Here is a 57,671-nt window from a genome sequence, read left to right as displayed (position 1 = left end):
ACGCCGACCACCCCCTCACCGTTGTCAAGCGCCCCGATGGTGCCGGCGACGTGGGTGCCGTGGTAGTGGTCGTCATCGCCGCCGGGCACGCACTGAGCATCCAACCGGTAGAGCGTGCAATTGACGCCTTCGCCCACATTCAGATCCGGGTGCTGCAGGTCGATCCCGGTGTCGATGACGGCGACGTCGACATCGACGCGAACATCGTCCCCGTTGATGCCGATATTTGTGTTATTGGGGGCGAAAATGCGCTGGATGCCGGTGGGAGTCGTCTGCCCGAAGGCATAGCGGATCTGGTCGGCCTCCACGTACTTGACCCGGGGATTGTGCTGCAGCCCGGAGACCGCCTGGGGCGGAATTTTGATCGAAAAGCCCTTCAGAGCGTGGCGGTAATCCATTTCATGGTGTCTCCTCCTGCAAAAGTGTTGACAAGCGGTGAAGGAACAAGGGTTACGGTTGATCGTATCGCGCCGGGACCGAACAGTCAAATCGGCGACGGTCTGTAGATGCCAAAAGCCGCGGGACCATGCGGTTCCCGCGGCTTCGTTTGATCGATAGACTCCTTCGTTCAGGGGTTGATCTTACTTGCTGGTGGTTTCAACCGTGGGTGTCGTTTCTTCCTCCGGTTCCAGGAACAGGATGCGGCGGAACCAGTCGTCGGCACCGATTTCGTTGCCGTCCTTGTCGAAATCCCACTGGTTCCAGACCGCATAAAAGAACTGGCCGCCCGGGCTGCAGGTGACCGAAGCCTCGCCCGACTCGAACAGCTGGCTGCCCTCGATGGCGTCGAATTCGTTGCAGAAATCAGGATAACCTTCTACCGTTTCCAGGCACTCTGCCGCGGTGTCGGCCCAGACCAGGTAGTCGTCGCCCCAGTCGACTCCCCGGCTGTAGAACAGGTCGAGCGGCGGGGCCTCGCCGGCATCGTAGGCGCTGCTGTGGCCCGTCTCGTAGACCATGAAGAAACGGGACGGATCACGGGTGTCGTCGTCATACAGCGGGGCAGTGAACCCCTCCGGCAGCGACGAAGTCGAGATCCAGGCCTCGTTGATGGTGCGGGTGGTCGGGGTGTAGCGCGGATCGAGGACCGTCACCTTCGAGCCGAGGAGTTGGGAAACGTTGCGGGCCTGCTCGAACTCGCCGGCGTCATAGGTTACGCAGACCGGGACCTCGGTCTCGGTCCCCGTGGGTCCCATGAACTCGCAGGTCGTGGTGCCGTCGCCGCTGTAGGTGATGCCGTTGGTGTGGGTAAAGCTGGCCGGCAGCGTCGTCCAGGTCCTGCCGCCGTCAAAGGAGCGGCGGACATAGAGGTTGACGATGTCCTTGGCCTCGGTCAGGGCCTTCCAGTTGTTGGTCCAGCCGTACATTGCCATGACCATGTCGCCGGCGAGGAAGCCGCGGTGGCCCTTGGCCATGTCGTAGGGGTTTTCCCACGACTGGTCGTCGAGGGAGTTGTCTGCATCATGCAGTGCCCACGCTGTTGTCGGTGATTCTTCGTCGTAGCCTACTCCGTATTGCGCCCAGGTATAGATCTTGGAGATCGGCTCGGCATCGGTCATGTCGAGATCGTCGAAGTAGTCGTTGAACGGGAAGGCCGTGAGGCAACCGGCCGCATCCCCGCAGGTCTCGCTGGTGAGGATGGTGTTGCCCGAGATGTTGATCGCCGGGGCGGCGCACAACCCCTTGACGTATCGCGGGTTGGAGCCATCGGTGAAGGCCCAGGCGGAGGAGCCGTCCGGGTTTACGCATTCCATCTTGTCGTAGCCGTAGGGGTTGTCGTTGTCATCCACCCCGCCAGGACAGGTCTCGACCGCCTCGCAGTTCTCGACGCCATCGCAGGACTCCACCGTCTCGCAGGTGGTCTCGTCGTTGCAGGTGTTAACATCCTTGCAGATTTCGACCTCCTCCTCACAGGTTTGCGGCTCGAGGGTCGGAGTGCCGTTGCCATCGAGATAGGGAAGGCATCGCGACTGGAGCGGATTTTTCTTGCAGATACTGGCTTTGTAATCGTATGCAGGATTGAGCGCATTGTCTGTGCACACCTTCTCTGTCGTGCACACGTTCTCTGTCGTACACACCGGTTCGGCCGTACATACCTTGTATTCGGTCGTGCATACTTGCTCTGCAGCAGAGGACATCACGAACCGCCGGGCCATGATGTCGGCCGGGCCGCCGCGGCGGATGATCCCCTGCTTCCACAGCTGAAAACCCACCAGGCCGCTCGGGCCGGCATCGTACCAGTCCTGGGAGATGACGCTCGGGCGCCGGGCGATCTCGGTCTGGTAGAGGGTGGTCGTCGTGATGCCTGCCTGGGTTTCGTAGATCGGGTCGGCCGTGAAGGCGTAGAAATTGAAGCCGGACAACGGCGCTTCTTCCAGCAGGCCGGTGGGGTCGGCCCAGTCAGCCTGGTAGACTGCAGGCTGGTTGAGCATCAGGCCCTGCGAGACCAGTTCCGGCTTGAACATGTCGAAGGTGTGGTACCAGACGTTCTTGCCCATGTCACGCTTGTCGGCCTCGGTAAGCTCCCCGTCTTCGCAATAGCCGTCGTCGCAGATATCGCCCAGGCCCTTGTTCTCCTCGTAGGTTACGTAGAACCAGGCGCTGTCGATCGGGCAGGTATCGGGATTGGCCTTGTCGAAAGCACAGCCGGTATTGGTGGAATAGCCGTGCAGGCCGAGCCGAGCCCGGGTCGAGGCAGTGGTACCGCGCATCAATCGACCATCCTCGGCCACGCACATCTGAATGGTCTGGATCGGTCCCTCGGGGGTCACGATGTCGACCGGGACGGTGGAGTCGCAGAAGTCGGGGGTACCGTTCCCATTATAGTCAGCGGAACAGTAGGGTTTGCTGTCCGGGGATGTGCACATGGCATTGTCGGTCAGGCGCATCGGCACCGACATCGGCACCCCCGCCTGCGGGCTGCCGGTCGGGTTGGCCGCGACCCAGACCGCAAGGTCCCCTGTCGTGTCATAGAACGTCCCGTACGTGCCGTCCGCACTGACTATGTCAAAGTCGTCCCAGTCGATGAAAGAGTACCAGGTGTCGGTCTGGTGGTGGGCGACGGCGCCGCTCCAGCCCTCGCCTGGACCCTCGCCCTCACCGGGGCGGATTCCGTCCGGGTCCTCCTGCCAGGTGACGACGCAGCCGGCGCCTTTGACGCACACCGCCTCAGGCCGGTTGGCGCTGCGGACACCGGAACTCAGCCGTTCGGCCTTGAACCACGTGAAGCTGCTGACCCCTCCTTCTTCGGCCGGCGGCAGCATCACTCCCCGCGCCGCCCAGACGCAGGAGTAGGGGTAATCGCCGACCAGCGGGTAGCCGTCCTCGGCCAGATCGGCGGCGCTCTGCACGCCTTGCGAGCCGCTGACACCGAAACTGTCCTCGAGGTAGGGGCAGGTGGTCAGAGGATCGCCATCGGTGCAGACTCCGGCATCGGTCACCGTTCCTGATTCCGCCAGGTAGGGCGCGAGCAGTGCCCGCTCGGTGTCGGTCATCGAGTAGGCCGGGCTGCCGCTGCCGCAGTACTTGCTCACCCAGGTGACCAGCACCTGGTTGCCGTCCGAGGCGGTGAAGGTCCGGCCGACGTCGCCGTAGTAGGGGACCCATTTCTTCCCCACCTTGATCTTGATCGATGACAGGTCGCCGGATTTCGACAGGTTGGTGCGCTTCCAGGTGGCGCCGTCATCGAGGCTGACCGCGCCATAGGCGTCGCGCTTGCCGTGGCCGGGGAAGCCGCCGTAGCCCTCCGCCTCGATGAAGGTGACGGCGCCGTCGGTATAATGGTTGATCAGCGGGCGGACATACTCGCGGGTCTCGGCTGATGTACCGTCCGCTTTCAGGTAATCGATGGTCGGGAGGAGTTCGCCGCTCGATGTCTGCGGCCGAACGTAAATCGGCAGCATGCGGATGGTCGCAAACTCCGTCTCCAGATCCGGGGTGTTTGAAACATTCTTGCGGAACATGGGCCCGTCGTCGGCGACGGCCCCGGTTGTCCCCAGGATGAGCATGCCCATGCCCATCAGCGTTCGTTGTATGGTCTTCATTCCTCAGTCCTCCCTCGCCGGTTGCCGGCTGCCGGTTTGCGGTGGGGAGCGGCAGCCGGTGCGGCCGCCGCTCCCGTTGTTTCATGCCCCTGAAGCTGCAGCCGGTTCGAGATTCGCCTTCCCCGGCTGCGGGCTTCAACTTTCGCCATCTCTATTCGGCTACTACTGTCAGGCGCTTCTGCTTCAGCATCTCCTTGGCGTACTGGACTTTCCAGCGGTTGAAGTCATGACCGGTGATCCGGAAATCGGAGATATAGTCGCCGGCCCACAGAAAATCCGTGTCGTAGGCGGTGGTGCCGATCCTGTCGGTGATCAGCAGGCCGTCGTCCCAGTCGGTATCGCCGTCGCCGTCGACATCACCGTCGGAGGCGGAGCCGGGATCGGGATACGGAACCTTGCGGAACCAGACGTCGGAGCCCTGGAAGTGCTGCTGGCCGTCGTCCTCGACGATCGGCAGCTCCTGCTCCCAGGTCGTGTACAGCTTGGTGCCGAACGGGTTGGTGCCGAACTGGACATCACCCTGGTTGGCATCGCCCTGGGCCATCCAGTCAAATCCGTCGATAAATTCTCCATAGGCCGGGTTGGGCTTGTTGGGGATTCCGGTGTAGGGATCTTCGGCTAATTCTGTATCAAGGCCCTGAGAATCCAGGTACTGCTTACTGGGTGGTTCTGCGAGTGGATCGTACTGGGGGTTCTCTTTCTTTTCAGTTTCGAAGGTCAACGCCAGATTCCCACCCTCACCGCCGGTGGTCCCCGTGATCGTGCCCTTCGAGTAGAAGACATCCTTGAAGATCTCGACCTCGTCCTCCTCGTCCTCGCTGGGGTACAACTGTGGAGAATTGACCTTGGTGCCGATGCCGACGAAGAGGATGTTGGGGTTGTTGAAATCGCCGGCCTCGAACACCTCGGCCGCCCCGTTCATCGAGATGTCGGCCGGATTGCCGGGCTCCGCCGGATACTGCTGGTCGATGGTCTCGGGGGTCAGAATGACCCGGCAGTCGGAGACCGATTCTTCGTGGTTCCGCAGCTTCGACACATTGTACGGCAACGTCCAGGTGCGGCCGCTGTCGCGCGAAACCCGGACATAGAAGTCGTAATAATCCTTGGCCTTCTTGCCGGCCGACCAGTTGGCGCAGTGGGCGAAGCCGGTGACGATGGTGTTGCCGCGAATCTCCAGGCGGGCGGAGAAGACGTTCTCGAACGGGTTGCCGTCGACGTTCGGGGTGTAGCCATCGTCTTTCCACTGCTTATCGCCACCGTCTTCAAGCCAGAAGCCGCTCGTATCATCGAGGTTGGCGTCGGTCCAGTAGTAGTGGTCGATACTCGGAGTGTTGCGGTTGCCGAGCAGGTCGTCGCTGCCGTCGCCGGCGGCGTTGTCGCCGGTGCCGGCGACGTTGCCGACATCTGCCGGGTCCTTGAACCAGGCGGCGGTGGAGGAACTCATGTTCAGCGGTTTCGGGTCCAGGTTCTCGGCCTCGAAACCGTTGCGGAACAGCCGCAGCATCGCGTCGGCCGGGGCCCCCTGGCCGTCCTTGCCCTCCTTGTAGAGCAGGCCCAGGGTCACGTCGGCGCCGCCGGCCGGATCGTAGGCCTCGTTGATCACCAGCCGCACCCGGCGGGCGTTTTCATAATCATCGTTGTCCATCACCCAGGCGTCATCATTGGGCAGGTTGATCTGGTCGCCGTGGTCGATGGCCTCGGGATGGGCAAAATCGAAGTGATGATAGTAGACGTTCTTGCCGTGGCGGTACTTCTTTACGGCGTCCTTGTTGTTGTCGGGGGCGGTCGGGTCCTGCGACTCGGAGCAGCCCGTGTCATGATTAAACGATGTTAAGTATGTTTCAGAATCTAAGTATATCTCATCTGCCGGAGTCATGAGGCACAAATCGACCCGGTCCATGACCCCGTCTTTATCCAGGTCCTTGGTGTTGTACGGCAGGTGGCAGTCGGTGCAGCTCAGTGCCTCCTGGTGCCAGCCCGGCATGTGGTCGGGCAGGTCGTAGTAGGCATCGGGATCCCGTTGTTCCGTCGGGACGTCGCGGGCAAACATTCCCTTCCCGCCCACGTATTTGATGCATGGGACGAGAACTTCGGTCTCCGTGCCGGGCTTGTATGTGGTAACACCGGCAGGAAGTTCCGCGACTGGTGCATCCGTCAGGTACGGATAGCCGGTGTAAGGGTAATAGGCAGGCAGGTTTGCCGAATCTGCAAGCCAGGTTTCCCAATCCTCTGCGCTGGCCGTCCACTTCCCGTCTGTCTCCGAACCCTCCGGACCTTTCCAGATCCCGCCCTTGGTGATTTCACAGGTGAGTTTGTTGGCCACAGGGATATACCGGTCGCGCGGCACCTCATGCCCGTAATGGCAGCTGCGGCAGTCGGAGTTGATGGCGCCGGCCTCCCAGCTGTTCTCTCCCATCTTCACCAGCGGGTAGGGGGCCTTCTGCTCCATCGCCGCCGCCACCTTGTCACCGCCGACCCCGACGCCCTTGGTCTCCTCGTAGGCCACCAGGGCCAGGGTCTGGTTGTTATGGTTGACCAGGGCGAGGTTGGCCCGCGAGGCGCCGGTGTTGCCGTCGAGGGGCTCGCCGCTCCAGTAGACGCGGGTGTCGCCGATTACAGCGGTGCCGTCTTCTTTAATGGTGGCATCACCGGGTTCGGCACTGACGAAGTTGCCGTTCGCATCCTTCCAGTCGCCGTCCTGGCTGTAAAAGGCCACATCCGCGGCCAGGGAGTCTGGTTTGGCATATTTGCCGTCGCCATCGACGCGCGGGTTGGCGGCGAACTGGTCACAATACGGAGCGCCTATGTTGCGCGTTTTGGTAGCCGTCGTGAAGGTGTCTTTACCTGCGCCGCATTTGGGGCACTTCCATTCTGCGGGCAGATCCTCCCACAGCAACGGTTCGCTGTTGGTGCCGCCCTCATAGGAGTAGTTGCAATCGATGTCATCCGTGTGTACGTGGACAACAACGGTTTCCTCTATTTTCTCCCGACACACGGCGTTGTCGGTGATCGGCACCGGCGGCGACATGGTGTGCAGGGCATGGGGGCGGGAGACCTTGACGAATTCGCTCTTCGGGGTCCCATCCTCCGGGCAGACCCAGTTCTGGTCCAGGTCGGTGAATTTGACTCCCGTCACCTCCGGATCGTAGACATAACCGCAGGTGGGGCAGACGTATTCGGAGTTGCCGTCGGCATCGCCGATCGGGAGCGCCTCGTCTCCGCCCTCGGTGGGGACGAAGGCGGTGTCGATGTCGTCGAACAGGTCCCAGCCGATATAGCTGTACCAGATATCGGTCTTGTGGTTGGTCGAGGCCCCGGTCATGCCGGCCCCCGGACCACGGCCATGGCCGGTCTTCAGGCCGCCGGGGTCTTCCTGCCAGGTGACGGCGAAACCGCCGGTCCCGGGAATCGGGACGGCACTGCCGTCATAGACCGGTTCGACGGCGGCGGTGAAATTGTGGATCGCATCCCGGCGGCCGGTCGACAGCTGCTGGGGCTTGTACCAGACGATCTCGCCGTAGTCGGCGGATTCCGGGTCCAGTTGCAGCACGCCTCTGGCCGCCATGACGCAGGAGAAGGGGCGCTCGCCCAGGTCCGGGCGGGGATCCTCGTCGCCCTTGACATCGAGATAATCCTTCGATCGCTGGTCGCCCATGACCTGATAGAGGTCTTCGGCAGCTTCGAGGTCCCAGGGGTTGTTGCTGTGGCAGTACTTGTCGACCCAGGTGACCAGGGCGTAGTGGCCGGCAACGGTCAGGTCTTGCGATTCCGAGTCGCCGGGGTACTTGACGCCGTTTACAATGGTGTAGGATGACTTGACCGCGGTGCGGGACAGGTTGGTCCGCTTCCAGGTCAGGCCGTCGTCGAGGGAGACGGCGGTATGGACATCGCGGGCATAGCGATTGCCTGCTTCCGGGTCTGGATATCCATCTCCATTGGCGTCATAATCGGGGACGTTGTTGAACAGGACATCTTCCTCTTCCTCGATATAGGAAACGATCAGGGGCTTGACCTTGGCAAAATCCCCCTCCGTCTTCGTGGAACAGTCGACGCATTCCTCGGACACCTCGCCGACGGCGCAGCAGACGACGAGCTCGCCGGCCGTGTCACGGATGTAGGACAGGCCCTTGGTGCTCCGGGCCGGGACATAGACCTCCATCAGCTTCATCAGGGCTTCGCCGCTGTACCGTTCCGGGGTCTTGGAGATCTTCTTGCGGAAGATCTCGGACGAAACCGACTCGTCGTTGATCTGGACGCTCAGGGTATAGCCACTTTCGGCGTCGCTCAACGAATCGAACACCATGTATACGTCAGTTGCCTCATTGGAATTGAAAAAATCTTCCTCGAGGGTACTGAGCTCAAAATACGGGGTTGGATCGCTGCCTTCCTCACCGGCCAGCAAGGCGTTGCTCGGTACTTGGCCATCATCAACGACAAGCCGCAGTTTCCCATCAATGTCCTCATCAGAACTGTTCCAGATCGTGACTTTCACCGTAGCGGGCCCACCGGTAGTACTCACTGTTGGAGCCGATTCGGTGATTACGAGCGGCGGGGTGCCGACCTCCACCCAGTCCGCCACGGCGGGCGAATTCATCCCTGCGGTCAGGAGCAGGACCAGCAGGGTGGTGAGCCATCTGCATTGTTTCATCGCTACCTCCTTTTGATCCCGTCGTTCTGTAGCGGTGACGGGATCAGGTGAATTGGGGTTCAATAACCGAAACAGGGTTCAATCGTTCCGAGCCGGGCGTGGTTCCGGAAGCCACCCCGGCCGCAACTGATGTTGTTGTTTCTCTAACAAGAGTCGTGCCATGCGGCGGACGGCCGTGAAATTCACCGAAGGTACGGCTCAACAATCCAGAATTGTGCGTTTTTTATCCAGAGGGTGGTGGAACGGAAGAGAGACATTGGGACAGGTGGGATGCGTCACGGCACAGATGTGTGCCAGGGCAAAGTGTGACATCGGGCGTGACAGGGGGGAGGGGAGGGGGTGACAACAGCGGGGGAGAAGCGACAGAACAAGAGCCGCTCTCAATTGTCAGCAGGGTGCCACATCACGGGTTGTTCAGTTTTCTGAAACCATCTCCGCTGTATCGTGCCCGCCTTTATCTTGCGCAAGATCAGGGGTCATCAGGGTCAACCCCAGTTTATTCATCTTGCGGTAAAAGGTCCGGCGGCTCATGCTCAGCATCCTGGCCGCCTTGGCCTTGTTGCCGGCGGTTTTTTCGAGCGCCTGTTCGATGCGTTCAACTTCCAGGGCTCTGTTCCGGCCGACTGATTGGGGTGGACTGCCGATCCGGGCCTGCATCTCGACCGGCAGATGGGAGACGGTTATGACATTGTGATTGCACATGATAAAGGCATATTCGAGGCAGTTTTCCAATTCGCGGACATTGCCCGGCCACGGGTACTGTTGAAAAAGGTGTTCGACTTCGGAAGACATCGCTTTGATTTGCTTGTTGAATTTGCGATTGAACCTGTCGATCATGTGGCGGGCCAGCAGCGGGATATCCTCTCGGCGCGCCCTGAGCGGCGGCAGGCCGAGCTGCACGACCTTCAACCGGTAGTAGAGGTCCTGGCGGAATTCCCCGGCCGCCACCTTGGCGGCGAGATCGCGGTTGGTCGCGGCGACGACGCGGACATCGACCTGCTCGGTGCGGGAACTGCCGACCCGTTCAAACGACATGCTCTCGATGACCCGCAGCAGCTGCAGCTGCATCTTAGTGGAAATGTCGCCGATTTCATCGAGGAAAATCGTGCCGCCGTTGGCCAGGTGGAACCGGCCGATCCGGTCCTTGACCGCACCGGTATAGGCCCCCTGCACATGGCCGAACAGCTCGCTCTCGAGGATGCTGTCGGCCAGCGCCCCGCAGTTGACCTTTACCAGCGGGGCATCACGGCGGGTCCCGGCACTGTGCAGGGCCTCGACGGTCAGTTCCTTGCCGGTGCCGCTTTCGCCGGTGATGAGCACCGTCGTCTGCACATCGGCCAGGGCCTTGATCAGCTCTTTGACCCGCGTCATCTCCGGACTGACCCCGATCAGCCGCTCCATTGCCTGGTTTTCGATGAGGTTTTTTTCCAGATGGTACAATCTGGTTTCATCGCGCATGACCATGACGCAGCCGGTAAATTGCTGCCGATGGTCGATCAGCGGCGAGGCGCTGATGCTGACGACCTGATTCTGCGCATTTTCCCGATGGCACTCGATGTGGTCGACGGCGATTTCCTTCTTCGTCGCCAGGATCTCCTTCAGGACCGGGAGGCAGGCGCCGCTGCAGCGACCGGTGATCGACCTGAGCGCTGCGCCGGCGCAGGTGTCCCTGCCGAAACCGCAGATCTGCATGGCGGCAGTATTGGTATCGACGAGCCGCATATTGGCATCGACGGTCACTATCCCGTCCTTGACGCTTCGGAAAATCGCCTCGATGTTCAGGCGGTAACGGTCTTTTTCGTCGGCCAGCTGTTTATGGCGCAACGCCAGGCCGGCGGCCCTGATCAGTTCGTTCTGGCGAATCGGCTTGACGATATAGTCGAGTGCCCCGAGCCTGAGGGCCTCGGCCGCCGTTTCGGCGCTCGGCGCCCCGGTAATGATGATGACCTGGGCATTGGGGTTGTCGGCCTTGACGGTGCGGAGCAGCTCGATCCCTGATTTTCCCTCCATGACGATGTCGATGAACATCAGGTCGAACGTTGCCTCGGCCATCCGGGCGACGGCCTCGTCATAGTTGGTGGCCAGGGCCACCTCGTAGCCTTCCTCGCTCAGGAACACATCCATTGTGAAACGGAGACCTTCTTCGTCATCGACAATCAGTATTCTCTTTTTCATCATTGCCGCCCTGCAAAGTTGTGAGGATACGCCAATTGAAAGAGGTTCGGAAAGCTTCGGCCTGCTGTAATCAATTGTACATGCAAAATTTTGACCAAATCAAGTTTATTTCTATTTATCATCGATATCATTTATATTTTGAGCAACGTCTTTCCCGACAAAAAGGTTGGAATCGCCCATCAGTCATCCATAATTCCGGATTTTTCCGAATATGCGGAAATATCCGGGAATGATATCCGTATCCGTCGTCACCTTTGGCGGCTGGGGAGGTCGACGGTCACCCTGGTGTACTCCCCGTCAACGCTGTCGATGACGAATCTGCCGCCATGGTTTTCGACGATCCGCTGGCTGATGGAGAGGCCGAGACCTGTGCCCTGGCCCTTCGGTTTGGTGGAAACAAAAGGATTGATGACCTTTGAGAGCAGATCGGCCGTAATGCCGACGCCGTAATCCGTGAAAACGATCCTCAGAAAATTCCGACCGTTGGCCGGAACCACGCCGATATCGATATCCAGTTTCTTCATGTCCGCGGCGCCGGAAAATTTTTCGTTCAACGCATAGCGGCTGTTGTTGATGATGTTGAGAAAGACCCGTTCAATCTCCTGGGTTGCGGCATACACCGGCGGCAGATCGCCGTTGATGTTGATGACATATTTAATTCCGTCTTTTCGGAGCTGAGCGCCGATCAAGGTCAATATTTCCTGGAGCAGGTCCGATACGTCGACCAGCTTGCGGTCGCCGTTTTCCTGCCGCGCAAACGACAGCAGACTGGCGACGATGGCGGCAATCCTGTCGCCTTCACCGATGATCCGGTTGGAGATCGTGTTGAGCTGGTCGCCGGTGTTGGTCTTGTTGGCCAGGATCTGGGCGTAATTGATAATGCTGTTGATCGGGTTGTTGATCTCATGGGCGACGCCGGCAGCCAGTTCTCCCAGGGCAGCCAGGCGTTCGGAACCGATAGCCGAGGCGATGGACGCCTTGGTTTCGGTGATGTCGCGCCGGGACAGCAGGACCTTTTTCTTGCCGTTGTTGTCGACGAACGGGGTATAGGTGTGCTGGTAGCTCGAGCCGGAAGTGGTGTCGAACTCGCAGCGCTGGATCGACTCCGACTGAAAGGCCCGCTGCATGAAGCAGTCGTCGCAAGGGTCGGGGCGATAACGGAAGACCTCGTAACAGCGACGTGACTCTTTTCCTCTGGTGAATGCGGCGAGCATCTCGTTCTGGTATTCCAGTTCATAGCGGTCGTTGATGATGCCCAGATTTTCATACTGATGAAAGAGAATGCGGTGCAGCAGATCCCGTTCGGATTGCAGTTGATTCTGGATTCTTTTGAGCTCCGTTATATCCTTGAACGACTCCACCACCCCGACCATTCCGTCAATTCCTACAAAGCGTGAGATGTTGAGGCTGCAGACAAAGGTCGAGCCGTCGGCGCCGGTTTTATTGACCTCGTAGCTCTTCAACGCTCTCCCGTCCATAACCCTTCGTAACGAACAGTTGGCAGTGTGGCAGAATTCGCCGCTGAACACATCGAAGCACTTTTTCCCCACCGCATCTTCGGGAGCGACTCCGGAAAGCCTGGAGAATTCCCGATTCACCTTCAATATCGTAAAATTTCGATCAATCAGTCGCATCCCGACCGATGCGGTCTGGAATATTTTCACCAGTTCGATATTTGCCTGTTTGAGGGATCGCTGCATCTGTCTTTGGGGGGTGATATCGAAGAATGCCTCCAGCAGGTGGGGTTTTCCCTTGTACGTGACGGTTGTAACGTTTTTGAGGATCGGGATGGTCCTGCCGGCGGCGGTCATGATTTCCCGCTCGGATATGTCCCACTGCTTGTTCAGATCGAGAATCGGACATTTTCCTTTTGCCGTCCGGCACAGATAGGTGTTGCACAGTTCGCCGACCATCTTGTCGGCAGGCACGTTGACCATATTCAAGGCGTTGTGGTTGGCGTAGGCGATTGTGCGGGTGTCGCAGTCGACCAGGACGATGGCCGCAGGGTTGTGCTCCAGAATATCCTGTGCCTCTTTTTCACGTGCAACGAGGGCCGATTCGATGCGCAATCGATGATTGATGAGCTTCTGGGCATAAAGACTGAAGACCATCAACTGCGCTGCAACGATCAGACGCATCCAGGTTTCGTGGCCATCGGGACTGATGACATGGGTCCAGAACGGCCCGGCGTTAAAAAAATACCTATGTACCGCCGATTCAATGAGCCAGGAGGAGGCAGCTAAACAGGCGCCGATCCAGATGATGTGGGAAGATCGGCCGAAAAATTTTTTCAGTCTTTCTCGCATCGGACACCCCTGAAGCAAAGGGTTTGATTTCCGGAATGGCGGGAGCGGCGGAAAAGTGTGCCACTACCCACTCCTGTGCCATTGCCTGACGTGCATCATGACACACTCCATGCGTGGGGCATCGGTTGCCCGATCATGAATCCTTTAGATCTAACTAGCAGGAAACATGTGTAAAATGAAGCAGAGGCGGCAACAGGTCCTATTGGCATGTTCTTTGAAGACATCAAGTTCGAGACCTTCGAGGTCCCACGCCGATGTAACGAAGTGCCGGCGATGACCGGGAAGGAGCCGTACCCTCCCTGCAGACTATTGGGGATGAGAAAGAGCATCGAAATGGTCTGGCAAATCGGTATTGCAGACATTTCCCCCGGTAGTCGAAAATTTTCCTGTTGATTCAAAACCATACTGAAGAGGGGTGTATCATGGGAAAACCTGTCGCTGCCAGCCACTCTCAAGTCAATGATATCAAAAAAACCTTCTTAACAATAGGGGTCGCCATAATTGCCGTATGTTGTCTTGGAGGAGTGAATGCGGGGCTTGTGCTTGCCGGGTCCAAGACGTGCGGGTCGTTTTTCCTCCGCAACAGCCAGGGGGATGTCATCAACCCATTGACCGGAGAAAATGCCGATCAACCGTTCAGCAGCCGCAAAACATGCGGGGCATGTCACGATTACGACCTGATTACGAAAGGGTTTCATTTTCAGCAGGGTTGGGAGAAGATCAGCGATACCTATGACAAGAAAATGCCGTGGGTGCTGTCGGACGGGATGATGGGCAAGCACTGACCGCCGTCGTTTCGCCAGTTGGCGAAAAAAAACAACGGCTTCGCCGAGCAGATCGACCTTACCTCGTTCAGCTGGGTCACTGCCGGCGCCAGCCCCGATGTCGGCAAACCCGGTTGTGGCGGCTGTCACCCCGGCGGCGGCGGAATGGAGTATGACCGCGACGGTTTCCGCTACGACGAGCGATTGCGGCAGAACCCGGAACTGGCGGCATCGTTTGACGGCGACTATTTTCAGAGCAAATGGGATAGATCGGGAGTTGTCGAGGCAGACTGCCTGATCTGCCACCTGCCCGGCTATTCTTTCAAGGAGCGAGTGAAAAATCTCGATATGCTGAACTACCAGTGGGCGATCGTTGCCGGTTCCGGTGTCGGTCTGGTCAATGGCTCGGTCCAGGCCGGGGAGACACCAAAAGTCGTCTATAACAAACGGTTTTTTAACGATGACGGGAAAATCGTTTTCAGCCTGGAGGCTGAACCCAACTCGGGAAACTGTCTGTTCTGCCACGGGCCGGCGGACATGCTCAAGAGGGGATTTTCCTGGAATGACCACGGCAATCATGACATTCACAATGCCAGAAATATCAAGTGCAGTCATTGCCATCCCGGCAACAAGGAACACCAATTGGCTAAAGGCAATGAAAATCTGTCGACGGTCCGTGACGATCTCGACGGCACCATGCGGACCTGCAAACAGTGCCACGAGGCGGGGTATATGGGGGCGCCGAAGCCGGAGCACCGCAAGGTCCGCCCGAACCACCTGGAAAAACTGGGCTGCGAGGTGTGCCATATCCCGCAGCTCGGACGCTCCTCGGCCTTCGGTCTCGATATCTCCACCGGCAAGGTCAGGTTGTATCCGAGGAGCGGAGCGAAGAAGGTCGGCGGTGAACTGATCTGGTTCCCCGAGGTGAGCATGGGGCTGGACCGGAAACTGTATCCGGTCAATGCCTTCAGACCCAACCTGTTCACCAGCAAGGAGGTTGACGGTGTATATGTCCCCCTCTTTGCCAGGGAATTGGAAAAGGCGTACAAAACCGTTTCTGCACAATTCAAGCAGGAGGCGCTTTCAGAACCCCTGATCAGTACGACGGGTGAGATTACGGTCATGCTCAATGCCCTTGCGGCAACGCTGAAGGACAATCCGCGTTTTCAACGGGTGCTTCCCTGTTACCACCGTGATGGGGTGGTCTACCACCTCGACACAGCCGGCAAGCTCACCATGGAGAAGGATACCTCCTGGGCGGCGGAGCTGAACAATTTCAACATAAGCCATAATGTCGCCCCGACCGGGATGGCTTTGGGTTCGAAAGGCTGTGCCGATTGTCATGCCGAAAGGGCGGCGATTTTCGCCAGCTGGCTGAACGGCAAACACGAGGAGGGCAAACAGAAGCTGATGGCCAGATTCTTCGTTGATGAGGATTCCCGTGTGTACTACCTTGATCAGCTGCACAAGTACAATGCCGCCAAAAGATATCTCATACCTCTGCTGTTCGCCGCCGTTTTCACGTTGATCCTGTTCCGGGAAAGTCGGGCGAAGGTCATGCCGATGCCGACTCTGGATCGGTTGTCTCCGAGCGGAATGCTCCCTGTGGTGGCCCTGCTGCTGTTGGTGCGCAATGTCGGGTTCCTGTTTCTCGCCTGCACGGGACTGTTCTTTTTCTTCAACAAGATCAACCTGATTCAGATATTTTTCGCCTCGCCGGAAACAGCGATGACGCTGCACTGGAACGGCGGGATCGTCTTCGTCGCCTCGATCCTGGGATGTACAGTCATTCGCCGGCTGTTCTTCCCGAAGATGAATACAGCGATCTGCCATTTTGGGGTTTCCGGCGGCAAAGTCCTGATAACGATGATGGTTCTGACCGGAGCGGGTATGATTTTCAGAAAACAGCTGACTCCTGAAATCCTGTATATCTGTTCTCTGGTTCACACTGTGGCGGCCTTTGTGTTGATGGCTATGTATGCCGCCAAAATTTATCATGGAATAAGCAGGAAACTGTATTCCCTGCAGGGGGGTGAACAGTGAACCCCGATCGGCGCGATCAATCTGGAACGACGGTAGGGCGTGGCAGGAATTGGGGCGGCCTCATTCGTATCGGTGACCTTGCCACAAAGCGGGATTTTGCCGATGACCTGCCTTGGCTGCCAGTGAAATAATTTCTCCAAGGTGTAACGATGTACACTGCTGATCGTTATGTATGATAATTGAACTCGGCTCCGCGGTATTCCGGAATCATTCAAGGGAAATCGGAGAATCTGCGGGTTGATCCGAAGAGCCGTTGTATGAAAATAACCGTAACGGTGCAGTGTCGATACCGGCATAAGGGGCCGTAACGAAATGTGTGAAGATGTCATCGTTATTTCGTAACGGCCCATAAACAGATGAAGGTATGCCTGATTGGGCGGTTGCGCAGGAGGGTGCAGGAACCGCCGGGATGCGCACGGAGATGGATGGCGTTCACTTATAGTTCTGCGGGCGGCAGGACAAAGAGAGAATGGCGATGGGCGACAAATTTGTAATCGTCAACGGGATAACGAGTCCTGAAGTCTCTGTCGACCAGGTACTGGAGGCTGCAATCGGCGAGCTTGAAGAAGTTGTCATCATCGGCACGCACAAGGATGGCAAGGAGTATTTTGCCTCGTCCATTGCCGACGGGCCAAACGTCAACTGGATGTTGGATCGAGCCAAAAAGGCCTTGATTGAAATAGTGGATTCCGGTCGATAGGAACAGGGGTTTCGACTGTCAGGATTTTGTGTGCAACAACGGGGAGGATGGGCAACAGCCGTTGTCTCTGTCCTCCAGTTTTCCCCCCAGCCAGGTCTCCAATTTTTTCCCGCTCTTGCATCGTTCGTATTCATTGACAGGCAGGAGGATGCGATCCGTCCTCCGCCGGGTCTCTCTGGCCGAGACCCTGTGGGCGCCGCAGAAAAAAACCGGGGCGTGAGCGGTTGCTGTGAACCGCCGGACGGCAGCGCCGGGTTCAACCCTCGGCGACGCAGGACGGGCCGCTCAGGACACGCACGCCTGCGGCTTTGGCCATCTGCCGGAGCATGGGCCGGAACATCAGGGAGTGGGACGGAGCGATGATCCACCAGTAGATCCTGCCGCAGATCCCCCGAGGTTCGAAGCTCGGGGTCATCCGCAGCTCGGTGGAGCCGTCGGGAAGCGACCGGATGCGGAAGTCAAGCAGGGCCTCGCCCGGTGCCAGCATCTCGGCCCGCAGCAGGAGACGGGCGTGTTCCTCCACCGCCACCACCCGCCAGAAATCGAGGTGATCGCCCATGGCCACCGAGTCGACGTGCCGGCGGCCGCGCGACAGGCCGGGGCCGCCCAGCAGTTCATCGACGAAGCCGCGCAGCTGCCAGAGGAAGGTGCCGAAATACCAGCCGGTGTCGCCACCGATGCGTTTGACCACGTTCCAGGCAAGTTCCGGCGGGCCGTCGAGGGTGATGGAGAAGGTGTCGCAGTAGACCCTGGTCTCGGGTTGGGCTTGCCCCCCGGCCCACCCTGGCAGGAGGGTGGAGCCGGCATCGAAGCAGCTGGAGGCCACCTCCTGGCGATAGAACTCCGACAGGGCCTTGACGATGGCCTCGCGGCAGGACAGGAGCCGCTGCGGCATAATCCTGCGGATACGGTCGTCGCTGCAGAGGATTTCATCGCGCATCCGCTCCACCAGTGGCCGGATGAGGGCGACCGACACCGGGGTGACCAGGTTCATCCACCAGATCGAGATCCGGAGGATGCGCAGGGGCAGGACCAGGACGAGGCGGCGCGGCAGCCCGGCCTCCTCGGCATAGATGTGGAACAGTTCGCGCCAGGTAAGGATGTCCGGACCGCCGATCTCATACACCTCCCCGGCGGTTTCCGGGTGGTCCAGGCAGCCGGCCAGGTACTCTATCACGTTGGCGATGGCGATGGGCTGGCACCTGGTGTCCATCCACCGCGGGGCGATCATGATCCGCAGATAGCCGCAGAAGGCCTGGATCATCTCGAAACAGGCGCCGCCCGAGCCCAAGACCAGGGGCGCCCGCAGCTGGGTCACCCTGGCGCCGCCCAGGGCCAGGATTTCTCCGACCTCGTAGCGCGAGCGCAGCTGATTTGAGAGATGCGTCGGGTTGCCGAGACCGGTTAAATAGATGATCCGGTCCACCCCTGCCGCGCGGGCGGCGTGAACCGTGGAGTAGGCGATGCGCCGGTCCAGGGTGGCGAAATCCTGTTCTCCTGGCCTCACCGACTGGATGAGGTAGAACACCGCCTGGCAGCCGCGCATGGCCTCGGTGAGCACCGCGGTGTCGAGGGCGTCGGCCACGACGACCTCCAGGTTGGGATGGCCGCCCCAGGGCCGTCCCTGGATCTTGCGATCGGAGCGTCCGGCCGCGCGCACCTTCCAGCCGCGCTCGAGCAGCAGGGGGAGGAGGCGACCGCCGACATAGCCGGTGGCCCCCAGCACCAGTACCGGTCTGGTATCGTGTTCCATCTCACTCCTCTTCCACCCGGTCGATGCGGGTCATGTTACGGTCGATGTCGAGACCTTGCGCCGCTGGTCGACGTGTATCTTCTATTAATAGCGGATCTCGGTCGCCACTACCGGGTGCGGTCAGCTGCATTCAAGTCTCCGCTGCGGGTTGAAAGGCGGGATGAGGAGGAACTGCCTTCATCAATGCCCAAGTGCAGCCCATGTCCCCCGGGGAGGTAGCCCGAAATTCTGCTGAGACTACCCGGTATCATGATCTTTGGCAATGAGATCGTCAGGCGGTCGCGCACAAAACGCATTGTCCGCACAGTCGCGGAAGTGATCGATTGAGATCGCCTCCGGAGGACCGACGCGGAGGCTATCTGATTCCGGATACCGTTGGGCAAAAGATCTTGCCACGATCCGGCAAAAGCGGAGAGCGGAATGCGACGGAGACGACTTTGCCCGGATGTGCAAGGCGCGAGGGGCGATCGATTTGGATTTTCCCCTTCATATCGTATATGATGGAAGATGCAATGGTGCGAATGTACCTGTTTTCAGCGGCGTGTACCTGCGGAACGCCAAGTGATAACGCATCAATACAATACATTATTATGGGGGAAATTATGGCCGGGTTCAGCGATATTTTAGGGGCGTTGGTACAGAATGGTTTATCGAATTCAAGCAGTACGCGGATGTCCAATGCCTTCGGGGCAGGGGGCGCCGGTTCGCTTGGTGACATCGTCGGCAGTCTCGGCAAGATGATGAGCGGTGGTCAAAGTGCCGGCGGCGCCGGCCTCGGCGGGATGCTGAACGAAGTGCTGGGCGGCCTGGGCGGCAACAAGGCGGCGCTCGGTGGCCTTGGAGCCCTGGGCGGGGCGCTGCTCGGCGGCGGGCGCGGCTCGGCCAGAGGCGCCATCGGCGGCGGGGCCTTGGCGATGCTCGCCTCCCTTGCCTTTTCCGCGCTCAAGCAGGCCGGCCAGCAGCCAGCGCAACCGCCGCGGGCCCTGCTTGGCGCCGAAACCCTTGAACAGGAGCAGGAACTGGAAGACGACGCCAATGTCATTGTCCGGGCGATGATCAATGCCGCCAAGGCCGATGGGGCGATTGATCAGGTGGAACTGCAGAAGATTGTCGGCAAACTTGCGGAAGACGGTCTTGATCAGGCGGAACGGGAATTTTTCATGACGGAATCGACAAAGCCGATGGACCTGGACGGCATTGTCGCCTCCGCGGCCGGAAGGAGCGACCTGGGGGCGCAGATCTATGCCGCATCACTTCTGGCGATTGAAGTCAATACGCCGCAGGAGATTGCATACATGCAGAACCTGGCCGCCGGCTTGGGGCTCAATGATGAGACGGTGCGTTATATTGAAGGCAGTCTCGGAGTACAGACTGCCTGATACGGACTGCCTGTTAGGGTGTATTGACGTCAAGGGAAGGAGGCTGATCCACTCGGGATCCGCCTCCTCTGTAAAAACCATCTTCAGCCGGAGCAGGGTCTGCCGGCCAGGCGGGCTCAGTCCAGCAGGTCTGCCGGGATGTTGCCGCCGTTTTCGGCCAGTTTTTTCAGCACGGTCTTGTGCAGCCACATGTTCATCTGGGCCGAGTCGCCCATCTTCTCCGCCGGACAGCCGAGCTCGGCCGCCAGTTCCTTTCGCGCCGCCAGGCTGCTGTCCAGGCCAAGCAGTTTCAGCAGATCGACGATTGACGTCTTCCAGTTCAGTTTTTCGCCGTGGGCCGCGGCCATCGACTCCAACCTGGCCACCACGTCGACGACGCTGATCGCGGCGGGGGCGGGTGGGGCCGTCGGGGCGGCGGGTTCCGGCGCTGCCGCCGCAGGCGCCTTGGTCGGGGCGGGAGTCGAGGGGGCCGAAGCTTGGGCCTGGGCCTCTTTGCCGAAACCGAGTTTGGCGAGAATAGTGCTGAAGATACTCATAGTGCCTCCTTGTGATGATGGGTTGATCGAAATGGTGTGATGCAGTTGATGGACCGGACCGTGTGTCCATTAAAGAGCGATCACGCTGCGATAGGCGGTAAAAAACTATTTCGCTGATGTGGTGAATTCGTTTTGTTGCTACCCGAGGGCGGTGCTGAGGTCTTTCAACAACGCCTGCTCATTCTCACTGATACGTTCACCCCCAAAACCGAAAAAACCACCTTCTTTGGCGGCTTCAGCAACGCGAGTGGCAATTTTGGTCACAAAGTCTTGATACGCCTTGTGATCTTCATCTCCGGCCTTCTGTTTCAGCAGGTCCAACGCTGAACCCACCTTGCTGAGGGCGGTACTCCGTAATTTCTCGCGAAGAGCGCTGAACTCGGTCTCTTTGAACTGTTCCCGCAGTGAGCCCTGCGCGGTTTTCATTTCTTCCTGGTTGCAGATTTCCCGCAGCAGGGTGTTGTTCCCCTGCAACGCCTCCACTATGGTTTTGGCAGGTGCAATGCTTTCCTTGAGGCTGCCGAACAACCCGCTTCCCCCGGCCACTGCCACAGCTATGGCGACCACGAGAGGAGTGTCTCTCAGCATTTCCCATTCCTGTGCAGAAAAATCCGATTTTTGCGCCATGCTTCCTCCTCTTTTCTCTCGAAATGCTGGAATGTAATCGGCCCGCAGGCCAGGTTCGATGTCTACGGTCTGTTTCGTTTTCTCGGCAGTCTTGATCTCCGCCTGTACGACTGCCGACGTGGTGGTCATTACGGCCGGCTCGTATATTTGTCGGCAAGAAGCCGCAAGCGCCTGACTCGTTCTTCCGCCGGCGGATGCGTTGAGAACAGTCTTTGTAAACCGCCAAAGAAAGGATTTATGATGAACATATGAGAATGAGCTGGATTTCCTCGAGTCAAGGGAACCGTCTGCACCCCTCGCTGGAGTTTTTCCAAGGCACTTGCCAGCGCCAGAGGTTTCCCGCTTATTTCAGCCCCCCCTTCATCTGCGGCGTATTCCCGAACACGGGAAACGGCCATGCGAATCAGCATGGCCCCCAGAGGTGCGCCGATCAGGATCAGTATCGTCCCCAGAGAATTGCCTCGCCGGTTCTGACTCCCGACACCGGAACGGGCAAACTGCCCGAGCATGGCGATAGCCCCGGCAAACGTTGCGGCGATAGTGCCCGTGAGAATGTCGCGGTGTTTGACGTGCGCCAGTTCATGCGCCATGACTGCCGACAGCTCGTCGTCATCGAGCAGGTCAAGTATGCCTTCTGTCGCGGCAACGGCAGCATGTTCCGGATTACGGCCGGTGGCAAAGGCGTTGGGACTCTGTTCGGGGATAATGAAAACCTTCGGCATCGGCAATCCTGCCTTTCTGGCCGATTCAGCGACAATCCGGTACAGGCGTGACTGATCGTCCGGCCCGACTTCCGAGGCGGCGTAGCGTTTCAGGATCATTTTGTCGCTGAACCAGTATGAAAAAAAGTTCATGGCGGCAGCGACAAGAAAGGCCGTCGAGGCTCCCCGGCCCCCTCCCACAGCACCACCGATAACCACAAAGAGGATCGTCAGCGATACCATCAGGAAAAACGTACGGGTTCTATTCATCGCTCAACCTCTGACTCCTTCTTTGGACATCTCCATTTCTTCCCTGAACAGGACGAACGCAGGGGGCTTCAGTAAGGACAGGAGGGATTGACGGGTAAGCGTCGCACATTCTATTCTTCCTGCAGCGCGGCGATAAATTGATCGGCCTCGGCGATGGCGCTCTCCATGTCACGGACCAGGCGGTCGACGTTCGTCTGCACGCTGATGACCTCGTCGCTCAGGCCGGTGATCGCCCTGGCGTTGAGGTTGTGCTTCATGAACAGGACCTGGTCACGCAGCGGGACCAGCGCCGGCTCGAGTTTGGCCTCGGCCCTCCTCATCGCCTTGATCAGTTCCCCGTACTTCTTTTCGGTGATGACGTACTTCCGCTGACTCGCCTGGCGCAGGCTGTCGCTGGAGTACTGCTTGATTTCCGCGCGCCATTCGCTGAACAGCGCATCGGAGACATCCTCGACGGCATCGATGCGATTGCGGACGTTGGCGGCCTCGGCCTCGGTCCGTTTCAGCGTCGCGTTGAGTCTGTTGTATTCCTTCTCCAGATCGCCGCCCTGGAAGTTGACGACGCTCTTGAACTGCTCCATCGCCGTCAGGAACTGTTCTTTTGCCTCCTGCTGGGTGTCGCGCGCTTCCTCGACGCGGTCGACCATGATGTCGCGCTTATGGACCCCGATCTTCTCCATGGTCCCGTAGTACACGGTGCTGCAGGAACTCAGTCCGACGATGAGGGCGGTAAGCGCGAGCAAGGTAAGTTTCATGGGCATCTCCTTCGTTCTGCCGGAACGCCGCACGGCGGCATGGATCTGTTGTCCTCTGACGGGCGGGGCGCCCGGTGTGGGCATGATCGTTTGCGGAGTACGTACTCTGGGCGATCCTGTTTCTGTTGAAAAATTAAAGCATGGATAGCGGTTGAAGACAAGGGCTCACCCGCGAGAGGATGCCCGTCGTGATGATCGACGGGCGATCAGATCTCGGTCTTGATAACCGGGCTTGGACCGTTGGTCTTTACCGATTCGATGCCGGCGTTGCGACTGACGACGGACTTGTACATCTGACTCGTGCCGATGATCTGGTGGTTTCCGGCCTTGAGATTGAAATACGAACGGCCATCGGCGGCATCCTTGCGGTCGTATCGCTCATCCAGGGGGCTGTTGTTCTGGACGGAGAGTATGCCTTTCATCGCCGCGCTCTTGCTTTTGTATTGCTCACTGCGCAGAATGACTTCACCATTTCGCGCCTTAAGAACAAATACGTATTGCCCCTTGTCGGTCGTTTTCAATTCATACCATCCAGCCATGAGTGTTCCCCCCTTGAGTTGAGTATGCGGCGCTGAGCCCGCCGCTGTCCGACCGCCGATCGGCGATCATAGTTGTTCCTATACAAAAAACACGGGAATCAAGTATATCGTAAGTTATCGCCTCGAAGGCGCCCCCGGCCCTGGTTATTCTTTCAGGACGATCTGGAGATCGCCTTCCTGCACCTGAATGGAGGCGACCCCGGCGGCAAAGCCTTTCCAGAATCCCGGTTCCGAGCCGAATACCTTCACCAGGTCGATATTTTTCAGGTTTCCCATCCAGGCATTGGGTACCGGCACCCCCATGATCGAAATGCCGCGCAGGATGACGACCGGCATGTTTTCACGAAAGGCGATTTCGGCTCCCGCCCGCACCCTCAGGGTCTTGCCGCCGAAGAAGGGGAAATCCGGGTCCACCGGGAGCAGCATCCTGAGGCTGACCAGGTCGTTGGCGAAGTCGATCGCGACCTTGCTGGCGAGGTCGGTGTTTTTTGCGATCATGGCATTGACTTCCCGTTCCGACAGTTTGATTTCGCGGGAAGCCCCATCCTCGGAATAGGCCTCCGGTTCCAGCTGTCCTGCCGGCACGGACGCTTTTCCCCGGCCCGCAGCGGAGGGAGGAGCAGACCCCGGGGCAACTGGAGGAGTAAAAGTTCCGAATTGCTCGAATTTCTCCAGCTTGACCTCGAGCCGTTTTTCTTCGGCCGGGCTGAGGACAGTCGGTTTGAACGGCGAGGGGAAAAGCCACATTTTGATGATGAACAGCGTTGCGACCATCGTCACCAGCATGGCGGCTATGACGATGCCGGTAATCTGAAGCCCGGAAAGGCCTGAAGGTGGCTGCTGTTGTTCCATGGCGGTGGATCCTCGATGGTGAAAATTGTATCTTTGCGTTTCATGTGAAACAAACCCGGATACTTTGTGATAGCAAACGCAACGGGATCTGGCAAGGAGTGATGGCAGGGGGGGTGGATCCGGGGCAAGGGTATGGATCACGCCTTGCCCGGCTCCTCATCAGGAATGCCGGATTACATCCATGGACGGTAAAAAACCGCGGTGACTCATTATGGCTTGCTTCTCGGGCCAATTGTTATATCCTGTAATCACGATTAAAATTAAAAACCTGTCCCGGCAGAACAGTCCAATCTTCAGGGGCGATTGAACGGATACCCCATGCTTTCCATCAACAGCATCGTCTTTTTTATCGGCATCCTGCTCCTCATCGGCATCGCTTCAAGCAAGTTTTCGGCGCGAATCGGGATGCCGGTGCTCGTCCTTTTCCTCGGGGTCGGAATGCTGGCCGGGTCGGAGGGGGTAGGGGGCATCGCCTTCGAAGACTACCGCCTTGCAAACAGCATCGGCAGCGTCGCCCTGGCCTTGATCCTGTTCGACGGCGGTCTTCGAACGTCATTGGCGTCGGTCCGCGCCACCTGGAAGCCCGCGCTGTCGCTTTCGACGCTCGGGGTGCTGCTGACCTCCATACTGACAGGCTTTGCCGCTGCGTGGGTGCTGGGGGTGCCGCTGCTCCACGGCATGTTGCTCGGCAGCATCGTCGGTTCCACCGACGCGGCGGCGGTTTTTTCGATCCTCCGCACCAGCGGTCTGAAACTGCCCGAACGGCTGACCGCCACGCTCGAGGTCGAAAGCGGGTCGAACGATCCGATGGCGATATTCCTGACCGTCAGCCTGATCGCGGTGATCATGGGGACAGCCGACTCGGTTGCCGGCATCGCCCTGCTGTTCGCCCTGCAGTTCGGGGTCGGCGCCGGGGTGGGAATCGGCATCGGCTATGGCGCCGCCTGGCTGGTCAATCGGATCAACCTCGACTATCCCGGCCTGTACCCGGTCCTGGCCCTGTCGCTCGGCCTGCTCTCCTTCGGCCTGGCTGCAGTCCTCGGGGGCAGCGGCTTCCTGGCCATTTACCTGTTCGGCATCGTGCTCGGCAACAGCTCCATCGTGTTCCGGAACGGGATCTTTCTTTTTCACGATGCCGGCGCCTGGCTCGGCCAGATCGTCCTCTTCGTCATGCTGGGGTTGCTCAGCTTTCCCAGCCGCTTGCTCGAGGTTTCCGGCGAGGGCCTGGTGATCGCCCTGGTGCTGATCTTTGTCGCTCGGCCTCTGGCGGTCCTGATTTCCGTGTTTCCCTTCCATTTTCGCCTGCGGGAACTCGTGTTTCTCGGGTGGGTCGGGTTGAAGGGGGCCGTCCCCATCACCCTGGCGACCTTTCCTCTTCTGGCCGGGATGGAGGGCGGCAGCCTGCTCTTCAACGTCGTGTTCTTCGTTGTCCTGGTCTCCGCGGTGACCCAGGGCTGGTCGCTGCCGCTGGTCGCCCGCTGGCTGAAGCTGGGAAAGACGTCGGACCCGGTATCCCCTGTGACTCTGGAGATCAACGCCCTGCGCCATGTGGACGGCGAGATCGTCGAGTATGTCGTGACGCCGACGTCGAAGGTGGCCGGGCAGGTCCTGCGGGACCTGGCCCTTCCCTATAACGTCCTCGTCGCCCTGGTCGTCCGGCGGGACAACGTCATCATCCCCAGGGGCAGCACCTCCCTCGAGCCCGGCGACCATGTCTTCATCGCCATGCGGACCCGCTTGAAGCCGCTGCTGACCTGCCTTTTTGACGCTTGTCCGGTTGTGCCGCCGTTATCGCCCGGGATGCAGTTCGAGTTCCGTGCCGACAGTAAGGTTGCGCAATTGCATTGGTTTTTCGGCCTGACGGAACCGGACGGCACAGGGAACCAGCCCATCGGCTCACTGCTGCAGCCTGGTGAGGATGGCAGCTGCAGAAGGTTGGGACCGTTTGTCGTCACGATGGGCGACACGCCTGGCAAAGTGACCCTGACGTATACCGATCATCCTGACTGTCAGCGGCAATGCATCGAAAGATGAGGAAAATAATCGAAGAATGGAAAAACCGAGATGGAGTGAGTGAGACATGAGAGGTTTCAAGAATATTCTGTATGTCAACGAACCAAGCGTTGACCGGCAGGAAACGGCACTTGCCCGGGCCGTCTCTCTGGCGCAAAGCAATAATGCACGCTTGACTGTTGTCGATGTGATCCCGGTCATCACGCCGGGCTACGGCTTGCCTCCGGGAGGACCGATATCTTCCGAACTGCAGATCTCGGTGGCAACCGAACACCTCCGCCGCCTGGAGAACCTGGCAGCCCCTTTCACGGAAAACGTGGATATTCAGTGTAAGATCCTCGTCGGCAAGACCTTTCTTGAAGTCATCCGGGCAGTTTTGACCAACGGTTATGATCTGGTCATCAAGCCGGCGGCGGACCTGGTCCTGCTGGAGAGCCTTTTCGGCAGCAACGACATGCACCTGCTGCGGAAATGCCCCTGCCCGGTATGGCTGATGAACAGGAATGACAAGCCGGATTACCGTAACATCCTGGCGGCGGTCGATTTCGATCCTTTCAACCCTCTGGCGTCGCAGCTTGAGCTCAATCTCGAAATTCTGCAGCTCTCCAGCGCTCTCGCGCTCTCCGACAATGCCATCCTCCACATCGTCCATGCCTGGGACGCCTTTGCCGAATCGACGATGCTGTCGAGGGGCAGCACCACGGAGAAAAGCGTGTTTGACTATGTGGGGATAGAACAGAATCGTCACGCCAATGGATTGATGATGCTGAACGGGGAACTCAGCAAGCTGATCGGCGATGGGGCCTACAAAAAACTGTCCCCTCGGCATCACCTCCCGAAAGGGCCGGCCGACAAGGCCATAGTGAGATTGGCGAAAGAAATGCGGGTGGATGTGGTCGTCATGGGAACGATTGCCCGGACAGGTATCGCCGGATTCATCATCGGCAACACCGCGGAGACGATTTTAGACCAGTTGACCTGCTCCGTGCTCGCCGTCAAACCCCCTGGTTTTGTCTCCCCGGTCAGGGTCGGCGAGTAAATCTGCCCCCCTGCACAACGACCGCAGAAGACCGGAAGGCGTGGAGAAAGGGAGCCGAGAGGCCACGGGGCAGCGATCCCAGCGCCATGAACTGCTCTACTCCGATGGCATTCTGGATTTGATCGCTTTCGAGCCCCGGGTGACCGTGGCGATTCCGACGCCGAGTTCGTCGGCGATGCGCCGTTGCGGGATGCCCTGCTGCAGCATCTCGAATATCTGCAAACGATTGGCGATTTCGGCGAGTTCGCTGTCGGTCAGCAGCTCCCGCAACGCCTCTTTCATCTCTTCGGGCGTCCGCCGGGAAAGCAAATGATTGACTAAATGTGAAATGTATTTTACGTTCACGTCCATGTACTAGCACGCTAGTACAATAAAATTGAAAGTCAACTTTTTTCTCCTGATGCCCGGATACCTGCCGCACGCACGGAGTCAGACGTCGACCGGGGGGCAGGTGGTTGTCATGTATCAGGATCTGCTGCAGTATATCTTTTCCGGACTCACCAGCGGGGCCATCTATGCCCTGATCGCCCTCGGTTTCTGCGTCGTCAACAACACCATGGGGATCGTCAACTTCGTCCAGGTCGATTTCGTGTCGCTGGGCGGCATGCTGATGTTTTCCGCCTTGTTCACCCTCGGTCTGCCGATGGTGCCGGGATTGCTGCTGGCGGTCGCCGGGGTGGCCGTTGCTGCCATGGTGGTGGAGCGTTTCGGCCTGCGGCCGGCCCGGACCGACAACCACCTGGTCCTGATCTTCCTGACCATCGGGCTGTCGATCATTCTGCGCGGCATCATCAAGCTGGTCTGGGGCAAAAACCGGATGGCCCTGCCGCCGCTGACCAGCGACGCTCCGGTCAGCCTCATGGGCGCTTCCGTCCTGCCCCAGACCTTGTGGATTCTGGCGTTGACGGTCATCGTCATCATCGCGCTGAGTCTGTTTTTTCATAAGACCTCGCTTGGTCTGTGCATGCGGGCCGTCGCCTGCAACCCGGCGGCGGCGGCCATCGTCGGCATATCGGCCGGCCGGATCCGGCTGACCAGCTACGCCATCGCCGGGGCCCTCGGCGGCCTGGCCGGGGTCCTGGTGACCCCGATCACCACGCTCAGTTACGACGTCGGCGTCCTGCTCGGTCTGAAGGGGTTTGCCGCCGCCATCCTCGGTGGTTTCGGGTCGTTTCCCGGGGCCATTGTCGGTGGCCTCGGCCTGGGCCTGCTCGAATCGCTCTCGGCCGGCTACCTGTCGAGTGCCTACAAGGATGTCGTGGCATTCGTCGTTTTGCTGTTTGTCCTCTGCATCAGGCCGAGAGGTCTGTTAGGCAGGAAATAATCGAATCAACCATTCAGGGATCACACCATACATGCGAGAAACATCGACACAACTGATGATGGGCAACGAGGCGATCGCCGGCGGCCTGCTGGAGGCCGGCTGTCAGCTGGCCGCGGCGTATCCGGGGACACCGTCGACGGAGATACTGCAATCGATTATCAATCACCGCGACCAGGCGGCCGCCCCGCTCCATGTCGAGTGGTCGGTCAATGAAAAGGTGGCGTTCGAAGTCGCCCTGGCCGCGAGTTATACGGGGAAACGGACGGTGGCGATCATGAAGCAGGTCGGCCTCAATGTCGCCGCCGACCCCTTCATGCGCACCGCCTATCTCGGCACCGTCGGCGGCATGGTGACCATCGTCGCCGACGACCCGGGGCCCCACAGTTCGCAGACCGAGCAGGATACCCGCCTGTTCTGCCTGCAGGCCCGGGTCCCGGTCCTCGATCCGTCCAGCCCGGCCGAGGCCAAGGCGATGATCGGCCCCGCCTATGCCCTCTCCGAAAAATACCGGCGCAACATCGTGCTGCGGCCGACGACCCGGGTCTGCCATTCCCGCCAGAGTGTGGCGGTGGGGGCAGGGACGGTGGCCGGCCACCCGTCCCGGTTCGAGCCCGATCCCGGGCGGTGGTGCGCCACCCCCGCCTTTCTGCCCGCCCTCCATGCCGGCCTCAATGCCGATCTCGAGGCCATCGCCCGCGAACCCGAATGGCAGCCGCGCCTGACCCCCGGTGACGGCAGCCGGGCCGGGATGGCGATCGTCGCCGCCGGCATCGCCTACGCCCATCTGGTCGATCTTCTGGCCGACCTCGGGCTCGCCGGCACCATCGACCTGTACCAGGTCGTGATGCCGTACCCGCTGAATCCGGATTTTCTCGCCCATCTCCGCTCGGACTACCAGCGGGTGCTGATCCTCGAGGAAACCTACCCGGTGATCGAGCTGCAGCTGGCCCATCCCGGGGCCGTCGGCAAACAGACCGGGGCGGTGCCGCGGGTCGGGGAGCTGTCCCCCGACACGGTGCAGACGGTGGTGAGCGAATTCCTCGGCCTGCCGCAGCCCCAGGCACCCCCGCCGACCCCACGGGGGCAGCGGCCGTCGCTCTGCCCCGGCTGCCCCCATCGCGCCGCCTTCTACACGATCAAGCAGACCTTCCCCGACGGGATTTTTCCTTCCGACATCGGCTGTTACACCCTGGGCATGAATCTGGGGGCGGTCCACACCGTTCACTGCATGGGCGCCTGCATCAGCCAGGGAGCCGGTTTCTTTCAGGCCTATCGGCTTGACGGCGGCGACTTCCCGACCATCGTCGTGACTATCGGCGATTCGACGTTTTTCCACGCCGGCATCCCCGCCCTGATCAACGCGGTGCTGCAACAGGCGCGCATCATCGTCGTCATCCTCGACAACGCCACCACCGCCATGACCGGCGGCCAGCCGGTGCCCCATCTCGGGATCGCCGCCGGCGGCCAACTCACCAAGGCCATCGCCATCGAACCCCTCGTCCGGGCCGCCGGGGTGGAGTTCCTTCAGGTCTGCGATCCCTATGAGGGCGCCACCTTCGCCGAGGTGCTGCGCCAGGCCGACCGGCATATCCGCAGCGCCGAAGGATCGGTGGCGGTCATCATTTCCCGGCGACCGTGCGTTATGGACCCGGTGGCCAAAAAAAACCGGGTCTCGCTGACGATGTCGATCAACGACGATTGCGCCGGCTGCGGCATCTGCGTCAGCGAGTTCGAGTGCCCGGCGCTGTCGTTGAGCGAAGAACTGGGAATGGCGGTCATCGACCAGGATCGCTGCATCGGCTGCGGCACCTGTGTCGATGCCTGCCCGACCCAGGCCATTGAGATCGAGGAGGAACGATGAAACAGCAGATCATAGTCAGCGGCATCGGCGGTCAGGGGGCCCTGTTCGTCACCCGGGTGATCGCCCAGGCGGCCGTCGACCAGGGCATTCCGGTGCTGACCTCGGAAACCCACGGCATGGCCCAGCGGGGGGGAACGGTCATCTCCACCATCAAGGTCGGCAGTTTCGCCTCGCCGCTGATTCGCACCGGCCAGGCCGATGTCGGCCTGCTGCTCTGGGAGAACAACCTGAGCGTTCACCGGCCGTTGATGAAAAGCGACGGCGTCCTGGTGCTCAACGCCGCGGCGGCCGGCGAAGGCATCCGGCTTGACGCCTCGGCCATCGCCCGCAAGCTCGGCAACGCGGTCCTGGCCAATCTGGTGCTGCTGGGGTGTGCGGTACGCCACAACGCCCTGTTCTGCGATGAACAGGCCTGCATTGCCGCGATCACCCGGCTGGCGCCGGAGCGGTTCGTCGACCAGAATCTGCAGGCCTTTGCCGAGGGACTGCACGGGTGAGCGTCGGCCGTCGCCAGCAGCTGCTCTATTTCCTCGCCCTGCACCGGACCGGCCTGCTGGTCGGGCTGCTGGCGGCAGCGCTGCTCGTCTACCCCTGTCTCCAGGACAACCCGTACACGCTCGGGCTCACCAACCTCATTGCGATCAACGCCATCGTCGTTCTCGGCCTCAATCTGTTCATCGGCTATACCGGCCAGATATCGCTCGGCCATGCCGGCTTTTTCGCCCTGGGCGCCTACGGCTCGGCGATCGCCACGGTCACCGCCGGGCTGCCGCCGTGGCCGGCGATCGCGCTCGTCGCGCTCCTGGTCGGCCTGATCGCCCTGGCGGTCGGCATCCCGGTCCTGCGGCTGACCGGCCACTATCTGGCCATGGCCACCCTCGGTTTCAATTTCGTCATCCACACGGTGCTGCTGGAGTGGGACGAGGTGACCGGCGGCCCGAGCGGCTTCTCCGGCATCCCGTCGCTGGCCGTCGGCCAATGGGCCTTCGACAGTGAGATCCGGCTCCATTACCTGCTCTGGACCGTCACCCTGCTGTGCCTGCTCCTCAGCCTCAATCTCGTCCGCAGCGGGGTGGGGCGGGGCCTGGCGGCGCTGGCCGGTGACGAGACCGCCGCCGCCGCCCTCGGAGTCGATACCCGCCAGGCCAAGATCAAGGTGTTCGTGCTGTCGGCGGTCCTGGCCTCGCTGGCCGGCAGCCTGTTCGCCCACAGTTTCGGCTACCTCAGTCCGGATTCGTTCGGCATTTTCACCTCGACCGACCTGGTGACCATGGTCGTCATCGGCGGCATGGGGTCGATCTGGGGCTCGCTGTTCGGGGCCGGGCTGATCACCGTGCTGCCGGAATGGGTCGACCTGTTCGAAACGTACAAGGATTTCGTCCACGGGACCATCCTGGTACTGGTGTTGATGTTCCTGCCCCAGGGGCTGGTCAGCGGTCTGGTTGATATGATCAGGATCAGGATTGCGCTGCAGAGGACGAAGAATGCTGCGGCTTGACGGAATCAGCCGCCATTTCGGCGGCCTGCCTGCCCTGGACGGGGTCTCGTTCACGGTCCCGCGTGGTAGGGTGACGGCATTGATCGGACCCAACGGCGCCGGCAAGAGCACCCTGATCAACTGCATAACCGGGGCCGACCAGCCGACCGGCGGCGCCGTCGTCTTCCAGGGGCGGGACATCACCGGGCTGCCCGCTCACCGTATCAGCCGCCTGGGAATTGCCCGCACCTTTCAGAATCTGAGGGTTTTCCCCCGCCTCAGCGTGCTCGATAACGTCCTGTGCGGGCTGACCGGCCAAGGAGGGCAGTCGATGATCATGGCCATGCTGCGCCTGCCCTCTCTCCGCCACCGTGAGCGGTTGCTGCGCCTGCGGGCGATGGCGGCCCTCGATTGCTACCAGCTCGGTGACAAGGCGACCTGGCCGGCGGCGATCCTGCCCTACGGCGACAGGAAGCGGGTCGAACTGGCCCGGGCGACGGTCAGCCGGCCCGATCTGCTGCTGCTCGACGAGCCGGTGGCCGGGCTGAATGCCGACGAGACCGCCGGCGTCGGCGAGCAGCTGAAACGGCTGCGGGCCGGCGGCCATACCATCCTGCTGATCGAACACGATATGACGCTGGTGATGGAGATCGCCGACCAGGTGGTCGTTCTCGACAGCGGCCGCTGCATTGCCGTCGGAACCCCCGCCGAGGTCCGCCGCAACCCGGTGGTGCTTGAAGCCTACCTCGGCCAGACGGAGGCCTGCGCCTGATGCTGTCCATCCGCCGGTTGACCGCCCATTACGGGGCGGCCCAGGCCCTGTTCGGCGTCGACCTCGAGGTCGGACGGGGGGAAACCGTGGCCCTGGTCGGGGCCAACGGCGCCGGCAAAAGCACCCTGCTCCGCTGCGTGATGGGGCTGGTGCGGCCCAGCGGCGGCAGCATCGTCCTGCATGGCGATGAGGTCACCCATCTTCCCCCGGCCCGGATGGTCCGCCGGGGCCTGGCCCTCTCCCCGGAGGGCCGGGAGGTGTTCGGTACCCTGTCGGTGCTGGAAAACCTCGAGCTGGGCGCTGTCCCGCTCGCCCTCAAGGCCGCCGAGAAATCGCGGCGGCTGGAGGAAATCTTCTCCCGTCTGCCGAAGCTGCGGGAACGACGGTCCCAGCTTGCCGGGACCCTTTCCGGCGGCGAACAGCAGATGCTGGCGATGGGCCGGGCGCTGATGGCCGGCCCGAAACTGCTGCTGCTCGATGAACCGAGCCTGGGCCTGGCACCGCTGGTGACCGACGAGATCTTCGCCATCATCCACCAGCTGGCCCGGGCCGGTACCACCATCCTGCTGGTGGAACAGAACGCGGCCCGGGCCCTGTCGGCATCGGACCATGCGTATCTGCTGGCCAACGGCCGTATCGTCGAGCACGGCGCCAGCCGCGATCTGCTCAACGACGCCGCCCTCCGCACCGCCTTTCTCGGGGCATCGACCGAAAACCCGGCGGCCAGCCGTCTCGGCGCCGCCGGTTTGACCAATATCCGTTTGGAGAAACCTGACATGCACAAACTTGATTTCATGCCGACGTTCGCAAATGACGACGAACTGCAGGCCCACCAGCTGCGCGGCCTCCAGTGGACGGTTCGCCATGCCTACGAAGGCTCCGCCCACTATCGCCGCAAGCTCGAAGAGGCGGGGGTCGCCCCCGCCGATATCCGCGAACTTGGCGACCTCCGCAGACTGCCCTTCACGACCGGTGTCGACCTCCGCGATGGCTACCCCTTTCCCCTGCGGGCCGTGCCGTTCGAACAGCTGGTCCGCATCCACGCCAGTTCCGGCACGACCGGCAAACGCAAGGTGCTGTGCTACACCCAGAAAGACCTCGACGACTGGGAGTTTTTTTTCGCCCGTTGCTACCAGATGGCCGGGGTAACTCCCCTCGACCGGGTACAGATCGCCGTGGGCTACGGGGTCTGGACTGCCGGTGTCGGTTTTCAGGCGGGATGCGAGAAGATCGGCGCCCTGGCGGTGCCGGTCGGCCCCGGCAATATCGATATGCAGATCCAGTTTCTGCTCGATTTCCAGTCCACCGTCTTCTGTTCCACCGCCTCGATGGCGCTGCTGATGGCCGAGGAGATCCACCGCCGGGGCATTGCCGACAAGATCGCGGTCAGGAAGATCATCTACGGGTCGGAACGCTCCAGCCGGTCGATGCGCCGCAAGATCTCGGAGCTGTTCGGCGGCGCCGAGCTGTTCGACATCACCGGCCTGACCGAACTCTACGGGCCGGGCTCCGGCATCGAGTGCACCGACCACGACTGCATCCATTACTGGAGCGATTACTTCCTGCTCGAGATCGTCGATCCGGAGACCCTGGAGCCACTGCCCGACGGCGAATGGGGGGAGATGGTCGTTACCACTCTGTGCAAGGAAGGGTCGCCGCTGCTCCGCTACCGGACGAGGGATATCACCCGGATCATCCCCGGACCCTGCACCTGCGGCAATCTCATGCCCCGCCATTCGCGGATCCGAGGGCGCTCCGACGACACCATCAAGTTCCGCGGCGTCAATATCTACCCGAGCAGTATCGATACGATTCTCTCGGCCACCCCCGGCCTCGGCTCCGAGTTCCAGATCCATCTCACCCGGGATGAGGCCGGGCGCGATCATATGCGGCTGGTGGTCGAGCGGGCGGAGGGAGTCGAAGCAGGACGCGGTCCCGAACTGAGCCGTGAGGTGGCCTATCAGATGAAGCGGCAGCAACTGGTGTCGGTTGACGTCGAACTGGTGGAGTACGCCGGACTTCCCCGCTCCGAACGCAAGAGCCAGCGGGTGTTCGACAACAGAATCCAGGACGAAATCGTCTGAGATGAGGATGAGGTGTATCGATCGCAACCCGGGGCGATTCCGGCCGACATCCTGAGTGGCCCCACAACCGAGGAGTGATGACTATGATGCGAGCTTTGTTGACAAGTCTGATGCTGCTGACCCTGATAACCACGCCCGCTCTTGCCGAGGATACCATCAAGCTCGGGGCGATGTTCGACCTGTCCGGACGGGCGGCCTTTATCGGCACCCCGACCAGACTGGTGGCCGAGATGGTCGTGGAGAAAATCAATGCCGAAGGCGGGATCAACGGCAGGAAGATCGAGCTGATCATTGCCGATACCAACGCCGATCCGGCCAAGACCGTTTCCATCGTCAAGAAATTCATCCACAAGGACCGTGTCGTCGCCATCATCGGCCCGACGATGACCGACACCGGGATGGCCGTCAAGAAAGTCGTCGACGCGGGCAAGACCCCGATCTTCATGACCGTCGGCGGCGACCCCGTGATCATGGGCGGCAAGTACGGCCCGTATGCGTGGGTCTTCAAGTCGCCGCAGCGATCGAGCACCGCCGTCGAGAGGTTGTTCGTCTATCTGAAGGAAAAGGGGCTGACGAAGATCGCCCTGCTGTCGGCGGCGGACGGTTTCGGCAAGGACGGCGTCCACTGGATGGCTGAACTGGCGCCGAAGTACGGCATCGAGATCATCGCCCGTGAATCCTTCGGCACCCGCGACACCGACATGACCGCGCAACTGACCAATGTGAAGCGCGGCAAGCCGCAGGCACTCGTCGCCTGGACGATCGGACCGGCAGGATCGATCATCGCCAAAAATACGGTGCAGCTCGGTATCGATCTGCCGCTGTTCCAGTGTCATGGCCTCCCCGATCCGAAATACATCGAGCTTGCCGGCACCGCCAGCGAAGGCAACCGCATGCCGTCGACGAAACTGATGGTCGCCGATCAGCTGCCTGATTCCGACCCGCAGAAGCCGGTCATCCGGGAATTCATCACGATGTATCGTGACAAAGGCTACGACAAACAGTTTCCGATCAACACCCATTCCGGCTATGCCTGGGATGCGATCATGATCGTCGCCGACGCCATCAGGAAGGCAGGCACAGACCAGGAGGCGCTGCGCCAGGCGATCGAGGACACCACAGGGTATGTCGGCATCTCCGGCATCTATACCATCACCCCCGAAGACCACAACGGCCTCGGTGTCGATTCGATGGTCATGGTGCAGGTAAAGAACGGCGTCTTCACCATGGCGGAATAGATACGGAAAGGAGCCTGAACAAGGTTGTCGCCCCCTGCCGGTGGGCACGGGCTACACTGTCTGGACCGGTGTGGGCGCGGCCCGGACGGTGCTGCTCGGCATCGTTCTGTTCGACGAACCGGCCACCGTTGCCCGACTGACCTGCGTGGCTCTGATCGTGGCCGGCGCCGTTGGTCTTCAACCGACCACCCCGCTGGGATGAGACGGGAAATCTTGACCACGAACGAATCCGGTTCCAGCAGCGCGATTGGCCGCTGGGATGGAGTGAAATGCGCTGGTTGGGAGAAGCTGAACGAGGTGATCAGGAGCCGCCCAGGTAGGCGTTGCGTACTTCCGGGTTGGTGAGCAGATCCTTGGATTCGCCGTGCAGGATGATCCGACCGACCTCGAGCACGTAGCCGCGATGGGCCAGCTTGAGCGCGGCCTTGGCGTTCTGCTCGACCAGCACCACGGTCACGCCGCTGGCATTGATGGTCCTGATGGTGTCAAAAATGGCCCGCACCAAAAGCGGCGCCAGGCCCAGGCTCGGTTCGTCGAGCAGCAACAGCTTGGGATCGCTCATCAGGGCACGTCCTATGGCCAGCATCTGCTGCTCGCCGCCGCTGAGGGTGCCGGCCAGTTGTTGCCGCCGTTCGGCCAGACGCGGGAAGAGATCGTAGATCCAGGTGCGGGTGCGAGCGATCTTGGCCTTGTCGCGGATGGAGAAGGCGCCGAGATTGATGTTCTCCTCTACGGTCAGGGTGCCGAACACCCGCCGTCCTTCGGGCGACTGACTGATGCGGGCCTGCACCACCTGATGAGCGGCCAGCTTGTGCAGGGCCAGGCCATCGAACAGGATTTCTCCCTCCGACGGCCGTACCAGGCCGCTGATGCTGAGCAGGGTGGTGGATTTGCCCGCGCCGTTGGCCCCGAGGATGGTGACGATCTCGCCTTCGGCCACATGCAGGCTGATCCCGTGCAGCACCTCGACATTGCCGTAGCGGACATGCAGGTCGTTAATGGCCAGCAGCATCAGTCTTCGTCCTCATCGCTCTCCGCGCCCAGGTAGGCCTCGATCACCCTGGGATCCTGCTGGATCTCTCCGGGTGTACCCTCGGCGATCTTGCTGCCGTACTCAATCACCACCAGCCGATCGCAGGCCTTCATCACCAGCTTCATATCGTGCTCGATGAGCAGGATGGTCAGACCCTGCTGCCGCATCCGGCCAATCAAGCCGATGAGCGCCTGGGTTTCCTGTTCGTTCATACCGCCGGCCGGCTCGTCGAGGATAAGCAATTGCGGACGCGACGCCAGGGCTCGGGCGATTTCCAACAGCCGTTGGTTGCCGTAGGAGAGATTCTTGGCCAGTTGGGCGGCGCTGTCCCACAGACCGACAAAGGCGAGTTCGGCCAGTGATTGCTTCAGCGCCGCCCGTTCCTCCCGCCGCTGAGCGGGAGTATGGAAGAGCGAGCCCAAAACGCCGGTGCGCATGCGGCAATGACAACCCGCGAGCACGTTTTCCAGTACCGACATGTTCTGAAACAGGCGGATGGTCTGGAAGGTGCGGGCTATGCCCATACTGACGATGCGATGAGTGGGCAGGTTGTTGATGGTCTGGTCCTGGAAGCGGATCGTGCCCTCGTCCGGGCGGTAGTTGCCGGTGATCAGGTTGAAGACCGTGGTCTTGCCGGCACCGTTGGGACCAATCAGGCCAATCACCTGCCCCGCCTCGACCGTGAACGAGACCCGGTCGACTGCGGTCAGACCGCCAAAGCGCTTGCTGACGGCATCGAGGGCGAGCAGACTCATGACCCCTCCCCGACGCCATCGAGGCGGTAGGTGCGCGGCCGCGGCGGCAGGATGCCCTGGGTGCGGTAAATCATCATGAACATCATCGCCAGGCCGTAGAAGAGCATGCGGGCGCTGGCGAAATCGCGGAAGACCTCGGGCAGGCCGACCACGAGGAAGGCGCCGAGGATCACCCCGACGATATTGCCGGCGCCGCCCAGGATGACGATCATGAACAGCACCACCGACTCCCAGAAGCTGAACGACTCCGGCGAGATGATGGTCATCTTGGCCGCAAAGACCGTGCCGGCCATGCCGGCCCAGCCTGCGCCGAGCACAAAGGCGGCGAGTTTGTAGGCGGCGGTGTTGATGCCGCTGCCCTCGGCGGCCACCTCGTCCTCGCGCAGGTAGTTGAGCGCCCGACCGAAGCGGGAATTCTCGAGCAGGGAGAAGAGCAGGATGGTCAGACCGGCGAACAGCCAGATGAGGTAGAAGAAATGCTGCGGCTGGCGGATCTTGAAGCCGAACAACTGCGGCCGGTCGATGCCGAAGATGCCGTTGGCCCCGCCGGTGATGCCGAACACGTCGTTGATCAGGGCGATGCGGACGATCTCCACCATGCCGATGGTGACGATGAGCAGGTAGTCGCCGCGCAGGTGGATGATCGGCCGGGCCACCACCAGGGCGAACAGGGCGGCGGCCAGACCGCTGACCGGCAGGGTCCAGAGTACCGGCACGCCGTAGCTGGTGTTGAGGATGGCGGTGGCGTAGGCGCCGATGGCGTAGAAGGCGGCGTGCCCCATGTGGAACATGCCGGCGTAGCCGAGGATGATGTTCAGACTCAGGCCGAGGATGGCGTACAGGCCGATGCTGTTGAGCACGTCCACCCAGTAGCGGTCGAGCACCAGCGGCGCGCCCAGCAGGATGGCGAACAGGGCGCCGGCGACAATGCGACCGGGAACCTTCATATCTTCTCCGCCACCCGCTCGCCGAGCAGTCCGGTGGGCCGGACGATGAGGATGAGGATGAGGACGACGAAGGCGATGGCGTCCTTCCAGGCCATGGAGATGTAAGCCGCGCCCAGGGCTTCGATCACGCCCAGGAGCAGACCGCCGACCATGGCGCCGGGGATGTTGCCGATACCGCCGAGGATGGCGGCGGTGAAGGCCTTGAGGCCGTAGTTCCAGCCCATCGTGAAATTGATCTGGCCGTAGTAGATGCCGACCATCATGCCGGCGACCCCGCCCAGGGCCGGGCCGATGCAGAAGACGATCATGATCACCCGGTTGACATCGATGCCCATCAGCCGGGCCGCGCCCTGGTCAATGGCCGCGGCGCGGATGGCGGTGCCGATGCGTGTCTTCTGCACGAACAGGTAGAGGCTGATCATCATGACCACCGAGGCGACCAGGATGAGGATGCGCATGAGCGGGACCGGCATGCCGAAGATGAAAACCGGACTCTTGGGCAGCAGGTCCTGGGGATAGACGTAGAACTTGGCCCCATAGACGAGCATGATCGCGTTCTGGAAAAAAATCGAGGCGCCCAGGGCCGAGACCACGGCGGACAGCCGCGGCGATTCGCGCAGCGGTCGGTAGGCGATGCGTTCCAGCAGGATGCCGATGATGCCGACCAGGCCCATGACCATCAGCGCCAACACGCCGATGCCTAGAAAACCGCCGACGTGATCGGTGAGGGCGAGCGAGGTGAGCAGGGTCAAGCCCAGGTAGGCGCCAATGGTGAACAGGTCGCCGTGGGCAAAGTTGATCAGCTTCAGCACGCCATAGACCATGGTGTAGCCCAGGGCGATCAGGGCGTAGATGCCGCCCACGGCCAGACCATTGGTCAATTGCTGGAAGAATTGTTCCATCGCCTCTCCGGAAGGCCGCCGGGACCGTTGAATCCCGGCGGCGGGAAGGGTGTTGCGGTCAGGGCTGGAGAACGAAGTCGCCCTGGTTGTTCACCTGATAGACCCGGTAAACCTCGCCGATGCGGTCACCTTTGTCGTTGAAGGAGATCTTGCCGGTCAGGCCAGGGAAATCCTTGAGCGCGGTTTTCATGAAGGCCGACACCTTGGCTGGCTCCACCGAGTTGGCGCCCTTGATGGCCTCGGCCAGCACCCGGAACCCGTCGCCGGCAAGGACAGGGTAGATCGATTTGGGCGCGCTGCCGAATTTTTTCTCAAAGGCGGCGACAAAGGACTTGGCCTCGGGCGTGTCCAGATCCTTGGGCAGGGGCGGGGTCAGGAAGAGGAAGCCTTCCGTGGCTGCGGCGCCGGCGATCTTCACCAACTCGGGATTGTTGACCGCATCGCCGCCCATGAAGGGTACGTCCCAGCCCATCTCTTTTTTCTGGCGCAGGAGCAGGCCGGCCTCGGGATAGTAGCCGGTAAAGAAGACAAAGTCGGGACCGGCCGCCTTCATCTTGGTGAGAATGGTGTTGTAATCGCGCTCACCCGGGGTGAGGGCGTCGAAAAAGACCACCGGGATGTTCAGGCCCTTGAGATTGGCCTGGGCCTCTTCGGCCAGCCCCTTGGCATAGGAGGTGTTGTCGTGAAGGATGGCGATCTTTTTGTGGCCGAGCTTGCTGATGGTGGCGGTGGCCACCTTGCCCTGCTCGTCATCGCGCGGGCAGGTGCGGAAGAAGTTGGCCAATCCCTTCTCGCTGAGGCGGATGGCGGTGGAGCCATTGGCCACCTGGATGATGCCGGCCTCGTCATAGATGTTCTGGGTGGCTTCGGTAATGGAAGAGCCATAGGTGCCGATCACGCCGACAATGCCCTGGGTAGCCAGACGGTTGGCTGCAAGCGAGGCCTGACGCGGATCACCGGCGTCGTCCTCACTGATGACGGCCACCTGCTTGCCGAGCAGGCCGCCCTTCTGGTTGAGTTCATCGGCGAGCAGTTCGACCACCTGTTTCATTTCCTGTCCTTCACTGGCCCAGGCTCCGGTCATTGGTCCCATCAGCCCGATCTTGACGGTGTCGGCGGCAAGGGCGCTGGTCCCGAGCAGAAGTCCCAACCCAGCGACTAGGCTCAACAATTTTTTCATTTTCTCCTCCTGGTGATGGTGAAAAGATACGCTGCGACAGGTTGCCGCAGGGTTGCACTGCCATAACTTGGTATCAATAAAACTGGAAGAAGTCAATTCCTAAGCCCGGCAAGAGACCGTGTTCTTTCCCTGCCAATCGGCTTCGTCTGTGGTACAATCAGCCCACAATAGCCCCAGGTCGTTCCCTGCACGGTCAGCCCTCTCCTTTCCTCCAGCCAACGGTTGGCCCATGCACCTCCTCGCCATCCCGGCTCATCCCGACCCAACCAGCCTGAACCACCTTCTTGCTATGGCTTGATGGACAGAACCAGCGCCCCGACAGCTGAAGGCAAGGAGATACTCATGCAGACAATCGGGGCAGCGCACACGTGCAAAACCCTGCTCAAGGTCACCACATTCGAAGTGCTTCCGGACTATATGAGAAATTCCCGGGCGGAAGAAGCCGTATTCACGAGAGAAGAGATTGTCGTAACGATACTCGAATTCATCAACGTGGTTATGAATAGTTGCCACAACGGTGACTCCCGAGGTTTTCTGCCCCGATATACCTCCGCCTTGTCTGTTCAATCCCTTGCAGTCCCTTTGTGCTGTCAACAAAGGTGATGCAATGTAACTGGTATCACTGATATTATTATTACCGATGAACTTTCCGCGCTCTCCCTTATATTTCCAACCAATCCATCCCCATTATCTTGGAGAAAAGATGTATCTTGGCAATCTTAACCATTTAAGCAAAGCTGCAATTTGAACTTCTTCCTGAACACCAACCAGCTGGTTTTTCTCTATTTTTATCTTGAGAGCTGTTGCAAATTGTTTCATTTCGGTTAGAGGGCTATTGAGATTGCCAGGTGGTCTGTATTTACCTCACCGTGCCCCAGTTGCATGAGGAAAAATGAGGAACTTTCCTGTCAGGAATCAGGTTTTCGCGGCTTGGCCCGATTGGCAGGTGTTGCCGCAAGTGGATCATCAGGCCAGTAATGTTTTGGATATCTGCCCTTCATCTCCTTTTTTACCGCTTCATATGACGAGCGCCAGAAGCCCGGCAGGTCCGAGGTGATCTGGATCGGGCGACTGGCCGGGGAGAGCAGCTGCAGCAGCAGTGGCTGGCGTCCATTGGCGACGGCTGGCGTCTGGTCGAGGCCGAACATTTCCTGCAGGCGAACGGCCAGCACCGGGATATCGCCAGAATAGTCGATGGGGATTTTCGAGCCGCTGGGAACTACGTAGTGGGTTGGGGCCAGTGTATCTATCTGGCGTTGCAGTGGGTAGGGAATGCGTGTCTTGAGGGCACCTCCGAGGTCTATTGCTGCCAGCTCTTTTGCGGATTTTACCTTATCCAGAAATGGTGCAAGCCACTCCTCCAGCTCTGCCAGGAGCTGCGCATCACTCATATCGGGAATGTTGGCGTCGCTTGCAAGAAACTTCCCGGCAAAACAGACACGCTGCTGCCAGTTGCGCAGTGTTCGGTTCCACGGCAGCACGCTCTGCTCCGATTTCCTGATCTGTTCCAGCAGGATTTTTTGTATGGCTTCCGGATCTGGTGCGGTGAGAGGTTTGCTGGTCAATAGCAGCTTCTGGTAGTGGGTCTGCGTTTCGGCAACGACAAGGCCGCGCTCCCCATCCCAGGCCAGGTGCTCTTGCTCCTGCAGCTGGTCGGCAAACTGATCGAGCAGGGTGACGCGATCGTAGCCGAGGGCCAGGTAGATCCGGGCGTTGTTGCGATTGCCGTCAAGGCTGAAGACCGCAAGCCACTCATGACGGGAGAGACTGTCGTTGGGGTCGAGATACGCGCCTTGGCCACCCGCCAGCAGGTAGTTGACTTCGCTCTGCGGGCGGCGGCAACCGATCCGCTCGGGATACCCCCAGGCAAGCAGTCGGCCGTAGTCGCAGTCGCGCAGTTTTTCCGGGGTATCAAGTCTGCGGGCGAGGTCGCATGCAGCGGTGGCTATTCTCCGGGCGAGGCCCGTATCGATCATGCCGTTATGGATGCGGGGCAGGGATCTGGTCGAACCATTTTTCAGCAAACCCTCCATAATGTCGATGCGCAGCTGCAGGTCGGCCTGGTAGTGGTCGCGGTCAAAGCGGAGAAGGTCTTTTTCGCTTATCACTGCGGCCAGCAGACAGGCATTGAAGCCTGTACCATCTTCCACACCGAGCACCACCATATGCGCGAGGCGCGGATGCAGGGGAAGGTCGGCGAGCCGTTGGCCGTGATCGGTGACCCGCAGCGTGTCGTCAAGCGCGCCAAGCTGTTGCAGCAGCAGCCGGGCAGCGGCAAACCGCTCTTGCGGCGGCGGGTCGAGCCACTGTAATCGGGCTGGGTCGCTGACCCCCCAGACCGCCAGTTCAAGGGCAAGACCGGTCAGATCGCAGCCGAGAATTTCCGGCCGGTGCGACGGTATCAGCCCGCCGGTCGCATGCTCGCCCCAGAGCCGGATGGAGATGCCCGGCTCCATCCGGCCGGCGCGGCCGCTGCGCTGGATGGCGGAGGCCTGGGAGATCGGCATGGTCTGCAATCTGGTCAATCCTGTGGCTGGATCGAAGTAGGGCCGGCGCTGCAATCCGGTGTCGATGACGATGCGGATGCCCTCGATGGTGAGGCTGGTTTCGGCGATGTCGGTCGCCACCACGATTTTTCGTTTGCCCGGAGGAGCAGGGGCGATGGCAAGGTCCTGCTCACCGGCGGTGAGTGCGCCGAACAGCGGAGTGATCCGCCACTTGTCACCTGAAACGGTTGGCAGCCGCTCAGTCAGCCGCCGGCAGAGCTGGTGGATTTCTCCTGTGCCTGGTACAAAGACGAGGATGGAGCCCTCCTCCTGCGTTGCGGCCTGCAGGATCTCCCGGACGAGCTGGTCGATATTTCGCGCCGGGGTGTGCTCACCGCGATACCTGATCTCTACCGGGAACTGACGTCCACCACAGGCGAGACTGGTGCTGTCGGCAAGCACGGCTGTGAGTTGCTCCGTGGGCAGAGTCGCGGACATGACCAGCAGCCGCAGTTCCGGATTGAGGGCGCCCTGCAGGTCGAGGCAGAGGGCAAGGGCGAGGTCGCTGTCCAGGTTGCGTTCGTGAAATTCATCGAAGATGACGATGCCGGTTGCAGCCAGCTCCGGGTCGTGCTGCAGCATGCGGACGAGGATGCCCTCGGTGACCACCTCGATGCGGGTCGCTGCCGAAACCCTGGTGTCCATCCGTACCCGGTAGCCGACTCTCCGGCCAACCTCTTCCCCCAGCTGGCGCGCCATGTAGCGGGCAGCGGAACGGGCGGCAAGACGCCTGGGTTCAAGCATGATTATTTTTCTGCCCGCCAGCCACGGTTCATCCAGCAGGGCGAGAGGCACACGGGTCGTCTTGCCGGCGCCCGGCGGCGCAGTGAGGATGACCTGATGACGCCTTGCAAGCGTTTCGCGCAGCTCGGTGAGGATCGTCTCTATGGGCAGGGTGGCGTTGTCCATGAATTCCGGTGCTGCTGATTACGACAGGATGCCGGGATAGAGCCTGAGAGTGTTGGCCAGCACCGTCTCCCGCACCTCTGCCAGCGGAATATTCTTGATGTCGCTTACGGCCTGCAGACTGTGGACGATATTGGCCGGTTCGTTGCGCTCTCTGGGCACAGGGCCGAGGACCGGGCTATCGCTTTCCAGCAGCAGGCAGGAGAGCGGCAGTTGCTTGACCAGCTTCTGTTTCTGCCGCGAGTGGATGATGGACGGCGGGACCGAGAAGAAGAATCCTGCCTCCACTGCAGGTATCGCCGCCGACCACTTGCCGTCGAAGGCGTGCAGCTGTATTTTCCGGGCATCATTTTCCAGCAGGAGCTCGATAACGTGTCGGCCCGCAGATCGCGAATGGATGTTCAGCGGCAGGTCCAGTTCACGACCGAGGGCGATGAACCGGCGCAGGACCTCCCGTTGGACTTCGCGTTCTTCATCCTCCTTGGCCAGCCAGTAATCCAGGCCGACCTCGCCTATCGCGTGCAGCTTTGCGCTGTAGTTCCGGATAAAAGCGACCAAGGCCTCTGCTGCATCAAGTCCGGCAAATTCCGGGTATAAGCCAGCAGCGGGTTTGAGGAGAGGGTGTTTTTCGCAGAGGGACAGGACCTCCTCTGCTTCGGCAAGCGTCTCACTGACGCAGAGAATGGCGGAGACCCCTGCGTCAGCTGCCCTGACCAGGACCTCTTCGCGGTCACCTGCAAAGCTGTCGCTTGCGAGGTGGGCATGGGTATCGACAAGTGTGGTTGTCACGGCTGCTTGCAGCTTTGAGATTACCTGGAGAGGATTTTTTGTGTTATCTGGTTTCTCCTTGAAGGATAAAACTGTCGGTCGGCTCTGCACAGCGTTTTTTTGCTGTGGAGACCATTTTACATGAGAGGATCAAGCTAACGGCTTAACCAATCAGCATGAATGTTATCTGGAATCCAGCTATCGCTGTCATAGATCTGTGATCAAAATACCCGAACAATTTTCTGACCAATACACAAAATTTCCAGCAGGTCATGGTTTTGATACCATTCACCTGCCTTTCTACCTTAAATGGTTACGAGATTATATCGGTTTTATTCAGTAAACATTCATTCAAATAGATAGAATTGTAGATCAAGTACAAGGATGAAAAACCGGATTATTGGTTAATTCGGATTCGTACTGGCAGTATCAAACAACCACCGACGAGGTCGACAAAAGATGTTTCCTGATCCCAGACAGCCACACTTTAATTAGGGCCAGATTCTGTTCGAAATTGAGAACACTTCTGTTTTGATGCCATCTCTCGACCTTGCACATTCTTCCTCACCTACTTCTTTTCAAAGGTTTTGTTTTATGGAAACGAGGTTGGGTTATTAACCCTCCTGGAACTGTTATTAGTTGAGGGATTGACTTATTTTAAAGATGGAATAGAGTGGTTCCCTCTCTATTTGCCGTTCCCAATAAAAAAGGAAAAATAACGTTGACTAGTAATCAGAACATATCGAAGAGAAAAGGAGCGCTGGCCTTTCTTGCTTTGATCAGTGCATTTCCTCCTCTTTCTACGGTACTCTACCTTCCTGCACTGCCACAGATGGTAAAGGCGCTTGATACCACCCAGACCAGTGTAAACATGACGCTAAGCATGTTTTTTTTGTTTTACTCAGTGGGGTTATTGTTCTGGGGACCACTGAGTGAAAAATTTGGCAGAAAGCCCATTCTCCTATCGGGGTTGACGATATATGTATTTGCCAGCGTGTTTTGTGCATTCAGCCAGAATGTGGAACAGCTTATCGCCGGCCGCATCGTACAGGCATTAGGAGGGAGTGCAGGAACAGTAGTGGCTACCGCCATAGTAAAGGATCTCTATAGTGGTCGCGAACGGGAGAAGGTTATGGCCATCATCATGTCCATGGTAATAATTGCCCCTATGCTTGCACCGGTTCTTGGTGCACTCTTGTTGAAACACACTTCCTGGCGGACGATCTTTCTTATGTTGGCGGCTATTGGGGCTACAGCGTTGTTGAGATCGATATTTTTTCAGGAAACCCTGTCTGGGAAATTTACAGGCTCGGTAATCGGCTCCTGGTGCAGACTTTTTGTGGTCTTAAAAAATCCAGGATTTTCGTCCCTGTTGCTGATCTTCTCTCTAGCTCCGGTTGCTCTCATGGCTTTTCTGGCCTCTGCTTCCTATATCTATATTGATGGTTTTGGGCTTACAGAAGGACAGTTTGGTCTTTTTTTTGCATTCAACGCTACATGTGCCATGGTCGGCCCCACGATCTATATGCGGATGAGGCGACATGTCGAACCAAAAATGATTATTACCGGGTGCTTTATTCTGATGGCTGTTTGCGGAATAGTTGTTTCCGTCTTTGGTCATATGTCTCCCTGGTTGCTTGCCTTGTCGGTCGGAATGGTAACAATGGCGGCAATCACGGTACGAGTTCCAGGTACTCATCTGATGCTGGAACAGCAGGAGGAGGATTCAGGATCCGCATCAGCGCTTATCAATTTTTTTGCAATGTTCTTGGGAAGCATGGGAATGCAACTGGTCACGCTTTGGCCTGGTACCCTTGTAATGAATCTCGGTTATATTCAGATTGGTGTAGGTATGGTTTGTTGCATATTGTGGCTGCTGTGCCACAACAGATCGTTTATTACCCAGCCTCCATCCTGATAAAGTAACGCTGGTATGGATGAGCACTCTGGGAGCTACCTTTTTTGGCATGAACTGAGATGTGTTACGTATACTCTGGACTTAGTGTGCCAACGAGAGCAAGTAATTTTGTTCATAACTACATGAAAGATGGGGGGTAGTAAGGAAAATTGAACACGTCCTCGCGTGAAAATCTGTTCCCAATTCGTGCGGAGATGGGCTGAAATTTGGAATGGTTGGAATAGAAAATGATTCAATAATGATTTCAAACCTACATGATTTCCATTGGCAAGCTTCAATTGAAAAGCACACCTCATAGGTCGTCAAATTTCTTCCTGAAAGTGTCTCGAATAAAGTGGTCGCAACGACCAGTTACGGAATTGTGAATCGAAGGTTTGAGGATACAGTAGTAGCTTTAACCATGGGTGTATTGAGAAGTTCTTGAGCTTATGATCGACAAGGTTAATGTTCACTTTTCCGTGCCGCTTCAACTTTTTCAATGGTAGATGTCTCGGCCACATTGACTCAGCAGGATTTGAATATCTTTAAAAAAGCTTTGCATTACGGTTCACCTCCTTTCTCCTCTTGCCGGCCCAATAGTGATGATAGGAATATGCGTAATCACATAGTATTGCGATTCTAAAAACATCCATCCGATGTTCGTCGGGATATTTCTCATGAAGACACCGGACTACGGAGCACGATCAAATTACCCACAAGCACCTGAACGGCTTCGTTGTTTTGATTCAGCGTCGTGGTCCTCACCTTGATGACTCCCTGGTCGGGGCGAGATGTGGAGGCTCGCACTGCAAGCACTTCGCTTTCGACCCGAAGCTCATCGCCTGGCCGAACCGGTTGCAGCCAGCGGAATTCGTCAAAGCTGGCGCCGACGATGCCGCCGGCAGGTTTGAGATCGCCTTCAACCAGAAGTTTCATCGTGATCGCGGCCGTGTGCCAACCGCTGGCGACAAGACCACGAAATATCGTGTCGGTGGCGGCTCTTTCGTCGAGATGGAACGGTTGCGGATCAAATTCGGCGGCAAAGCTCTTGATGCGGTCCACATCGATACGGATACGCTCGGACTGAAAGGTTTGTCCAGCTTCAAAATCTTCCAGGTATCGTTCCTTCATATCGCCTGTCTCCATCGCTGCTTGATTTGTCAAAAATTGAACAAAAATCGAGATCAAGACTGCCAGGGCTTCAAAATCGATGAATTTCGTTGCGTGCGCATCAAGCAGCAGGGTTGCGCGGGCAGGAAATTCATCGTCTTTATCGTAGAAGATGAGTTGAAGCAATACGTTGGGCAGTACATCAAAGATGACGCTTACGGAACCAGATCCGGAAATTCCACCCTCGTGACCACCGATAGATACTGCTATTGATAGCAATTCCTGAATGCGTCCCTGGAATCGTTTAATTATAGGGCCTTCCAGGGCACTGTGAGAAAAACTGCTGTTTCTGAATAATGGCCCGGCGAGTTCAGCTAAGGGCACAAATATCCCTGCCGGTAGATTTCTGCAGCCTGTCAGCACATAGTGGATCAATGCACTCGCCGTGACATCCGAGCACCTTCTCCGATCAACCCTCCGGACACCTGTATTGGATATCAGGTAGGTTGCACCCAGAAATGGAACTTCGATCTCTCCAGCAGTGTTTATCGGAAGATTGACATGCCTGGCTAATGTAGCGATATCCGCATCTTCCAAGCGCTTGACAAGATCTTCATAGATTTTTCCGTGTCCGCCAAAGCCTGAAACGTCCGTCATCTTCTGCTCCCATTCTTTGCAAGCGGTGCTTTCAGGCAGGCCGGACAGTTTTTTTCGGAAACCTCTTGCTTACCGCTGTCGCTTGCTCCTGGCCGGGAAGAACATAGACGTTCTCGTTCCTATCCTGCAGAGGCTTGACAACACGTTGTATGTATTCATTGCGATTATCGAGATAGGGCCCGAGCAGGTCCTGGCCTGCCGGGCAGACACTCATGCAATAGCCACATCGATATCCGCCGCCATAGGTGAGGCTCTGCCAGAGAGCCATTGTTTCACCGTCTGTTCGTTTTTCCCGATATTCTTCCATGTTTTGGCTGGTGACAAGGGATTCGACCCAGTTTAAAAAACCTCCCAGCCGATCCCGGTAGGCATGGACCAGACATTTGATAAACGCGAAGGACCCGTCCGGGGCTATGGCTCCGGTTGGACAGGTGGCAACGCAGAGTTGGCAATCGATGCATGGATTGTAGGCGATGGGTTGGTCATAGACCTCCATGGCTGTATCTATGATTATGGTCCCCAGACAAAGATGACTGCCGAAAATTGGATGGATCAACAGCCGATGGTGGCCGATCATACCGAGGCCTGCCGCTTCCGCTACCGGTTTATGTGAAACCGTCAGCATCCTGCCTTGCCATTTACTCATATCCTGGGGAAAGCATTCGGAAGGAGTGACCGCGGTGATCCCTTCACCCCTCAACGCTTTGACGACGGTGCGGGAGATATGCAGCATTTCCGCGTCGTAGGCTATGAACTCTCCATCCACCAACGATCTGTCGTTTGAGCGGATCTGTGCCGCATTCATCCGACAAATAAAACTGACAAGGGTTTTGGCTCGTGGAAAAGCCTGCAGGATCGCCTCCTTCTGGTCTTGCAGAGACGGGCGGTCAATTTCCACAACACCGACATCATCGGCCCCGGCTTCCAGGACGATAGCCTTCAGTCGTCTCGATGTCATTGCTTCGGGGTGGTTATTCTGCTGCCTCTGTCGAAAGGCTATTACATCTGGATGATCGTTCAAATTCATAATCTCCTCCCCGTATCGTTAGGTTTGACCACCGCCTGCACCTATTTCAACTCTATGCACCGCACAACCGGTTACCGAGTCGAGAACGGTCGTCGCAAAACCGCCATGTACTCCGCCCAATGGGTTACGATGCTGCTGTCCAGCGGCTGCGGTGAAAATAATCTCACCGGGCACCACCGAAATAATGGTCATAGGGCATCGTATTCTCCTTCCGGCATGATGATAGCGTGATGGTATCATTTGCCTGGATTCGGCAAAAGTGGCATAATTGACAAAAAACGATCCATAAACGCCATAATGGTACTGATAACAACGTGAGACTGCTATGCCTCAGGGGGACTCATGGTCAACATCACCTTTATCGTCGATACAGGTTGTCAATTTTCCGGGATTTCGGGATTGATTGACAGTTTCACAATAGCGAATCGCTGGCATGCAACCAACACCGGGGAATGGTCGGCACCTCTCTTTACGACACGAATCCTTAGCCAGGATGGAAAGGCGGTCAAAGTAAGTGGCGGGTTTCAGGTCATACCTGATGGCGCGTTTCAAGATTCCCTGCAAACTGATGTTGTTGTCGTCCCGCCATATCTTCCCAGCGCCGATCTTCTTCCTGCCAATGCCAGGCCGTTGCTGGACTGGATCGTTGCCAGGTATGAACAGGGGGTAACGATTGCAAGTGTCTGCACCGGGAGTTTTGTCCTTGCGGAGACCGGGTTGCTGGATGGCAGACTGGCAACCACTCACTGGTTTTACGCAAAACTCTTCAAACGCCGTTATCCAAAGGTTCTCTTGGAGCCGGACAGAGTCCTCACGCGAGATAAGGGCTTGATCTGTTCCGGCTCTGTTTCGGCCTTTTATTATCTGGCACTGCATCTGATCGAATGGTACGGTTCTCCTCACCTTGCGGCGCAATGCTCAAAGTCATTACTGGTCGATCCAAACAAGTCAAGCCAGTCCTCTTATGCGGTATTTAATGTCCACAAAGGTCATGGCGACCAGGAAATATTGCGAGCTCAGGAATTGATAGAGTCCCATTTCGCCGATTCAATCAACATGAAAGATCTTGCGAGAAAAGTAGGGATAAGCCCCAGACACTTTATCCGTCGGTTCAAAAAGGCTACCGATGAAACCCCTCTGAGCTACTTACAGCAGATCCGTATTGAGAGGGCAAAAGACTATCTGGAGACGACCTTGGAGACGGTGAACGAGATAACCCAGGTTATAGGCTATGAAAACAGCAGTAGTTTTAGAAAATTATTCAAGGAGGCAACCGGCCTGTCACCCAGTGAATATCGAAACAGGTTCATTCGTGGTGATGGCGGAGCATCGGGCGTCAATTGAGATACCCCTCGGCAAGCTCAGCTTGTGGAACAAGGCTCAGTCGTTAACCTTTTTCCTGAAACACGTAAAAAGCCGCTAGTGGAGAAGATGATGACACTGCTCAACGTAGACCACGAAAAATGCAAACAAGACGGCCTGTGCGCCAACGACTGCCCCGCAGGGGTGATCTTTTTCAAGCCCGGCCAATACCCGGAACTCAAACGGGGTGCCGAGGCCATGTGCCTGCGCTGCGGCCATTGCGTGGCCATCTGCCCTCACGGCGCCATGGACCACGCCGAGGTGCCCCTGGTCGACTGTCCGCCCATCGACCCGGCCCTTTCCGTCACACCGGACCAGGCCGTCCAGTTTTTGCGCTCACGCCGCTCGGTGCGCCGTTTCAAGCCCGGCCCGGTGGAACAGGCCGATATTCAGCGCCTGATCGACATCGGCCGCTACGCGCCCACGGCCAGCAATGCCCAGGTGCTGCGCTGGCTGGTGATCAACGATAAATCACGCCTGGATGCCCTTGCCGGTCAGGTTATCGAATGGATGCGCGCTGTGGTTGCCTCCGGCGAGGGTGTAACACCTTACATGCCCGTGGTGATCAAGGCCTGGGACAAGGGCTTCAATCCGATTTTCCACACCGCTCCTTGCCTGGTGGTGGCCACGGCACCGGCCGGCGCGAGCAATGGTATGATCGATATCTCCCTGGCGCTTTCCTATCTGGAACTGGCCGCTCCGCAGTTCGGCATGGGCACCTGCTGGGCCGGGCTCTTGCAATATGCGTTGGAATGCAACCCCAAAATCAAGACTGCCGTGGGCATTCCGGAGGAATGCCCTTACCATTACCCCATGATGGTCGGCTATGCCAAGGCCCGCTACTACCGCCTGCCCGAACGTAAACCAGCCGTCATCACCTGGTTGTGAGGCCGATCCTCGCCTTCGGGTGTCTTGCGAAAATACGGTCCCTTGGGAGCGGTTACACTGCAACGACGATGGTCCAATGGTCTTGAGTGGCATCGATAATGGGGTTTGCAGCCAAAATCAAAGATCAGCTCCCGGATTTGAGATGTTTCAAGATGCAGTTCTGGTATGCCTCAAACGAATGTCTTGGCCACCAGAGCTGGTGCTCGGTTGGTTCTCCCTTGATTTGAGCCGGCACGCCCATAACCAGGGAGCGGGCGGGGATTTCCTTGCCAGCACCTACCAGGCTCTGGGCGGCAATGATGCAGTAATCCCCGATAATGGAGCCGTGCAGCAGGGAGGCATTCATGCCGATAAGAATATGGCTGCCCACCTGCAGGCTGTGGACTACGGCGCAATGGCCTACGGTCACCCGGTCTCCGATTGTGACTGGAGAGCTTTCCTTGCCGGGCATGCCGGAATGGATGACGCAGTTATCTTCAATCACGCATTGCTTTCCAATGGTTATTTTCCCCATATCCCCCCGGATGACCGCGCCTGGCCAGACACTGGTCTCATCTCCGATTTCCACATCACCGATAACTACTGCCATTTCATCGACGTAAGCTGTTGGTGAAATTTTAGGGGTTTTGCCGTTAAAAGAGCGAATCATAGTGTATCATTATCTTCAGTTAGGGTTAATCCGTAAAACGGATGGCCTCTCCAGACCATTATCAATAACGGTCATTGATCGTAGGGCATTTTTGTCGTTGTTAGGTACACAAATATAGGCAGAGCTGGAGTAATATTTGTGTTTGGCCATAATACATGCCGAAAAGATTAATCTACCTAATATTTTATCGGTCAGTCCCGTCAGAGCCTGTTGCTGACTCTACGGACCACTGGGGCTGTTGAAAAAGGTTCAACGACTCCTGTGGGAAGCGTTAGGCATTTTATCAGATATCGTGACAGTATTGTATAGGATCAACGTTGAGATTTACATCGGCAATAGTCAATTATCGCCGATGTTGTCTTTTGAAGATGTTTCCTGGACATTTTGGAGGTGTATTGGCCAACCCTGATAGGAGATATCTGGACTCTAGTCGCTGCTAAAATCCAATGTAGTTGTGCTGCCTTCCGTATATAAATCTGTCCCCTCTGTTCCTCAGAGGGAATACTCCTGACTCGGCATCACCGCTGCCGCCCATAAATTTTCCGGGATACGGCCTGGGTGGTGCTTGGTTTGGCGCCAGTCGGCAAATCTGGATTGAATTTGTGGCAGTGTCGCAGGGGGAAAGGCTGGTGATTGTTCCATCGTTAATCCTCCATTGGTTATAAGAAGGGTACAGATTGTAGTAGATCACTTTTTCGGGGTCATGGAGGCTTGCCGAAAGGACACACCCAGGACGAGGGCTCCCCGCTTCTCGATACGGGCGGAGAGAAGATTGACATTTAGTTGGATCAATGGACTTGGTCTCTTTTACTGCCGGTTCTTCCTCAGTTTCAGCCATCGAGAATGGAACTGATACCTTGGCTTGAACCAGCGAAATGTTCTTTTCAGACAAGGTGGGGGCGTAAGGTTGTCTGCGCTATTTCCCCAGCGTGCCCATGATCCCACGCACGGCTGCCGGCAGATCGGCCGGAAGGACCACGATCTTGGCGTTGTTCGCCTCGGCCATGGAGCGCATGGCGTCCACGTAGCGCTGGCCGAGCAGGAAAACCAGGGGCAATTCTCCGCTCTTGCTGGCTTCGGCAACCTTGTTGATGGCTGCCTGATCGGCTTCTGCCAGCACGACCTTGGCCTCGGCGTCACGGCGGGAAGCCTCAAGGCGTCCGTCGGCTTGCAGGATGGCCGCAGTCTTGTCGCCTTCGGCCCGGGTCACCGTAGCCCGGCGGGCCCGTTCGGCAGCGGCCTGCTCCTCCATTGCGTGCTGCATGGTGTCGGATGGGTTGATGTCCTGAATCTCAACAGTCTTGAGTGTAATACCCCAGTCCGAAATGTCGTCGGAGATGGTTTCCTTCAGTCTGGCTTTGATTCTGTCTCGAGAGGACAGGGCGTCGTCAAGATCCATTTCGCCGATGATGGATCGCAACGACGTCTGAACCAGGGTCTGGATGGCCATGCGAAAATCCTCGACTCCGTACACGGCCTTCTCCGGAGACACGATGTTGATGTAGGCCACGGCGTTGGTGACGATGACCGCGTTGTCACGGGTGATGACCTCCTGTGAGGGGATGTCCATGACGATGTCCTTGGTGGTCACCTTGTATGCAACAGTGTCCATGAAGGGGATGATGATGTTCAGACCGGGGGCGAGGGTGGAATGGTACTTTCCCAAACGCTGCACCACGAATTTGAACCCCTGGGGAACGATGCGAACCCCCATGCTGATGGTGATGATGACCAGAAAAAGCAGAAAAATGACAATGGTCAAGCCGGGACTGAACATACGAACCTCTCTTGAAAAAAAAGAATGAAACGTTTGTTATCTGTAAATTTTCGGAGCGACGATGAGGGTGTTGCCTGACACGTCGCGGATCTGGACCCGGTCTCCGAGCTGAACGGGTTCGTCGCAGATAAATGACCATTCGTCGGAACCCAAGAGCGGTTTTGTGAAACGGACTATACCCCTGCGATCGCCTTCCGGCACGCTGATGACTTGCCCTGTTTCCCCGAGAAGGGCCTCACGCGACATGCCGGCCCGGGTCTTGTCGAGCATACGCGGTTTCATGACCACGAACCAGAACACGGTAAGGAGGGCGGAAAAAAATGCCCAGAGCAGGAGTTGCGCAGTCAGTTCCATGGGCGAAATCCAGAGAATGCCGCCTACGGCCAACGCTCCGAGACCGAACCAGAAAATGGTGAAGCTTGGGATAAAGACCTCGGCAATGATGAGGATCAATCCAAAAACAAGCCAATGCCAGTATTGCACGTCCATGCGATTCTCCGAAACGGTTGGTGTGAACTCACTGACATCGATGTCCGGCCAAGCAAATCCAGCATAAGCTCAAAAATCGTCATCAGGCAATGTACCGACGGGACGCGAAGAGGAGTGCTGGGGTGGGTGATGGGATGAGAGGTGATAAGGTCGCCTTCTTCGGGCTTCCCCAAAAAGCCCCGTCCAACGAATGGCCATCCGATCTTATGCATCAAAGCTACCTTTCCCGGAAAACTTTCGCAAATATTTTTACACTGAACCAATAACCGGCATTGGACCAACCGGCGGTCATTCAGCAATGAGGTCAATATCAACCGATGAATGTCTTTTTCGGTAAATTCCTTCTTCTTCAGAGTGGTTAAATCTTGTAGAAAAAATAAAAGAGGATGTTGCTGCCAACCTTAACCATTTAAGCAAAGCCGCAAGTTAAGACTATTCCTGAAAAGATTTCGCGTGTTCAAAGGTCAAGTATATGAATTCTGGCTACACAGGGGCTACATGGAGGCCTTGAAAACAAAAAAGCACTTACCCGATTAAGGGTAAGTGCTTGATTTTACTGGTGGGCCGTCCCGGAGTCGAACCGGGGACCTGCTGATTAAGAGTCAGATGCTCTACCAATTGAGCTAACGGCCCTCACCTGTGGCATTGGTGCCATGTATGTATCACAGGCCGGTGGTGACGTCAAGCCCGAATGCCGCTCGATCGGGAAAAATCACCGCCGTTTTCCGCCTTGATATCCTTGCCGTTGCTACCGGTAATACAGGCTCGGACTGCCCATCGTCAGCAGGGCCTTATGGAGGTTGCGACGGAACTCCCGTCGGTCCCATATGCCCTGGATATGCCCTCGTTTCAAGGCGTTGCGGGCGGAGTGGTAATCCGGCGGGATATCGACCCCGGTCGTTTCACGGATGACCCGCGGCCCGGCGAAACCGACCCGGCTGGAGCGGATGGCGAACTGGTACGGCGAACAGCCGAGGAAGGAGGCGACCGGTCCGGCGTACGAGTTGTTGTCGTAGACGACGATGTAGAGTCCGCCGGCGTCGATGTACTCTCGGACCGCCATCGTGCATTTCGGCATCTGGACCACGCCGAGCGTGCCCTCCTGGATGCGGATGCCGCCGGTGGTGTGGATGTAGGCGAGGAACGGCCGCTTCTTCCGCTTCGCGAGCTGGCAGGCCTGGACGAACTTCTCGCCCTCGGCCGCGCCGACGGTGCCGTTGCGGAAATCGGAGTAAAGCATGGCGACGATGATGTGGATGCCGTTGACCTGGGCATGGAAGGTCATGTTGCCGGAATTCCTGCCGGTCTTCTTCTTCGATACCGCCAGCCGCTCGGTAAAGCCGGTGTACTCCAGGGGATTGCCGGAGGTGATCTCGTTGTTGAAGAACTTGATCGAACGGGGGTCGAAGATGTTCTTCAGGTACCACTGGTGCTCGAGTGGAAAGTGGTGGCCGCAGGTCTCGCAGACCCCGGCGAATTCGCCGTAGAGATCGGGGATCCACAGGTCCTTGCAGCCGTAACGGGCGGCGTTGGGGCAGGTGACGGTCCGGTCCTCGTTGGCCAGCGGACTGGTGTAGGTGTCGGTCAGTTCGAGGGGATCGATGATCCGGCCGTTGTCCTGGCCGGGAATCGGCGGGGCGGCAAGGCGCGGCACCGGCTTCCGGCCCTTTTTCTTGTCGGACCAGAAATTGACGACGGCGTGGAACGGTTCGCTGATCCGCTTGAGCATCACCGAACCTTCGCCCGACACGTCCTTGATGACCTTGTGCACCTGCCGTTTCTGATTTTTCAGGATGTCGTAGCGCAGGGTGTAGTAGACCTTCTCGACCCCGGTCCAGGTCTGGTGGGCGAGGTGGGCGCCGGTGCCGGGGGTGCCGGTGAACCCATGCCGGGCCAGGCTCAGATATTTTTTCGACCGCTGGGCCAGCAGTCGCCTGACCTCGTCGCGATTGAGATCCCAGGGGACCTCGACCTGCAGTTCCTGAGCCTCCGCGGTGTTCTTTTTACGGCCGATCTCCCGGGCCCGGAAGGCGCGGAAGCTCTTGGTAGAGAGGACGACCTGGTCGGTCGCCCGGAGCATCTCGGAGCGCAGGGTGGCGAAGAAGTTGAAGTCGTCGCGCCGCGCCCCGAGCGGCGGCTCGTGGATGATCCGGTCGATGGTGCCGTTCTTCAGGTTGTCGAAGGCGGTGAGGCGCAGCCGGTCGGCGCAGACTTCGATCAGTTCCTTCGGCACCTTCGACCCTTCCCTGATCTGGCCTTCGATGGCGGCCGCGCCCTCCGGCGAGATCACCGAGTAGTAACCGTGGGTGACCATCAGGCGGTAGTCGGACAGGCCGATGGCCTCGGCCCCGCCGGAACCGCCCTCCGAAATCAGCGAGATCATCGGCACCCGCAGCTTCGTCATGGCGTAGATGTTGCGGGCGATCTGCTGGGCGGCGCCGGGATATTCCTCGACCGGGTACGATCCGGGGGTGAAGATGTAGAAATGGATCGGGATGCCTTCGGTCTCGGCGACCTTCATGAACCGCTTGGCCTTGGCGTTGCCTTCGGGCCGGCAGGAGCCGCCGTTGCGGAACTCCTCGCCGTGGCCGGTCTCCTGGCCGATGACCATGACCGAGGCGGTGTAGGGCTTGTTCCTGATGCGGCGGACGATGGTGGCCTTGGCGCAGATCATTGCCGGGTCGATATTGGCGTCGCCCTCGCCGCCGAGTTCGGTATAGTCCTCGTAGACGTTTTCGAGGATGTCCTTGAGGCTGAAGCGCTGGGCGCTGCGGACGATTCGCACCCGTTCCATCGGGGTCAGTTGCTCCTCGGCCCGTTCCTCGAGAAAGCTGATGGACTCATGAAGTTTGCGGATCTCGCCGGACAGTTCCTCGACG

General features: G+C 58.9%; 45 protein-coding genes, 1 tRNA gene and 2 pseudogenes (2 of these 48 cut by a window edge). 17 read left to right on the top strand and 31 right to left on the bottom strand.

Annotated features, from left to right (window positions below; genetic code table 11):
* The 5 genes from HNQ81_RS04950 to HNQ81_RS04930 form a co-directional block, all read right to left on the bottom strand.
* Nucleotides 1-398 carry the beginning of a S8 family serine peptidase gene (locus HNQ81_RS04950; RefSeq protein WP_183348920.1) on the bottom strand. The gene continues 925 nt to the left of window position 1, outside the view, so 398 of the gene's 1,323 nt are visible here — the first part of the coding sequence; the start codon lies at nt 396-398; its stop codon lies off the left edge, out of view.
* Between the two features lie 183 nt (nt 399-581).
* Nucleotides 582-4,043, bottom strand: a complete 3,462-nt coding sequence (locus HNQ81_RS04945) for a choice-of-anchor O protein (RefSeq protein ID WP_183348918.1) — start codon at nt 4,041-4,043, stop codon at nt 582-584.
* A 151-nt stretch (nt 4,044-4,194) separates the two neighbouring features.
* Nucleotides 4,195-8,691: a choice-of-anchor O protein gene (locus HNQ81_RS04940; protein WP_183348916.1), complete on the bottom strand. Its 4,497-nt coding sequence runs from the start codon at nt 8,689-8,691 to the stop codon at nt 4,195-4,197.
* 414 nt (nt 8,692-9,105) lie between these two features.
* Complete coding sequence (locus HNQ81_RS04935) at nt 9,106-10,869, bottom strand: sigma-54 dependent transcriptional regulator (RefSeq protein ID WP_221270826.1); 1,764 nt, start codon at nt 10,867-10,869, stop codon at nt 9,106-9,108.
* 245 nt (nt 10,870-11,114) lie between these two features.
* Entirely contained in the window at nt 11,115-13,172 is a 2,058-nt protein-coding gene (locus HNQ81_RS04930) for a PAS domain-containing sensor histidine kinase (RefSeq protein WP_183348914.1), read from the bottom strand.
* A 422-nt stretch (nt 13,173-13,594) separates the two neighbouring features.
* Between HNQ81_RS04930 and HNQ81_RS04925 the strand changes: the two genes are divergently transcribed.
* The 3 genes from HNQ81_RS04925 to HNQ81_RS04915 all read left to right on the top strand — a co-directional run bounded on the left by HNQ81_RS04925 (nt 13,595) and on the right by HNQ81_RS04915 (nt 16,679).
* Nucleotides 13,595-13,957, top strand: coding sequence for a hypothetical protein (locus HNQ81_RS04925; protein ID WP_183348912.1), 363 nt, complete (start codon nt 13,595-13,597; stop codon nt 13,955-13,957).
* 18 nt (nt 13,958-13,975) lie between these two features.
* Nucleotides 13,976-15,979, top strand: a complete 2,004-nt coding sequence (locus HNQ81_RS04920; RefSeq protein WP_183348910.1) for a multiheme c-type cytochrome — start codon at nt 13,976-13,978, stop codon at nt 15,977-15,979.
* 469 nt (nt 15,980-16,448) lie between these two features.
* Nucleotides 16,449-16,679 (top strand): hypothetical protein, encoded by a 231-nt coding sequence (locus tag HNQ81_RS04915; protein ID WP_183348908.1) that lies wholly within the window; start codon nt 16,449-16,451, stop codon nt 16,677-16,679.
* Between the two features lie 256 nt (nt 16,680-16,935).
* Here HNQ81_RS04915 and HNQ81_RS04910 read toward each other — a convergent pair whose 3' ends face one another.
* A complete protein-coding gene (locus HNQ81_RS04910; protein WP_183348906.1) occupies nt 16,936-18,432 on the bottom strand; it encodes an SDR family oxidoreductase in 1,497 nt (498 codons plus the stop codon).
* A gap of 1 nt (nt 18,433) precedes the next feature.
* Nucleotides 18,434-18,562: a hypothetical protein gene (locus HNQ81_RS17765; protein WP_275888868.1), complete on the bottom strand. Its 129-nt coding sequence runs from the start codon at nt 18,560-18,562 to the stop codon at nt 18,434-18,436.
* 541 nt (nt 18,563-19,103) lie between these two features.
* Between HNQ81_RS17765 and HNQ81_RS04905 the strand changes: the two genes are divergently transcribed.
* On the top strand, nt 19,104-19,811 hold the full coding sequence (locus HNQ81_RS04905; RefSeq protein WP_205240364.1) for a DUF533 domain-containing protein: 708 nt from the start codon (nt 19,104-19,106) through the stop codon (nt 19,809-19,811).
* Nucleotides 19,812-19,927: 116 nt separating this feature from the next.
* On the opposite strand, the gene HNQ81_RS04900 is transcribed toward HNQ81_RS04905, so the two are convergent.
* From HNQ81_RS04900 to HNQ81_RS04875, 6 genes are all read right to left on the bottom strand, one after another.
* Nucleotides 19,928-20,347: a DUF3597 domain-containing protein gene (locus HNQ81_RS04900; RefSeq protein ID WP_183348902.1), complete on the bottom strand. Its 420-nt coding sequence runs from the start codon at nt 20,345-20,347 to the stop codon at nt 19,928-19,930.
* A 138-nt stretch (nt 20,348-20,485) separates the two neighbouring features.
* Nucleotides 20,486-21,103: a hypothetical protein gene (locus HNQ81_RS04895; protein WP_205240371.1), complete on the bottom strand. Its 618-nt coding sequence runs from the start codon at nt 21,101-21,103 to the stop codon at nt 20,486-20,488.
* Complete coding sequence (gene htpX, locus HNQ81_RS04890; RefSeq protein WP_183348900.1) at nt 21,103-21,945, bottom strand: zinc metalloprotease HtpX; 843 nt, start codon at nt 21,943-21,945, stop codon at nt 21,103-21,105. Before htpX ends, HNQ81_RS04895 begins: the two co-directional genes overlap by 1 nt.
* Before the next feature lie 110 nt (nt 21,946-22,055).
* Nucleotides 22,056-22,700: a DUF2959 domain-containing protein gene (locus HNQ81_RS04885; protein ID WP_183348898.1), complete on the bottom strand. Its 645-nt coding sequence runs from the start codon at nt 22,698-22,700 to the stop codon at nt 22,056-22,058.
* Between the two features lie 206 nt (nt 22,701-22,906).
* Nucleotides 22,907-23,239 (bottom strand): YegP family protein, encoded by a 333-nt coding sequence (locus HNQ81_RS04880; RefSeq protein WP_183348896.1) that lies wholly within the window; start codon nt 23,237-23,239, stop codon nt 22,907-22,909.
* 144 nt (nt 23,240-23,383) lie between these two features.
* Entirely contained in the window at nt 23,384-24,091 is a 708-nt protein-coding gene (locus tag HNQ81_RS04875) for an arginine N-succinyltransferase (protein WP_183348894.1), read from the bottom strand.
* Between the two features lie 318 nt (nt 24,092-24,409).
* Here HNQ81_RS04875 and HNQ81_RS04870 point away from each other — a divergent pair, with 318 nt between their 5' ends.
* Nucleotides 24,410-26,125 carry a potassium/proton antiporter gene (locus HNQ81_RS04870; protein ID WP_183348892.1) on the top strand — a complete coding sequence of 572 codons (1,716 nt, stop codon included), beginning with the start codon at nt 24,410-24,412 and terminating at the stop codon, nt 26,123-26,125.
* Nucleotides 26,126-26,171: 46 nt separating this feature from the next.
* Complete coding sequence (locus HNQ81_RS04865; RefSeq protein WP_183348890.1) at nt 26,172-27,143, top strand: universal stress protein; 972 nt, start codon at nt 26,172-26,174, stop codon at nt 27,141-27,143.
* 96 nt (nt 27,144-27,239) lie between these two features.
* Here the strand turns inward: HNQ81_RS04865 and HNQ81_RS04860 are convergent, their stop codons facing one another.
* The gene (locus tag HNQ81_RS04860; protein WP_183348889.1) at nt 27,240-27,494 is read right to left on the bottom strand and encodes a Trp family transcriptional regulator; all 255 of its coding nucleotides are present in this window, start codon (nt 27,492-27,494) and stop codon (nt 27,240-27,242) included.
* 109 nt (nt 27,495-27,603) lie between these two features.
* Between HNQ81_RS04860 and HNQ81_RS04855 the strand changes: the two genes are divergently transcribed.
* The 8 genes from HNQ81_RS04855 to HNQ81_RS04820 all read left to right on the top strand — a co-directional run bounded on the left by HNQ81_RS04855 (nt 27,604) and on the right by HNQ81_RS04820 (nt 36,101).
* A complete protein-coding gene (locus HNQ81_RS04855) occupies nt 27,604-28,467 on the top strand; it encodes a branched-chain amino acid ABC transporter permease (protein ID WP_183348887.1) in 864 nt (287 codons plus the stop codon).
* A 31-nt stretch (nt 28,468-28,498) separates the two neighbouring features.
* The gene (locus HNQ81_RS04850) at nt 28,499-30,328 is read left to right on the top strand and encodes a thiamine pyrophosphate-dependent enzyme (protein WP_183348885.1); all 1,830 of its coding nucleotides are present in this window, start codon (nt 28,499-28,501) and stop codon (nt 30,326-30,328) included.
* Nucleotides 30,325-30,825, top strand: a complete 501-nt coding sequence (locus HNQ81_RS04845) for a 2-oxoacid:acceptor oxidoreductase family protein (protein ID WP_183348883.1) — start codon at nt 30,325-30,327, stop codon at nt 30,823-30,825. Before HNQ81_RS04850 ends, HNQ81_RS04845 begins: the two co-directional genes overlap by 4 nt.
* Entirely contained in the window at nt 30,822-31,826 is a 1,005-nt protein-coding gene (locus HNQ81_RS04840; RefSeq protein ID WP_183348882.1) for an ABC transporter permease subunit, read from the top strand. The genes HNQ81_RS04845 and HNQ81_RS04840 overlap by 4 nt, the downstream gene beginning before the upstream one ends.
* Nucleotides 31,813-32,577 (top strand): ABC transporter ATP-binding protein, encoded by a 765-nt coding sequence (locus HNQ81_RS04835; RefSeq protein ID WP_183348880.1) that lies wholly within the window; start codon nt 31,813-31,815, stop codon nt 32,575-32,577. The genes HNQ81_RS04840 and HNQ81_RS04835 overlap by 14 nt, the downstream gene beginning before the upstream one ends.
* Nucleotides 32,577-34,661, top strand: a complete 2,085-nt coding sequence (locus tag HNQ81_RS17490) for an ATP-binding cassette domain-containing protein (RefSeq protein WP_183348871.1) — start codon at nt 32,577-32,579, stop codon at nt 34,659-34,661. The genes HNQ81_RS04835 and HNQ81_RS17490 overlap by 1 nt, the downstream gene beginning before the upstream one ends.
* Before the next feature lie 83 nt (nt 34,662-34,744).
* Nucleotides 34,745-35,899 (top strand): ABC transporter substrate-binding protein, encoded by a 1,155-nt coding sequence (locus HNQ81_RS04825; RefSeq protein WP_221270825.1) that lies wholly within the window; start codon nt 34,745-34,747, stop codon nt 35,897-35,899.
* A gap of 40 nt (nt 35,900-35,939) precedes the next feature.
* Complete coding sequence (locus HNQ81_RS04820) at nt 35,940-36,101, top strand: DMT family transporter (RefSeq protein ID WP_337833422.1); 162 nt, start codon at nt 35,940-35,942, stop codon at nt 36,099-36,101.
* A 99-nt stretch (nt 36,102-36,200) separates the two neighbouring features.
* On the opposite strand, the gene HNQ81_RS04815 is transcribed toward HNQ81_RS04820, so the two are convergent.
* The 8 genes from HNQ81_RS04815 to HNQ81_RS04780 all read right to left on the bottom strand — a co-directional run bounded on the left by HNQ81_RS04815 (nt 36,201) and on the right by HNQ81_RS04780 (nt 44,957).
* The gene (locus HNQ81_RS04815) at nt 36,201-36,911 is read right to left on the bottom strand and encodes an ABC transporter ATP-binding protein (protein ID WP_183348862.1); all 711 of its coding nucleotides are present in this window, start codon (nt 36,909-36,911) and stop codon (nt 36,201-36,203) included.
* Nucleotides 36,911-37,687 carry an ABC transporter ATP-binding protein gene (locus HNQ81_RS04810; protein WP_183348860.1) on the bottom strand — a complete coding sequence of 259 codons (777 nt, stop codon included), beginning with the start codon at nt 37,685-37,687 and terminating at the stop codon, nt 36,911-36,913. Before HNQ81_RS04810 ends, HNQ81_RS04815 begins: the two co-directional genes overlap by 1 nt.
* Nucleotides 37,684-38,634, bottom strand: coding sequence for a branched-chain amino acid ABC transporter permease (locus HNQ81_RS04805; RefSeq protein WP_183348859.1), 951 nt, complete (start codon nt 38,632-38,634; stop codon nt 37,684-37,686). The genes HNQ81_RS04810 and HNQ81_RS04805 overlap by 4 nt, the downstream gene beginning before the upstream one ends.
* Entirely contained in the window at nt 38,631-39,536 is a 906-nt protein-coding gene (locus tag HNQ81_RS04800) for a branched-chain amino acid ABC transporter permease (protein WP_183348857.1), read from the bottom strand. The genes HNQ81_RS04805 and HNQ81_RS04800 overlap by 4 nt, the downstream gene beginning before the upstream one ends.
* 58 nt (nt 39,537-39,594) lie before the next feature.
* Nucleotides 39,595-40,716: a branched-chain amino acid ABC transporter substrate-binding protein gene (locus HNQ81_RS04795; protein ID WP_183348855.1), complete on the bottom strand. Its 1,122-nt coding sequence runs from the start codon at nt 40,714-40,716 to the stop codon at nt 39,595-39,597.
* Nucleotides 40,717-40,968: 252 nt separating this feature from the next.
* The gene (locus HNQ81_RS18065) at nt 40,969-41,229 is read right to left on the bottom strand and encodes a transposase zinc-binding domain-containing protein (protein WP_183348853.1); all 261 of its coding nucleotides are present in this window, start codon (nt 41,227-41,229) and stop codon (nt 40,969-40,971) included.
* A 395-nt stretch (nt 41,230-41,624) separates the two neighbouring features.
* On the bottom strand, nt 41,625-44,171 hold the full coding sequence (gene hrpB / locus HNQ81_RS04785; RefSeq protein WP_183348851.1) for an ATP-dependent helicase HrpB: 2,547 nt from the start codon (nt 44,169-44,171) through the stop codon (nt 41,625-41,627).
* Between the two features lie 18 nt (nt 44,172-44,189).
* Nucleotides 44,190-44,957, bottom strand: a complete 768-nt coding sequence (locus HNQ81_RS04780) for a TatD family hydrolase (protein WP_183348849.1) — start codon at nt 44,955-44,957, stop codon at nt 44,190-44,192.
* A gap of 700 nt (nt 44,958-45,657) precedes the next feature.
* Here HNQ81_RS04780 and HNQ81_RS04775 point away from each other — a divergent pair.
* Nucleotides 45,658-46,854 carry a multidrug effflux MFS transporter gene (locus HNQ81_RS04775; protein ID WP_183348847.1) on the top strand — a complete coding sequence of 399 codons (1,197 nt, stop codon included), beginning with the start codon at nt 45,658-45,660 and terminating at the stop codon, nt 46,852-46,854.
* Between the two features lie 654 nt (nt 46,855-47,508).
* On the opposite strand, the gene HNQ81_RS18060 is transcribed toward HNQ81_RS04775, so the two are convergent.
* From HNQ81_RS18060 to HNQ81_RS17270, 4 genes and pseudogenes are all read right to left on the bottom strand, one after another.
* Nucleotides 47,509-47,964 (bottom strand): MaoC family dehydratase, encoded by a 456-nt coding sequence (locus HNQ81_RS18060; protein WP_353740483.1) that lies wholly within the window; start codon nt 47,962-47,964, stop codon nt 47,509-47,511.
* Between the two features lie 48 nt (nt 47,965-48,012).
* Nucleotides 48,013-48,600, bottom strand: a pseudogene (locus HNQ81_RS18055) (DUF3786 domain-containing protein); the annotation flags it as partial.
* Between the two features lie 31 nt (nt 48,601-48,631).
* Entirely contained in the window at nt 48,632-49,627 is a 996-nt protein-coding gene (locus tag HNQ81_RS04765) for an epoxyqueuosine reductase (RefSeq protein WP_183348843.1), read from the bottom strand.
* A gap of 27 nt (nt 49,628-49,654) precedes the next feature.
* A pseudogene (locus HNQ81_RS17270) lies at nt 49,655-49,822 on the bottom strand (hotdog family protein); the annotation flags it as partial.
* A gap of 147 nt (nt 49,823-49,969) precedes the next feature.
* Here HNQ81_RS17270 and HNQ81_RS04755 point away from each other — a divergent pair.
* Entirely contained in the window at nt 49,970-50,971 is a 1,002-nt protein-coding gene (locus HNQ81_RS04755) for a GlxA family transcriptional regulator (protein ID WP_183348841.1), read from the top strand.
* Between the two features lie 87 nt (nt 50,972-51,058).
* A complete protein-coding gene (locus tag HNQ81_RS04750; protein ID WP_183348840.1) occupies nt 51,059-51,877 on the top strand; it encodes a nitroreductase family protein in 819 nt (272 codons plus the stop codon).
* Nucleotides 51,878-52,001: 124 nt separating this feature from the next.
* Here the strand turns inward: HNQ81_RS04750 and HNQ81_RS04745 are convergent, their stop codons facing one another.
* The 5 genes from HNQ81_RS04745 to HNQ81_RS04725 form a co-directional block, all read right to left on the bottom strand.
* A complete protein-coding gene (locus tag HNQ81_RS04745) occupies nt 52,002-52,526 on the bottom strand; it encodes a gamma carbonic anhydrase family protein (RefSeq protein ID WP_183348838.1) in 525 nt (174 codons plus the stop codon).
* Nucleotides 52,527-53,442: 916 nt separating this feature from the next.
* The gene (locus HNQ81_RS04740) at nt 53,443-54,303 is read right to left on the bottom strand and encodes an SPFH domain-containing protein (RefSeq protein ID WP_183348836.1); all 861 of its coding nucleotides are present in this window, start codon (nt 54,301-54,303) and stop codon (nt 53,443-53,445) included.
* 36 nt (nt 54,304-54,339) lie between these two features.
* On the bottom strand, nt 54,340-54,792 hold the full coding sequence (locus tag HNQ81_RS04735) for an NfeD family protein (RefSeq protein WP_183348834.1): 453 nt from the start codon (nt 54,790-54,792) through the stop codon (nt 54,340-54,342).
* A 557-nt stretch (nt 54,793-55,349) separates the two neighbouring features.
* A tRNA-Lys gene (locus tag HNQ81_RS04730) sits at nt 55,350-55,425 on the bottom strand.
* A 115-nt stretch (nt 55,426-55,540) separates the two neighbouring features.
* Nucleotides 55,541-57,671, bottom strand: partial view of a carboxyl transferase domain-containing protein gene (locus HNQ81_RS04725; RefSeq protein WP_183348832.1) — the 3' portion only. 143 nt of this gene lie beyond the right edge of the window; the window shows 2,131 of its 2,274 coding nt (coding positions 144-2,274); its start codon lies off the right edge, out of view; the stop codon is at nt 55,541-55,543.

Source organism: Desulfoprunum benzoelyticum, from assembly GCF_014201505.1.
Classification (GTDB): domain Bacteria; phylum Desulfobacterota; class Desulfobulbia; order Desulfobulbales; family Desulfocapsaceae; genus Desulfoprunum; species Desulfoprunum benzoelyticum.
Note: the sequence above shows the minus strand (reverse complement) of the source record. Positions and strands in the feature narration are given on the sequence as shown.

Coding starts and splice junctions, on each gene's coding strand:
- HNQ81_RS04945 (WP_183348918.1), bottom strand. CDS start 4,043: ATGAAGACCATACAACGAACGCTGATGGGCATGGGCATGCTCATCCTG.
- HNQ81_RS04940 (WP_183348916.1), bottom strand. CDS start 8,691: ATGAAACAATGCAGATGGCTCACCACCCTGCTGGTCCTGCTCCTGACC.
- HNQ81_RS04935 (WP_221270826.1), bottom strand. CDS start 10,869: ATGATGAAAAAGAGAATACTGATTGTCGATGACGAAGAAGGTCTCCGT.
- HNQ81_RS04930 (WP_183348914.1), bottom strand. CDS start 13,172: ATGCGAGAAAGACTGAAAAAATTTTTCGGCCGATCTTCCCACATCATC.
- HNQ81_RS04925 (WP_183348912.1), top strand. CDS start 13,595: ATGGGAAAACCTGTCGCTGCCAGCCACTCTCAAGTCAATGATATCAAA.
- HNQ81_RS04915 (WP_183348908.1), top strand. CDS start 16,449: ATGGCGATGGGCGACAAATTTGTAATCGTCAACGGGATAACGAGTCCT.
- HNQ81_RS04910 (WP_183348906.1), bottom strand. CDS start 18,432: ATGGAACACGATACCAGACCGGTACTGGTGCTGGGGGCCACCGGCTAT.
- HNQ81_RS17765 (WP_275888868.1), bottom strand. CDS start 18,562: ATGCAGCTGACCGCACCCGGTAGTGGCGACCGAGATCCGCTATTAATA.
- HNQ81_RS04905 (WP_205240364.1), top strand. CDS start 19,104: ATGTCCAATGCCTTCGGGGCAGGGGGCGCCGGTTCGCTTGGTGACATC.
- HNQ81_RS04900 (WP_183348902.1), bottom strand. CDS start 20,347: ATGAGTATCTTCAGCACTATTCTCGCCAAACTCGGTTTCGGCAAAGAG.
- HNQ81_RS04895 (WP_205240371.1), bottom strand. CDS start 21,103: ATGACCACCACGTCGGCAGTCGTACAGGCGGAGATCAAGACTGCCGAG.
- htpX (WP_183348900.1), bottom strand. CDS start 21,945: ATGAATAGAACCCGTACGTTTTTCCTGATGGTATCGCTGACGATCCTC.
- HNQ81_RS04885 (WP_183348898.1), bottom strand. CDS start 22,700: ATGAAACTTACCTTGCTCGCGCTTACCGCCCTCATCGTCGGACTGAGT.
- HNQ81_RS04880 (WP_183348896.1), bottom strand. CDS start 23,239: ATGGCTGGATGGTATGAATTGAAAACGACCGACAAGGGGCAATACGTA.
- HNQ81_RS04875 (WP_183348894.1), bottom strand. CDS start 24,091: ATGGAACAACAGCAGCCACCTTCAGGCCTTTCCGGGCTTCAGATTACC.
- HNQ81_RS04870 (WP_183348892.1), top strand. CDS start 24,410: ATGCTTTCCATCAACAGCATCGTCTTTTTTATCGGCATCCTGCTCCTC.
- HNQ81_RS04865 (WP_183348890.1), top strand. CDS start 26,172: ATGAGAGGTTTCAAGAATATTCTGTATGTCAACGAACCAAGCGTTGAC.
- HNQ81_RS04860 (WP_183348889.1), bottom strand. CDS start 27,494: ATGGACGTGAACGTAAAATACATTTCACATTTAGTCAATCATTTGCTT.
- HNQ81_RS04855 (WP_183348887.1), top strand. CDS start 27,604: ATGTATCAGGATCTGCTGCAGTATATCTTTTCCGGACTCACCAGCGGG.
- HNQ81_RS04850 (WP_183348885.1), top strand. CDS start 28,499: ATGCGAGAAACATCGACACAACTGATGATGGGCAACGAGGCGATCGCC.
- HNQ81_RS04845 (WP_183348883.1), top strand. CDS start 30,325: ATGAAACAGCAGATCATAGTCAGCGGCATCGGCGGTCAGGGGGCCCTG.
- HNQ81_RS04835 (WP_183348880.1), top strand. CDS start 31,813: ATGCTGCGGCTTGACGGAATCAGCCGCCATTTCGGCGGCCTGCCTGCC.
- HNQ81_RS17490 (WP_183348871.1), top strand. CDS start 32,577: ATGCTGTCCATCCGCCGGTTGACCGCCCATTACGGGGCGGCCCAGGCC.
- HNQ81_RS04825 (WP_221270825.1), top strand. CDS start 34,745: ATGATGCGAGCTTTGTTGACAAGTCTGATGCTGCTGACCCTGATAACC.
- HNQ81_RS04815 (WP_183348862.1), bottom strand. CDS start 36,911: ATGCTGCTGGCCATTAACGACCTGCATGTCCGCTACGGCAATGTCGAG.
- HNQ81_RS04810 (WP_183348860.1), bottom strand. CDS start 37,687: ATGAGTCTGCTCGCCCTCGATGCCGTCAGCAAGCGCTTTGGCGGTCTG.
- HNQ81_RS04805 (WP_183348859.1), bottom strand. CDS start 38,634: ATGAAGGTTCCCGGTCGCATTGTCGCCGGCGCCCTGTTCGCCATCCTG.
- HNQ81_RS04800 (WP_183348857.1), bottom strand. CDS start 39,536: ATGGAACAATTCTTCCAGCAATTGACCAATGGTCTGGCCGTGGGCGGC.
- HNQ81_RS04795 (WP_183348855.1), bottom strand. CDS start 40,716: ATGAAAAAATTGTTGAGCCTAGTCGCTGGGTTGGGACTTCTGCTCGGG.
- hrpB (WP_183348851.1), bottom strand. CDS start 44,171: ATGGACAACGCCACCCTGCCCATAGAGACGATCCTCACCGAGCTGCGC.
- HNQ81_RS18060 (WP_353740483.1), bottom strand. CDS start 47,964: ATGAAGGAACGATACCTGGAAGATTTTGAAGCTGGACAAACCTTTCAG.
- HNQ81_RS04765 (WP_183348843.1), bottom strand. CDS start 49,627: ATGAATTTGAACGATCATCCAGATGTAATAGCCTTTCGACAGAGGCAG.
- HNQ81_RS04755 (WP_183348841.1), top strand. CDS start 49,970: ATGGTCAACATCACCTTTATCGTCGATACAGGTTGTCAATTTTCCGGG.
- HNQ81_RS04750 (WP_183348840.1), top strand. CDS start 51,059: ATGATGACACTGCTCAACGTAGACCACGAAAAATGCAAACAAGACGGC.
- HNQ81_RS04745 (WP_183348838.1), bottom strand. CDS start 52,526: ATGATTCGCTCTTTTAACGGCAAAACCCCTAAAATTTCACCAACAGCT.
- HNQ81_RS04740 (WP_183348836.1), bottom strand. CDS start 54,303: ATGTTCAGTCCCGGCTTGACCATTGTCATTTTTCTGCTTTTTCTGGTC.
- HNQ81_RS04735 (WP_183348834.1), bottom strand. CDS start 54,792: ATGGACGTGCAATACTGGCATTGGCTTGTTTTTGGATTGATCCTCATC.